A 54,305-nucleotide genomic window follows, 5' to 3' on the forward strand; every position below is an offset into this window, starting at 1 on the left:
CATTCATGCCGCCGTGCATGAACTGGCCGGCAAGGGAGACGCCTGATGAACGTGCGTATCGATCCGTCCCAGGAAGCATCAGCACTGGCTCTGCACGAACCGATCAACGTGTCGCGCAGACGTTTCCTGGCCGGCACCGCTGTCGGCGCACTGGTGCTCGGTTTCGGCCTGCCGCTGGGCACGACGCGCGTGCAAGCGGCAGTGGCGGCCGCGACTGCCGAGCGTGGCACGCAGGTGCCGGCGTTTCTGGAAATTCGCCCGGACAACCGCGTGCGCCTGCTGTGCCCGTTCATGGAAGGCGGACAAGGTACGTTCACCGCGATGGCGCAGATCGTCGGTGAAGAACTGGATGCCGACCCGGCGACGTTCCTGGTCGAAGCCGCGCCGCCCGGCGAAGCCTATGTAGTGATGGAAAACGGCATGCGCATCACCGGCGGCAGCATGTCGGTGCGCATGAGTTACCCGGTGATGCGCCGCCTCGGCGCCCTCGCCCGCGCCATGCTGCTGCAGGCCGGTGCGCAGAAACTTGGGGTGCCGGTGGGTGAACTGAGCACCGAACCCGGCAAAGTCGTGCACGCCAAGTCCGGGCGTTCGGTGGCCTACGGCGAACTGGCCGAGCACGCCATGGATCTGCCGGTTCCCGATCCGGCCTCGGTGCAACTGCGTGATCCGAGCCAGTTCCGCTGGATCGGCAAACCGGTGAAGCGCGTCGATGCCTACGACAAGTCCACGGGCAAAGCGCTGTACAGCATCGACCTGAAGGTCGACGACATGCTGCATGCTGCCGTTCAACATGCCCCGCGTTTGGGGATGACCGTGGGTAACCTGCGCAACGAAGAGCAGGTCAAGGCAATGAAAGGCGTGCATTCCGTGCATCGCCTGCCGGGGGCCGTGGCGGTGGTCGCCGAGCGCTGGTGGCACGCCAAACGTGCAGTGGAAGCAATACAGGTCGACTGGCAGGAACCCGCAGCCGACAGCCAAGTACGCTCGATGCCTGCGGACTTTTCCAGTGATGCCTGGCTCAAGCGCCTGGCTGAAGACAAAGGCCCGGCCAGGGATGATGAAAATGAGGGCGACGTGGCTGCAGTTCTGGCCAGCGCCAAGACGCGGATTGACGCCACTTACCACAACCAGTACCTGAACCACGGCCAGTTGGAGCCGCCGTCGGCGCTGGCCCGATTCAATCCCGACGGTTCGCTGGAAGTCTGGCTGCCGAATCAGGCGCCGGACATGTTCCGAGCGGACATCGCCAAACGCACCGGGCTGGATCCGTCGCGCATCACCTTGCATTCGCCATTGCTGGGGGGCTTCTTCGGTCGGCATTTCCTCTACGACGCCGCCAGTCCCTACCCGCAGGCGATCGAGTTATCGAAAGCGGTTGGCCGCCCGGTCAAACTGATCTGGAGCCGCGAGGAAGAGTTTCTGCGCGACGTGCTGCGTCCCGTAGCCGCCGTGAATTTCCGCGCCGCGCTGGACAACGACGGCTGGCCGCTGGCGATCGAAGCAATCAGCGCCACCGAAGGCCCGACCGAGGCGCTGGCCGGCAAACAGGGTGAAAAACTCGACCCGACGGCGCTTGAAGGCTTGTCGGGCAAGTCCTATGCAATCCCCAACAAGCGCATCGCGCAGATCTACGCCAAAGGCCCGGCGATGCTGGGTTACTGGCGTTCGGTGGGCAATTCGCTCAACGACTTCTTCTACGAATCGTTCCTTGACGAACTGGCTGACAAGGGCGGCAAGGACCCGTTCGAATTGCGCCTGCATCTGCTGCGCGACAACCAACGACTGACCACGCTGCTGCAAGCGGTGGGCGAGCTGTCGGGTGGCTGGAAGCGTGGGCCGTTCATCGCGACGGACGGCAGCAAACGTGCGCGAGGCGTGGCGATGGCGTCGCCGTTCGGTACCCAGACGGCGGTGATCGCCGAGGTCTCCATCGAGAACGGTCAGGTCAAGGTGCACGACATCTGGCAGGCGATCGACCCCGGCAGCATCGTCAATCCGGCGATTGTCGAAGCGCAGGTCAATGGCGCGGTGGCGCTGGGCCTGTCGCAGACCCTGGTAGAGGAAGCCGTGTGGATTGATGGCAAACCGCGCGCGCGCAACTACGACCTGTATCCGATCCTGCCGCCTGCGCGGATGGCCCGGGTCCACGTGCGTGTTGTCGAGAGCGGGGAAAAAATGGGCGGCATCGGCGAACCACCGTTGCCCGCTGTCGCGCCCGCCGTCGCCAATGCGGTGGCAACGCTGACCGGCCAGCGGGTGCGCAGCCTGCCCATGAGCCGCCACACCTTCAGTTGATCAGCGCCGGAGCGTCCATGAATAACAGCCGATTCGCAAGAACCGCTGGCTGGCTGGCAGTGCCGTGCCTGGTCGCGGCAGGCCTGCTGGCCTGGTATGTCACCCGCGAGCCTGTCTCGCGCCTTGAAAACAACCACACCGCCGTGGCCGATATCGACCCGGCGCTGGTCGCTCGTGGCGAATACGTCGCCCGACTCAGCGATTGCGTGGCATGCCACAGCGTGCCGGGCGGTGCGCCGTTCGCTGGCGGCCTGGAAATGGCCACACCACTGGGCGCGATCCACGCGACCAACATCACCCCGGAGCCGGAAACCGGCATCGGTCGCTACAGCCTGGCGGACTTTGACCGTGCGGTGCGCCACGGCGTGGCACCTGAAAGCCGTCGTCTGTACCCGGCGATGCCCTACCCGTCCTACGCCAAGCTCAGTGACGACGATGTGCGAGCGCTGTACGCGTTTTTCATGAAAGGCGTGGCACCGGTCAAGCAGGCGAATATCCCGAGTGCGATTCCTTTTCCGTTGAACCTGCGCTGGCCGATTGCGTTGTGGAACGGTGTGTTTGCCGATACCGAACCTTACGTGGCCAAACCGTCGCAGGATGCCGTGTGGAATCGCGGCGCTTATCTCGTGCAAGGCGCCGGACACTGCGGCAGTTGCCATACGCCGCGCGGTCTGGCGTTCAACGAGAAGGCTCTGGATGAATCCGCCACGCCGTACCTCGCCGGCGCCTTGCTCGATGGCTGGTACGCGCCAAGTCTGCGTGACGACCACAACACCGGTCTGGGCCGCTGGAGCGAACCGGAGATCGTGCAGTTCCTCAAGACCGGGCGTAACAAACATGCAGTGGTTTATGGCTCAATGACCGAGGCGTTCAACAACTCCACGCAGTTCATGAGCGATGACGATCTGACTGCGATCGCCCGCTATCTCAAGTCATTGCCGGGGGATCCTCAGCGCGACGGCCAGCCATGGCAGTACCAAACGGTTTCGGCGACGGAACGTCTGGATGCGCCCGGTGCTCATACCTACGTCACGCGCTGCGCCTCGTGCCACGGCCTCGACGGCAAGGGCCAGTCAGAATGGATGCCGCCGCTGGCCGGCGCCACCTCGGCACTGGCCAAGGAAAGCGCCTCGGCGATCAACATCACCCTCAACGGTTCGCAGCGGGTGGTGGCAGCCGGAGTGCCGGACGCCTATCGCATGCCGGCATTCCGTGAGCAGTTGTCGGATCAGCAGATCGCCGAAGTGCTGACCTTCATGCGCAGCACCTGGGGCAATCAGGGCGGTGCCATTGAACCGCAGGCCGTCAACAAGCTGCGTGAACGTACGGATCCGGCCAGCAGCAGCCCGATCATCCTGCAAATGCGTTAGAGGAACGTTTGATGGAAAGCATCGACTTGCTGGTCCTGCGCACCGCGCGGGACTGGCTCGCCGCCGGCGAGCGAGTGTTGCTCGCCACGGTGGCGCGCACATGGGGCTCTTCGCCGCGCCCGACAGGGTCGATGATGGCCTTGCGTAACGACGGGCGCGTGGTCGGCAGCGTGTCCGGCGGCTGCATCGAGGACGACCTGATCCAGCGCTACACCACCGCGCATGGCGGCAGCGGCCTCAAGGACAGTGCGCCCGAGGTGGTGCGCTACGGCGTCAGTGCCGACGAAGCGCATCGTTTCGGTTTGCCCTGTGGCGGCACGCTTGAGCTGATTCTTGAGTTCAATCCCTCATGGCAGATGCTCGACGAACTGCTGGTGCAACTGGATGCCGGGCAACTGGTGCGCCGCTGCCTGGCACTGGACAGCGGTCGCGTCACGCTGGAAACCACGGCCACCCCGGAGCAATTCAGTTTCGACGGCCACCGGATGCTCAATACCCTCGGGCCGGGGTATCGGCTGCTGATGATCGGCGCCGGCGCGCTGGCCGAGTATCTAGCGACCATGGCGCTGTTCAACGGCTTCAAGGTCGCGGTGTGCGACCCGCGTGCGGAATACATCGAAACCTGGGCGGTGAACGGTGTGGAGCGGATCATTGGCATGCCGGATGACGTGGTGCGCGACTTCGCGGTCGATCTGCGCACCTGCATCGTCGCCTTGAGCCATGATCCGCGACTCGACGATCTGGCACTGCTCGAGGCCCTCCACAGCCCGGCGTTTTACATCGGCGCCATTGGTTCGCGGCGCAACAGCCAACTGCGCCGCGAACGTCTGATCGAGCATTTTGGTGAGACCCAGGCATCACTCGAACGGCTGCACGGGCCAATCGGCATCTACATTGGCAGCAAGACACCGGCGGAGATCGCGGTCAGCGTGATGGCCGAGATCCTGGCCGCGAAGAATGGCGCCAGCCTGCCGAAGGCGTTTTCGATTGCCAGAGCCAAGGCGCAACAGGGTCTGGCGCAATCGCATTGAGCCCCGTTGCCTGGCCCTGTGCCTATATCAGGCGACTTTGATCACCACTTTGCCAAACGCGCCCTTCGCCAGATGCTCGTACGCCTCGCGCGCGTTCTCGAACGGATACACCTGATCGATCACCGGGCGAATCTTGTGCTGGTTGAGGAAGACGTTCATTCGGTCGAAGGATGAGCGCGGTGCCACGGCGATACCGCGAATGGTGGTCTGGCGGAAAATCAGCGGCATCAGATTGAGTGCAACGGTCTGCCCGGTCAAAAAGCCGATTTGTGCAATGCGCCCGGAAGCCTTGGTCGCTGCAACCGACTGATTGATGCCGTTGCCACCGGCCACGTCGAGCAGCAGATCCACGCCTTTGCCGTCAGTCAGCCGCAACACTTCATCGGCCCAGTTCGGTGTCGTTCTGTAGTTCACGCCCGCGACCGCTCCCAGTTCCTTCACGGCTTGCAGATTGTGCTCGCTACTCGATGTGGCGATCACTTTGGCGCCCAGCGCCGTGGCGATCTGCACGGCAAAAATCGACACCCCGCCCGTGCCTTGTACCAGCACGGTCTGACCGGGCTGGATCTGTCCAAAGTCGACCAGTGAGTACCACGCCGTGAGCGCAGCAATCGGCAGCGTCGCCGCCTCTTCGTCGCTCATGTTGTCCGGCGCGGCAACGGCGCTGTCTTCGTGGATGATCATGTATTCGGCCAATCCGCCGGGCAACGGCGAACCAAAGCAGTAGTCCGGTTCATTCGGCCCCGGCTCGCCATCCAGCCAGCGGGAATACAGATGCGAGTTGACCCGATCGCCGACCTTGAAGCGGCTGACGCCGTCACCCACCGCGACCACGGTGCCCGCTGCGTCGCTCACCGGAATCAACGGTTTGGGCACCATGTGCGGCTCGTAGATGCCGTCAACAATCGCCTTGTCGCGAAAATTGAGGGACACGGCGCCGACCTTTACCAGCAATTCGCCGGACTGTGGCTGCGGGGTCGCTGTCTCTTCCAGGTGCAGATTGTCGAGGCCGAAATCTTTCAGTAACCAGGCTTTCATTGCGAATCTCCAAAAACGGATCAATGGCTGCAAACCACCAAGGGTTTGCCTGGGCACATCTTTCGCTGTTGGGCTCGCGCAATAAATACGCAAAAAGGCACATGATTATTCTATCCTCAAGCAACAATTGAATTCCCTCAGGTCCCGATCATGGAATTGCTGCAATCGATGCGACTGTTCGCTCGGCTTGCCGAGCTCGGCAGCTTCACCAAAGCCGCCGAATCGCTGGACATCGGGCGCCCCCAGGTCACCCGTTACATCCAGGAGCTGGAAACATCCCTGGGTGTGCGTCTGTTTCAGCGCACCACCAGAAAAGTCGCGCTCACCACCGAAGGCCAACTGTTCTATGAGCGAGTGCAGGAAATTCTCGCGGATATCTCGGCCGCCACTTCGATGTTCGACCGCAGCGGAGCAACGCTCGAAGGCCGGCTTCGGGTCGATATCCCGACCGCGTTCGCGCAACTGGACTTCATCAAAAACCTGAAAACCTTCACCAGCGCCTTCCCCGGGATCGACATGGTGCTGGGCGTGACTGATCGGGCGGTCGACCTGATCGGTGAAGGCATCGACTGCGCGTTACGAATTGGCGAGTTACCGGACTCGACCTTGATCGCTCGCCCGATCGCCATGGCAACCATGGTCACGTGCGCAGCCCCCGAGTATCTGCAGGAACACGGCGAACCGCGGACACTCGACGATCTGAATGCCCATCGCGGGGTGAATTTTCTTTCCGGCCAAAACAACAGGACATTGCCCTGGCACTTCTCGGTCAAAGGCAAAGACCGCGCGTTCATCAGCAACGCCGGCATCACCGTCACCGAGTCGAATGCTTACGTGCAGTGCGGCGTAGCGGGCTTTGGAATCATTCAGGCGCCAGGCATCACCGTGGCCGAATATCTGGCCAGCGGCACCCTGGTGGAAATCCTCAGCGCCTATCGGCCCACCCCGCGCCCGGTATCACTGCTGTACCCCAGCCGCACGCACCTGGCTGCGCAAGTTCAGGTATTTGTCGAATGGCTGCAGCAGCACTTTGTGCAAATCTATCCTGATTGGCTGGAACAGTAGCGATCACGTCCGGTGGCGGGTGAATTGCTGTTCCGTCACCACGCTGCCCCACTGACTGCCCTGCTCTTCCATGGTCAATTCAAACCCGGCCGCTTCGTACAGTCGGCGCGCGGCGTCTAGGCCCTTGAAGGTCCAGAGCTGGATCGCATCAAAACCCTGCTGATCGCAAAACTCCACTGCCGCGCTCAGCAGTTGCCGGCCCACGCCACTGCCGCGGCAGCCGTCGTCGAGGATGAACCAGCGCAAATGCGCCTGATTGTTGCCCAGATCCTGGCCGTCGATTGCGATCGAGCCGACGATGCGCTCATCAAGCGTGGCTACCCAGATCTGGTTGCAGGGCTGATCGAGGCGCCCGACAAACTCCGCCGTTTCACGGGCGACGCGGCTTTCAAAGATCGCGCCGAAACCGGAATGCCGCGAATAATAATCCGCATGCATTTGCGCCACGCGGCCGATCAGCCCGGGGCGATAGCCGGCGCTGATGTGCAGGTTCGGCGTAAGTGGCCGGTCGGCGCCCAGACGGATGGTCTTGAGCGCATGCGCGTAGGTTGACAGGCCCTGCGCCACGCTCTGTTGTTGCGACGGATTGAGCGTGTCCAATGCTTTGCTGACCTGGGCCTGGCCATAGGCATGAATGTCGGCGACGGTCTGCCGGCCCTGCGCCGTCAGGTGCAGATGCTTGACCCGGGCGTCCTCGGCAGCACGCTCCTCGATCTCCCCGGCCTTGATCAGTTTGCCGACCATGCGGCTGACACTGGATTTTTCCAGACCAAGGCTTTGCGCCAGTTGTGCAGCGCTGACGCCGTCCCCGGCCTCGATTTCCAGCAATGCGTGCACGCCGGAGGCGGAATAGTCGGTCGCCGCCAGGGTGGCGCGCAGGAAACCGAATTCACGCACCATCGTGCGCGACGCTGTACGGATTTCTTCGATCAAGGCTGTAGGGATACTCATGACACACCACCGCTGAAATTTAGTTGTACTATACAACCATATTTCAATATGACGGTGCAAGAAGCCGACGACGCCGGGCGAGCGGTCGATTGTCGGCGTCGCCACAGCAGCAAACGTCAGACAAAAAAAGCCCCGCAACCGAATGAGGTGCGGGGCAAAGTATTGGTTGGTTGCGGCCAACCAAAGGAGCTCGGTTAAAACGGTTTGTGCAGCCGGATCAGATGCAGTCCTGGGCGGCGCGTTCAAAACTGGAAGGCAGGAAGTTCGAAGCCAGCAAGTGGCGCTCGTAGATGAACACCTTGCCGCCGTTGCCGGCCTTGTAGGCTTCCAGCACGTTGTCTGCCGACACCTTGCTTGGCACCACGATCCGGTAGCTGCGCTGGGTCTGCGAGACGGTCGGGTTCAGCGCACTGCCCTGCAGCTTCGGCACCACGCAATCGGCGTATTGCGCCGGAGTCTTGTTGGTCTGCAAGGTCAGCGTCGGGTCGTTCGGTGCGGAGGCGCAACCGGCGAGCAGCAAGGAGGCAACAGCCAGGGTCGGGGCAAAAAAAGTACGCATCGGTGTAATCCTGAAAATAGAAGTCCGGTTCATCCGGCAGCGGTTCAGCGTCACGGCGCCGCCGCTGCCCTTTTGGTTTTGAGTGTTCAGCTGGAAGCCACCAGCGCCTTGAGCGAGGCATCGAACTGCTTCAAGGCATTGAGTTGCAGGTCACGTTGCTGCTCGATCTGCGCGGCAATCTCGTGCGCCGCTTTGTCGTGTACCCAGACCGACGAAATCTGTTTCTCCACCGAGCCCTCGGCTTTGCCGATGTACTGCAGGTCGGCATCGTAGAAACGCGCGATGAAATGCGCCTCGTACAGGCTGTTCTGCTGAGTCAGCAAGCGGTTGAAGGTGTCGAGTTTCACCACGATGTCCGGATGCGCCAGAATCAGTGCATCGAGGTTGTCGTAAACGGTCACCGACAGAAACTGGCGTTGCAACGAGCTGAGCAACCAGTCGATCGCCAGTTCCGGGTCGGAGCTGCTGACAAAGGCTGCGCGAATTCGCGGATCCAGTGCATCCTTGGCCCCGTGCAGCGCCATATCGTGGTAGCGCGTCAGGTATTGCAGGTTTTCCCGGGTGTTTTCGCTGTACAACACACCCACGGTCTGTGAATGCTGCAAAGTCGCGCTGCTGCCGGCGATTGGCTGAAGATGACACGCACAGGCGTCGTCGGCGTAAGACGGTGCCGTGGCTACCATGCCGCTCATCAGCAGAGCGGTCAGCGCCAGTCGGGTCAGTGTCTTCATCGCGCAATTTCCTTGAGCTGCATTTTCAATGAGGGCAATTTTCCGCCTGTTGCCTGCAAAGCTGAACTTGCGTTTCGTGATGGTCACTATTACTTCTAGCGATAGTTGCGCACGATAAAGACGGGTACACACTCATCCACAATGAATAAAACAACAGTGAGGAAGCCGATTTGAGAACCTTTGACCTGATCCGCGACGCGGTTTTGCCCGACTTTCGCGAGCGGGTGGCGGAATACCTGGTGCAGTACGAAAACGTGTTGCTGCACAAGGACATCACCGATGCGCAGCTCAAGCGCGATACCGCCAATCAGTTGCGTGGCTATTTGCGCGGGTTGAACACCACCCGGGTGCTGGGCATGGCGTACTGGGAAGAACTGGATCGGCGGGTCGTCGACACTTGGCTCACGCCTCACGAATGAGCGTGGACGCCGGTTGGTGATGATCGTATGCGGCGCCTGCCAAAACGGCCCCGAACGCTTACAATCGGCGGCCTTACCGACCTTCTGACAGGCTCCCCCGGAAATGCCGCTCGACCCACCAACGATGCTGACCATCTCGATCGCTCTCGCAGCCGCCGCCGCGCTGTATCTGGCGGTCGAGTGGCGCAGCATTCGTGAGCCTTCGCTGCTGTTCTGGAGCGCCGGTTTCGCCACCATCACCATCGGTTCCACCCTGGCCCTGCTGCGCAGCAACGGCTTTTTGCTGATCGGCATCTGGTTCGCCAACGGCTTGCTGGTGACCGCGCACTTCCTGTTTCTGCTGGGGGTGGCGCGCTTTACGCAGATCCGCCTGTCACCGGCCTGGTACCTGATCTTCGTCTGCTGGCTGGTGATGCTGTTGCTGCCGGACGGGCCGCTATGGTCGAAAGTCATGCTCGCCGCCAACTCGCTGCTGGTCGCTGCCTCGACGCTCAAGGCCAGCCTGCTGCTGCGCCCGCATGGCAAATCGCTGAGCGTCGGTGCGGTGCAATTGCGCTACGTGCTGCTCGGGCATGGGATTTTCTATGTGGCCAAGGCCCTGACCGTAGTGATCCCCGGCACGCTGATCGACCTGGCTGCGTTCCGTGGCGTCATCATCCAGATCTCGCTGGTCGAGGGCGCGATGGCGATCATGCTGATCGCACTGTCGATGACCGGCACCGAACGCTACCGGCGCGAGGAGCAGATCGCCCGACTGGCCGCCCGCGATCCACTGACCGCGCTCTACAACCGCCGCGCCCTCGACATGCGCGCGCCGGGCCTGCTGCGGGGCGTGTCTGCGGCGCATCCCGGCGCCCTGCTATTGATCGATATCGACAACTTCAAATCGGTCAACGATCAGTACGGCCACAGCGCCGGCGACCGTTTGCTGGTCGCGTTGAGCGAAATGATCCGCGCCGAGACCACCGATGAGGCGCTGGCCGCCCGTTTGGGCGGCGACGAGTTCGTGATTTTGCTGAGCAACGCGCCGAGTGATCACATCGTCAGACTGGGCGACGCCCTGCGCGATCAATTTCAGCGCAGCGCCGCGCAAGCCTTCCCGACACCAGAGCCGGTGACACTGAGCATCGGTGCCACCCTGTTCAACCAGCCACCGGCCAGCCTCGCGGCATTGATCGAACAAGGCGACGCCGCGCTGTATGAATCCAAGCGCGGTGGGCGCAACCGCCTGCGCCTGACCGGGCTCACCACTTCAGGATGATCAGACCCATGACCCGTTCCGAAACGCCTCTGCAAGACCTCGCCGCCCCCGAAGGCGTCTGCTACGGCTGCGGCAGCCGCAACCCCCATGGCCTGCACGTCAAAAGCTACTGGCACGAGGACGGCGTGCACGTCATGGCCGAACACCTGCCGGAAGACAAATACTGCGGCTGGCCGGACCTGGTGTACGGCGGCTTGCTGGCAATGTTGGTCGACTGCCACTCCAACTGGACCGCGATGGCTTACCACTACCGCGCCGAACAGCGTGCACCGGGCAGCCTGCCGCGCATCGACTGCGTCACTGGCAACCTCGGCCTCAAGTTCATCAAACCCACACCGATGGGCGTCACCCTGACCTTGCGCGCCAGGGTCGAAGGCGACGTCGGGCGCAAAACTCGGGTGATCTGCGAGGTGTACGCCGGAGAAGTGCTGACGGCGGTGGGCGATTCGGTGTTCGTGCGGGTCGATACCGGGCAACTGGCGGACGCGGCGCACGGGCGCTGACTCCACACGCGCCCCTGTAGGAGCTGCCGCAGGCTGCGATCTTTTGACTTTAAAGATCAACATCAAAAGATCGCAGCCTGCGGCAGCTCCTACAGGGCATGGTGCTCGAATTAACCCGGGCGCTGGCCCGAAAGACTGCATGACCGATTTGCGGCCCACAGCAGCGATGGCAGACAGACGTCTAAACGCCTCGGCAATCGTAAGATTCACTTACATGTTTTTCCGCTTGTGGTGCACATTGCCAACCCCTTATAAGAGCGGCTCTCACTCGCGAATTGAAGGATGCACCCATGAGCAATGCCTGGAACGAAGGGTATTTCACCGACGAGGGTTACACCTATTCGTACAGCCGGGAAATCAACCCGGTGTTCCAGCGTTTTTGCCTGTTGCTGCGTGGCTTTGCCACGCTGGAGAACGCCGGTGGCTACCACTGCGAGCTGGGCTTTGGTCAGGGTGTCTCGATCAACATCCACGCCGCCGCCAACCCGGGCAACTACGTCGGCACCGACTTCACGCCATCTCAGGCCGCCCATGCCATCGCGTTGGCGAACGACTGGAACAGCCAGGCCCGTCTGTATGACGACAGCTTCGAGCAACTGCTGGCCCGCGATGATCTGCCGGCGTTCGACAGCATCAGCCTGCATGGCATCTGGTCCTGGGTCAGCCGCGACAATCAGCAACTAATCGTCGAGTTCGCCCGTCGCCACCTCAAGCCCGGCGGCATGTTATACGTCAGCTACAACTGCTTCCCGGGCTGGTCGCCTTCAGCGCCCCTGCGCAATCTGTTCAGCCTGCACAATCGCTTTGCCAGCCAGGCCTCGACCAGCCCGGCCAAACGCATCGATGCCGCGATGGAGTTTTCCGAAACGCTGCTGGCGGCCAATCCGAAGTACGCCAGAGCGGCGCCGGCCCTCGGTGCCCAGTTGCAGAGCATCAAGGGCCAGAACCGTCAGTACGTGGCCCATGAGTATTTCAATCGCAACTGGGACTGCATGTATTTCATCGATGTGGTCGATGCCATGACCGCAGCCAAACTCGACTACGCCACCACGGCCGTACCGCTGGACACCGTGGCTGCGCTGAACCTGAGTGCAGAGGGCATGGACTTTCTGGAAGGTATCGAGCACCCGATCATGCGCGAACAGGCGCGCGACTACTTTATCAATCAGAACTTCCGCCGGGATCTGTACGTACGCGGCGCCAATCGGCTGTCTGCCGCCGAGCAACGCGATGGCCTGCTGAGAAGCCGTTTTGTCCTGCTGCAAGCCATCGAAAGCATTCCCGGCACGGTCACAGGCCCTGCGGGCGAGGCGTCTTTACAGGCGGACATTTACCGCCCGGTGCTCGCAGCGCTCGCCGCCAACGCCTACGAAGCGAAAACCTTGCAGCAGTTGTCGATAGCCGTCGGCGCCGTGTCTTATGACGACCTGGTGCAGGCTGTCACCGTGCTGATCGGCATGGGCGTCGCCGCGCCGTGCCAGAGCGAAGCCGCCGAAAGGCAGGTGCAGGAACATTGCGACACTCTCAACCTGCAACTGTGCAAACGCGCGCTGTTCAACAACAACATTCAGGTGCTGGCCAGTCCGGTCACCGGCGGTGGCGTACCGATCAGCCGCGTGCAGCAGTTGTTCCTGATTTCGATCAAGCAAGGCATGACCGACCCGCAAGACTGGGCGCAGTTGGCGTGGGCCGTCATCGGTGATCAGGGCGAAGTGCTGCACAAGGGTGACCAGCCGCTGCTCACGGCCGAAGAAAACCTTGCCGAGATGACCGAACAGGCCCGGGCATTTGCCCAGACACCGCTGGACATTCTCATGGCGCTGAAGATTGCTTGATCCAGATATACGCCGGACGACTGGCCGCGATAGAGCCCGGCCAGTCGTCTGCGTGTATGGCCCTGACTGCCGCCTCCTGAGCAATCCTGCCCCCGCCTGCCACGCAGCACCCCGTTAAAAAAGCAAAATTGCCATGTGTTTCCGTCGTTCCTTCTTGCGTCGCACTGTTCATTGCCCGTTCCTGTCTGCCTGGAGTTTCTTCGATGCCGTCACCCAAATCCCTGCCCTCTGCCCTGCTGGGCCTGGCCCTCGCCTGCCCGGTCATGGCCGAGGAACCCAAGAGCATGGAGTTGGGACAGGTGCTGATTTCGGCTGAAGAACAAAGCGGCGCCGATTCCTCCGTCGCCGAGGCCCAATCGCGTCTGGCGCAGGTGCCAGGCGGCAGCAACGTGGTTGACCTGCGCCAGCCGTTGCAGGGCCGTGTGGCGAGCAATCAGGATGTGCTGGCGTATCAGCCGGGGGTCTACGCGCAATCGGCGGGTAATGAAGGGGTGAAAATCTCGATCCGTGGTTCGGGGATCAACCGCGCACCGGGCGCGCACGCTTCGGGGTTGTACACAATGCTCGACGGCCTGCCGCTGACCGGCCCCGGCGGTACGCCCTACGAATTGCTCGAACCGCTGTGGCTCGACCATGTGGAGGTGCTGCGCGGCGCCAACGGCTTTGATCGCGGTGCACTGGCGCTGGGTGGCGCCATCGATTACGTCAGCCACACCGGCTACGACGCGCCGAAATTGCAGGTGCGCTATGCCACCGGCAGCCACGGTTATCAGCAGCGTCAGGTGAGTTCCGGGCAGGTGCTGGGCGACTTCGACTACTACGTGTCGCTGACCGATGCGAACGCCGACGGCTATCAGGATCACACCGCCAGCGAGAGCAAAGGCGTGATCGCCAACTTCGGTTATCGCTTCAATCCGAACCTGGAAACCCGCTTCTACTTCCGCTATCGCGAAACCGACAACGACCTCGCCGGCCGCGTGACCAAGCACTCGATCGAGCACACTCCACGGGCGGCCAACCCTGCCTACGTGGCGCGCGATGACAGCCGCAAACAACCGGGCAGCGCCTTCATCGGCAACAAGACCACCTACTACATCGACGACGATTCGAGCATCCAGACCGGGCTGGTCTATCACGACTACCCGATGGACCTGCGCGAAGGCCCGAACCGTCTGAAAGTGGCCTACACCGATGTCAGCGGCACGTTCGATTACAAGCGCCGCGACACCCTGTTCGGCATGGAAAGCCGCAGCACTGTCGGCCTGCGCACCACCAAACACCTGCCCAACGACGGCGCCAGTGAGTTCGTGCGCATCCCGTCCGGCAACACCGCCGCGTATGCCCCGGGCACCCGCATGCGCAACTTCACCTATCAGGGTTCGGACACCGTTCTGCACGTGGGCAACGACCTGGAAATCGCCGACGACCTGTGGCTGACCACCGGTCTCACCGCCATCTACACCCGCCGCGAAAGCGCCGTCACCTACCCGCAAAGCGGTGGCAAGACCAGCCTGAACGACTGGGATTACGCGCCGCGTCTGGGCCTGCGCTATCAGGTCACGCCGGATCTGCAACTGTTCGGCAACCTCAGCCGTTCGGTCGAAGCACCGCACCCGTGGTCGCTGATCTACAGCTCGAACATCCGCTTCCCGGCCGGCAACGGTGCGGCGACCGGCACCCAGAGCGACCCGATCAAACTGCAGAACCAGACCGCGACCACCCTCGAACTCGGCGGTCGCGGCGACAGCGCGCTCGGCCAGTGGAGCCTGGCGTGGTACTACGCCCAAGTGCGCCACGAATTGCTGTCGGTACTGCCGGACGCCAACGCCGTCACCCCGTACGAACTCAACGCCAGCCCCACCGTGCACCAGGGCGTGGAAGCCAGTCTGCAAAGCACACTGTGGTCGGCCCCCGACGGACGTAAGTTGAGCCTGCGCCAGGCCTACACCTTCAGCGATTTCCACTACCGCGACGACCAGCGTTTCGGCGACAACCGCCTGCCCGGCCTGCCGATGCACTACTACCAGGGCGAACTGCGCCACGACTGGCCACAAGGCTTCTTCGCGGCAGTCAATACGCAACTGGTGTCCAAAGTCGCGGTGGATTACGCCAACAGCTACTACGCCGATCCCTACGCATTGTTCGGCGCCACCGTCGGCTACAACGCGCCGAAAAACGACTGGCAAACCTGGCTCGACCTGCGCAACCTGACCAATAAGCACTACGCCGCGACGGTCACACCGGGGTATGACGACAAGGGCCTGGATGCGGCGCGGTCTACGCCGGGTGAAGGGTTGGGGGTCTATGTCGGGGTGTCGTGGAGTTTGCTTTGACGGCATGACCTGACCAGCAGCAGAAAAACGCAGCGGGTCAAAACGGCCCCTGCGTCATCACTCGCGTCTCGATGATGTTGCGCAACGCAACGACGCGCTTCTGATACAGCTCAGTCAAACAATCGACCTTCGCACCACAGGCCTTGCGGCTTTTGAGGAAGGCCTGCTGCTCACCGATCAGAGCATCGCGCCCGCCCATCGGCAGCAGGCGTTTATCGAGGCTGAACAGCTCGCCCATGGTCACGTCCAGATCGTTCAGCGTGCGGTTGGCGCAGACGGCTTTTTCGTCCGCCGCCCGGGCCTTGGCGCAGTCGAAACTGGCCGCCTGAACCGTCTGTGTAGCAATCAATAGTGCGCAGCCGAGGGCGGCAGCGGTTACCCGTGAAATTTCTCGAACTCGCGTCATGTCGTCGTATCCAACGTTGTAAGCCAATGGAGGTATGAAAAATGAAAAACACCGATGACCGCAAGCCTGCAACCCCTCATAACGCACCACCGCTCGATGCGGCGGGTAAACCGGTGGATGTGGTTCGCCGCGATCTGCAGGACAGTGACGACGACACCAAAGCAGTAGACGAGGTGCTGACGCCAACCTCGATCCGCACCAAGGAACAGGAGGCCGAGGAACTCAAGCGCAAGACCGATGCGATCGAACGCAAGGTTGCCGACGGCAACTGACGCGACACTCCCCCCTCCTTGAAGGAGAAATTCTCCTTGTCTGTCCCGGGTTTTCCCGCCCGGGACAACCCGCCCCTGCCCTGCAAGCCGCATTTTTACTGGCTTCCCCCACTCTGCTTCAGCAATTTGTATTCACATCCCAGCTTAATAATATTTTACCGATACCCCCCTCCTGCCTAGTCTGACCGCAAGCAAAACGGACAAGCCTGAAGCGATCCGAATCCACTTGCCTTGCCAGGAAGGATGTAAAAATGACCACTGAAATAATAAAAACAGACACGCTTGTCGTGGGGGCCGGACAGGCCGGTGTGGCGATGAGCGAGCACCTGAGCAAACTCGGCGTGCCGCACCTGGTGCTGGAGCGCAGCCGCATCGCCGAACGCTGGCGCACCGGGCGCTGGGACTCGTTGGTAGCCAACGGTCCGGCGTGGCACGACCGCTTCCCGGGGCTGGAATTCGATGATGTCGATCCCGACGGTTTCGCCCATAAGGAGCGCGTGGCGGACTACTTCGAAGCCTACGCGAAGAAATTCAACGCGCCGATCCGCACCGGGGTCGAGGTCAAAAGCGTGGTGCGCAATGTCGGGCGTCCGGGCTTCACCGTCGAGACCTCCGCAGGCGTGATCGAGGCCAGCCGCGTGGTCGCGGCAACCGGCCCGTTCCAGCGTCCGGTGATCCCGCCGATTGCGCCGCAAGACCCGCGTCTGTTGCAGATCCACTCCGCCGACTATCGCAATCCGCAACAACTGCCCGCAGGCGCAGTGCTGGTGGTTGGCGCTGGTTCGTCAGGCGTGCAGATCGCTGATGAACTGCAGCGCTCCGGCAAGCAGGTGTACCTGTCGGTAGGTGCGCATGACCGTCCGCCGCGGGCCTATCGCAACCGCGATTTCTGCTGGTGGCTGGGGGTGCTCGGCGAGTGGGATCAGGCGGCGATGAAACCCGGCCGTGAGCACGTGACCATCGCGGTCAGCGGCGCCCATGGCGGGCGCACCATCGATTTTCGTGGTCTGGCCCATCGCGGCATGACCTTGGTCGGCGTCACCGAGTCGTTCAGCAACGGCGTGGTGACCTTCAAGCAGGACCTGCGCGACAACCTCAAGCGTGGCGACGAGAACTATCTGGCGCTGCTGGATGCCGCAGACGCTTACGTCGAGCGCAATGGGCTCGACTTGCCGCAAGAACCTGAAGCACGCGAGACCTATCCGGATCCCGAGTGCGTGAAAAATCCGCTGCTCGATCTGGATCTGGCCAAGGCCGGGATCACTTCGATCATCTGGGCCACCGGGTTCGCCGTGGACTATTCCTGGCTGCAGGTCGCAGCGTTTGACGACAAGGGCAAACCGCAGCACCAGCGCGGCGTGTCCAGTGAGCCGGGGGTGTATTTCCTCGGGCTGCCATGGCAGTCGCGCCGTGGTTCGTCGTTCATCTGGGGCGTGTGGCATGACGCCAAACACGTGGCCGACCACATCGCCACCCAGCGTAAATACCTCGATTACAAGGATGCCGAGCAGCGTGAAGCCGCCCTGCATTCGACCACCCACAGCAAAGCCGCCGATACCGTCGACGCTTGATTGCCCTCTTCCGCGGCGGTGCCCGGTGCGCCGCTGAACACTCAGTCTGGAGCTGTACATGAGCAAGCCAACCCACACCCGCATCCGTATGTTCAACACCAAGGACACCTACCCGAATCAGACGCTGGACAACGACCTGTGCCAGGCCGTGCGCGCCGGCAACACGGTGTACGTCCGAGGTCAGGTCGGCACTGATTTCGACGGCAATCTGGTGGGCCTCGGTGATCCGCGCGCACAGGCCGAACAGGCGATGCGCAACGTCAAACAGTTGCTGGAAGAAGCCGGCAGCGACATGAGCCACATCGTCAAGACCACCACCTACCTGATCGACCCGCGCTACCGAGAACCGGTGTATCAGGAAGTCGGCAAGTGGCTCAAAGGCGTATTCCCGATTTCCACCGGGCTGGTGGTGTCGGCACTGGGGCAGCCGCAGTGGCTGATGGAGATTGATGTGGTGGCGGTGATTCCCGAGTAAGTCGGAAGACCGAGTCGCGGCTATCGCGAGCAGGCTCACTCCTACAAGGGAAGGCATTTCAAGGTAGGAGTGAGCCTGCTCGCGATGAGGCCAGTCAAGACACACAAGGAGTAAACAGATGACCTTTTCAATCGCAGCCCGTTGCCCCGAAACCGGCCAGTTCGGTGTCGCCATCAGTTCCTCCAGCATCGCCGTCGGCGCACGCTGCCCGTGGCTGCTGCCGGGGGTTGGCGCGGTGTCGAGCCAGAACATCACCCTGCCGTCCCTCGGCCCGGAAGTCCTCGCGCTGATGGAACAGGGCCACGCGCCAGACGCTGCGCTGGACCAGGTGCTGACTCGCAACGGCTACAGCCAATACCGGCAGATCACCGCGATCAACCACCTCGGCCAGACCGCGCATTTCAGCGGCGCGCAAACCCTCGGCGTGCACAACGCGGTCTCCGGCGAACAATGCGTGGCCGCCGGCAACATGCTCGCCGGGCGCTCGGTAATCGAAGCGATGGTCAGTGCCTTTGAGGACGGCGAAGGCCAGTTGGCCGACCGCTTGCTCAAGGCCTTGCACGCCGCACAAGCCCTCGGTGGCGAAGCCGGGCCGGTGCATTCGGCGGCCGTGGTGGTGGTCGGCGAACAGACCTGGCCGATCGTCAATTTGCGCGTTGATTGGGCCGACGAAGACCCGATCAGCCAGTTGCAAAAACTCTGGGACGCCTATCAGCCGCAGTTGCAGGACTACATCGACCGCGCACTCGACCCGGCCAAGGCGCCGGGTTATGGCGTTGCCGGTGATGATCGATGAACAGCGTCGCGTTGCTCAGGACGTTGGTGGGGTTCGACACCACCAGCCGCGAATCCAACCTGCAGCTGATCGAGTTCGTGCGTGATTACCTCGCAGGCTTCGATGTGCCGTGCGAGCTGATCTACAACGCCGAGCGCAGCAAGGCCAATCTGTTCGCGACCATTGGCCCGGCCGAGCAACCGGGCATCGTGCTCTCGGGGCACTCCGATGTGGTGCCGGTCGATGGTCAACCATGGACAGTAGCGCCGTTCGAACTCAGCGAACACGACGGCAAGCTGTTCGGGCGAGGCACTGCCGACATGAAGGGCTACATCGCCTGCGTGTTGGGGTTGGTGCCGGCGCTGGTCGCTGCAGAGCTGCGCATGCCCGTGCACATCGCCCTGTCCTATGACGAAGAAGTCGGCTGCCTCGGCGTGCGCTCGTTGCTCGCCGAGCTGGAACAACGTCCAGTCAAACCTTTGCTGTGCATCATTGGTGAACCGACCGAGTTGAAACCGGTGCTCGGCCATAAAGGCAAACTGGCGATGCGCTGCGACGTGCACGGCCATCCATGCCACTCGGCCTACGCGCCGCTGGGGGTCAACGCCATCGAGTACGCCGCCGAGCTGATCGGTGAGCTGGGGCGCATCGGCCAGCAACTGAAGGCGCCCGAGCATCACGACGCACGTTTCGATCCGCCCTACAGCACAGTACAGACTGGGGTGATCAGCGGCGGCAAAGCGCTGAACATCGTCCCCGCCGATTGCCGCTTCGACTTCGAAATCCGCGCCCTGCCCTCGCAGGATCCGGACTTGGTCGCGCAGCAGTTGCAGGCCTACGCCGAGCAGCAAGTGCTGCCGCGCATGCTGGCAGTGAGTGAGCACAGTGCGATTCGTTTCAGTGAGCTGTCGGCTTATCCCGGCCTGGCTACCGAGGCGCAGAGTCAGGCGGCGGAGCTGATTGCGGCGTTTTGCGGTTCAGGGGAATACGGCACCGTGGCGTTCGGCACCGAGGGCGGGCTGTTCGATGCGGCGGGTATTCCCACCGTGGTCTGTGGCCCCGGCAGCATGGATCAGGGGCACAAACCTGACGAGTTTGTCAGTCGTGCGCAACTCGATGCCTGCGATGCGATGCTGCAACGGATGCTGGCCTCGATTCGCGCCTGATCCTTTCGGCCTGACTGCCTGCCTTCAAGCGTGCAGTCGGGCCAATTCCTCACGGCAATGATCAACGAACAACTGCACCGGTTTGGTCAGTTGCACCCGACGCAGCCAGGCTGCCGACAAGCCCGAGCCGGTCACGGTTTCCGCCAGCGGCACGCACACCACTTTCTGCCCGTCGTAGGTGTACTCGCCGAACGGTCGGGTCACCAGAATCGAAAAGCCGAACCCACGCCCGACCATGCCGCGCACCATCTCGATCGACGGCGAGCTGAAGACGATGTGCGGGGTCAGTCCGCGCTCTTCGAAGATGCTCACGAAGTAGGTGCGGCTGGGCACCACGTCGAGCAGGATCATCGGTTCCAGCACCAGATCGTGCAGCGAGACTTTAGCCTGTTGCGCAAAGCGATGGTCGGCCGGCAGCAACGCATAGGGCTGCTGCGGCGGCATCAGCGGCGTGGTGTCGATGGTGGTGTCGAGGTCATGTTCAAACAGCATCGCCATATCGATACTGCCGGCGGTCAACGCCTGTACCAGCTCCTGCTGCTCGCCATCGCGAATACGGATTTCCACCCCCGGCCAGCGCTGCTTGAACCCGGCGATCAGGCGCGGCAGGTACAGCGGCGCCACCGTTTCGAAACAGCCGATATCGATCTGCCCCGAGACCACGTCGTTGTCCGCCAGCGCGTTCTGCTCGAACTCATGCGCCACCCGCAGCAACTCCAGGGCCTTGCGATAGAACCGCGAGCCGCTGGGCGTCAGCGAAACGCCCTGGGCGTGATGGCGGATGAACAGCTGCACGCCGAAGCTTTCTTCCAGATGCTTGATCGCGGTGGAGACCGACGGTTGCGCGATATAGAGCTTGCGCGAGGCTTCGGCGACGCTGCCGCAGTCGGCGGTGGTGACGAAGTATTTGAGCTGGCGCAGGTTGTAGGCGGCCATATGAACCTCTGCAAGTGAGACAACGCTTTTGTGGTGAGGAGATTTATCTGTTGTCAGGACATTTATCTGTAGTCAGGAGGCTCTGTGGTGAGGGGATTTATCCCCGATGGGGCGCGAAGCGGCCCCTGTTTCTAAAGTCAAAAGAGGGGCCGCTTCGCAGCCCATCGGGGATAAATCCCCTCACCACAAAACTGTGTAAATCCAGGACAGAGTGAAGCCTGAACATACCGGAGCTACGCATTACACGCGGCATATATTTTTTAAGGTCTGAAGCAACAAACTTACTAATTTATCTATCCCGGGCCTTTGCACATGATCGCTTCAACAAGAAATGCGCCGTCCGTGTCGGCGCTTACCGAAGTACGTCCACGTACTCATCCTTGCCTTGGAGTTCGTCATGTCCACCTCTGCAACAACATCCGCGCCGCTCATTGAAAAACACACGATAGGATACGTGCCCCCCGAAGATCGCCACGGAAAGGTCAGGGATCTGTTCACGCTGTGGTTCGGCGGCAACATCGCGCCGTTGCCGATCGTCACCGGCGCGCTGGGCGTGCAGTTGTTCCACTTGAATCTGGTCTGGGGCATCGTCGCGATTCTGGTCGGTCATCTGGTCGGCGGCGTGCTGATGGCGCTGCACTCGGCGCAAGGCCCGCAGATGGGCATTCCGCAGATGATCCAGAGCCGCGCACAGTTCGGCTCGCTCGGCGCGCTGCTGGTGGTGCTGATTGCCGGGGTCATGTACATCGGCTTCTTCGCCTCCAACATCGTGCTGGCCGGCAAGTCGCTGCACGGCGTGGTCGACAGCGTGCCGGTGCCGGTCGGCATCGTCATCGGCGCCCTCGGCTCGGGGATCATCGGCATCATCGGCTACCGCTTCATCCACGTGCTCAACCGCATCGGCACCTGGGTGCTGGGGATCGGCATCGTCGTCGGTTTCGGCTACATCTTCACCCACATTCAAACCGATGACTTCCTCACTCGCGGCAGCTTCAACCTCTCCGGCTGGCTCGCCACCGTGTCGCTCGCCGCGCTGTGGCAGATCGCGTTTGCGCCTTACGTGTCCGACTATTCGCGTTATTTGCCGGCCGACGTCAAAGTCTCGTCGACGTTCTGGACCACGTATTTGGGTTCGGCGCTGGGTTCGAGTCTGGCGTTCATCTTCGGTGCCGTCGCCGTGCTCGCGACCCCGGTGGGCATGGACACCATGGATGCGGTCAAACTCGCCACCGGCTCGATCGGCCCGCTGATGCTGGTGCTGTTCCTGCTCAGCGTGATCAGCCACAACGCCCTCAACCTGTACGGCGCGGTGCTGTCGCTGATCACCCTGGTGCAGACCTTTGCCTACCGCTGGATCCCGACCGCGAAAAGCCGTGCGGTGATCTCGATCATCGTGCTTCTGGCCTGCTGCTTCGCCGCCGTCGGCGCGTCGAAGGACTTCATCGGCCACTTCGTCGACATGGTGCTGGTGCTGCTGGTGGTGCTGGTGCCGTGGACGGCGATCAACCTGATCGACTTCTACGCCATTCACAAGGGCCAGTACGACATCCAGTCGATCTTCCAGGTCGATGGCGGCATCTATGGACGCTACAACCCGCAGGCGCTGCTGGCCTACGCGATCGGCATTGCGGTGCAGATCCCGTTCATGAACACCCCGCTGTACGTCGGCCCGGTGTCGGCGCACATCAACGGCGCCGACCTGTCGTGGCTGGTGGGGCTGCTGGTGACCTCGCCGCTGTACTTCTGGCTGGCCAGTCGTGACAGCGCCTATCGGCGGCGGATGATGGGCGGGAAACTGGTAGGCAGTCACTGAGATTGATTCGATGTAAAAAGAAGGCCCGCCATGCGCGGGCCTTCTGCGTTGTGGTGTGGTATTTCTTGATGCCCCGACAGGCACCCACGAGACAGGGAAAACTCATGCTGCGAATTCTGGGCAAGGCGTCATCGATCAACGTGCGCAAAGTGCTGTGGACCTGCGCTGAACTGCAGATCCCGTTCGAGCGTGAGGATTGGGGCTCGGGCTTCAAACCCACCGACACCCCGGAGTTTCTCGCCCTCAACCCCTGCGCCATGGTGCCGGTGATTCAGGACGGCGATTTCACCCTGTGGGAATCGAACACAATCATTCGTTATCTGGCGGGCAACTATGGCGGCGCAGACCTCTACCCCGCCGAGCCGCGAGTTCGTGCGCGGGTCGATCAGTGGATCGACTGGCAGGCCTCGGAGTTGAACCGGTCGTGGTCGTATGCGTTCATGTCGCTGGTGCGCCAGTCAGCGAATTATCAGGACAGCGCCGCTCTGGCCAAGGGCATCGAGCAGTGGTCGCAGACCATGGGCATCCTCGATCAACAGTTGCAGAAGACTGGCGCGTACGTCAGTGGCGAGCAGTTTTCCCTCGCCGATATCCCCATCGGGCTGTCAGTCAACCGCTGGTTCGAAACGCCGCTCGCGCATCCGGACTATCCCGCCGTTAGCGCGTATTACCAGCGTCTGAGCCAACGCGAAGGCTTTCGCCTGTACGGCAGAAACGGTACGCCGTGACAATCAGATCAACAGATCTTCATAAAACGCGCCGAACGGTCGCTGCGGGTGGGCGATCTGGATTTCCAGAATCCACACCCCGGCATTTGGCGTCTGGTCGAAATCGCCGAGATTGCCGCCGCGATGGATCGCGTGAGGGAAATCGCTGACGCGGTGGCCCTTGATATCGAGATTGAGTTTCCAGCCCATGGCTTCAGCCTGATCGCTGGCATAGCGATAAAGTTCGACACCGCTCACGCCTTGGCGCCACAGTGCCTCGACACGCTTGAACAGCTCCTTGGACGCCGCCGCGCAGGCGATCATTTCCGGATCGGAGCCGGTGGTGAAGGTTGCGCCGGCATCGCCTTCGTGCCCCTGCCAGACCACGCCCATGTCAATGAAGAAAATATCGTTGTTACCGAGCACCGGATCGCCTTCGGAACGCTCCTTAAACGCCTTCAGCGTATTGGCGCCAAAGCGGATCAGCAGCGGATGCCAGATGCGGTCCATGCCCAGTTCGGCGAGGATCTGCTTGCCCCGCTCCTGGGCTTCGGACTCACGCATGCCGGGCTTGATCACCCTGGCGATGGCATCAACGGCGTTCCAGGTCAGGCCCTGCGCATGACGCATCGTTTCCAGCACAAACCGCTCACCGACTGCTTCTTTTCCGCTCAGGGCTGCACTCATTTGATTGTTCCTCATGGCTACGCTGTATAGTTTTTTTATATTGCGAAACGCCGATCAAGATACAGCCATGACACAACGTGTCAATTACTCTTCCGCACGCACCACACCGCGCTCCTCCAGCAAACGCACGAACATGCTCAAGCTGCGCGACACCGTGCCCCGGCGCCACACCAGCCAGGTGGTCAGATAGCGAAAATCCGCCGCCAGCGGCCACACGCTCACGGTTGCGCTGCCAGGCATGCTCTGCAGCATTTTGCGCGGCATCAGCGCCAGCCCGGCGCCGGCACTGACGCAGGCGAGCATGCCGTGGTAGGACTCCATTTCGAAAATCTTGCCCGGCACGGCGGCGTCGATGCTGAACCATTTTTCGAAGTGATGACGATAGGAGCAGTTGGAGCGGAACGCGTAGATGTTCTCGCCGTTCACATCCGCCGCGCGCTGCACCGGGGGGTGATTGAGTGGCGCGATGATGACCATCTCTTCCTCGAACGCCGGAACACCTTCCAGCGCCGGGTGCAGCACCGGGCCATCGACGAAGGCCGCCGCCAATCGTCCGGAGAGTACGCCGTCGATCATTGTCCCGGACGGGCCGGTCGACAGATCCAGATCGACCTTGGGATGCAACTGGTTGTACGCCGCGAGCAGTTCGGGGATGCGCACGGCGGCGGTACTTTCCAGCGAACCGAGGGGAAATGCGCCCTGCGGTTCTTCACCGGCGACCGTGGCCCGCGCTTCCTGTACCAGATCGAGAATGCGCCGCGCGTATTCGAGAAAACTCCAGCCAGCAGGTGACAGACGCAGACGACTTTTCTCGCGAATGAACAGGTCGACGCCCAAGTCCTGCTCCAACTGCTTGATCCGCGTGGTCAGGTTCGATGGCACGCGATGAATCTGCGCCGCGGCGGCGCTGATGCTGCCGTGCTCGGCAACGGCCTTGAAGATTTCCAGCTGCACCAGATCCACAGTCATTCTCCAATCGTGAAAGAAACGATCTTTATTATTCAGTTTCCAGAAAACAAACGCCACCCTACTCTAGGCCCATCCACTGAACTCGCAGGAGCCAGCCATGAGCCAGATTTCCAGCCAGACCCACGCCATCTCGATCAACCCCGCCAACGGCGAGCAGATCGCTCACTACGCCTTTGAATCCGCCGAAGCCCTCGACGCCGCGTTGACCCGCGCCGCGTTCGGTTTCTCGAAATGGAAACGCAAGCCGCTGCAGGATCGCTCCCGCGCCCTCACCGCCCTCGCTGGCGCCCTACGCGAAACCGCCGAAGCCATGGCGACCATGATCACCCTGGAAATGGGCAAGCCGATCGCCCAGGCCCGTGGCGAAATCGAGAAATGCGCCAAGCTTTGTGAGTGGTACGCGGAAAACGGTCCGGCCATGCTCGACGCCGAACCGACTCAGGTTGAAGGCGGCAAGGCGCGTATCGAGTACCGACCACTCGGCCCGATCCTCGCGGTGATGCCGTGGAACTTCCCGATCTGGCAAGTGCTGCGCGGTGCCGTTCCGGCGCTTATCGCCGGCAACACCTACGTGCTCAAGCATGCGCCGAACGTGATGGGCAGCGCCTACCTGCTGCGCGACGCGTTCAAGCGCGCCGGTTTCGCCGATGGCGTATTTGAAGTGATCAACGTCACCCCGGAAGGCGTTTCCACCGCCATCGCCGACCCGCGCATCGCCGCTGTCACCCTGACCGGCAGCGTCCGTGCCGGCATGGCCATCGGTGCTCAGGCCGGTGCCGCGCTGAAGAAGTGCGTGCTGGAACTGGGTGGTTCCGACCCGTTCATCGTGCTCAATGATGCGGATCTTGATGAGGCCGTGCAGGCTGCCGTCATCGGTCGCTACCAGAACTCCGGCCAAGTCTGCGCCGCGGCCAAGCGTCTGATCATTGAAGAAGGTGTGGTCGAGGAATTCACCCGCAAATTCGTTGAGGCCACGCGTCAATTGAAAGTCGGCGATCCGCTGTCCGCCGACACCTACATCGGGCCGATGGCGCGTTTCGATCTGCGTGATGAACTCGACCAGCAAGTGCGCGACACCCTCGAAGAAGGCGCCACCCTGCTGCTCGGCGGCGGTAAGGCGCAAGGCCCGGGCAACTACTACGAGCCGACCGTGCTGGCCGATGTCACGGACCGCATGACCTCGTTCAAACAGGAACTGTTCGGCCCGGTGGCGTCGATCATCACTGCCCGCGATTGCGCCCACGCCATCGCCCTGGCCAACGACAGCGACTTCGGCCTGACCGCGACGATCTACACCGCCAACGTCGCGCTGGCCCAGCAACTGAGCAGCGAACTGGACACCGGCGGCGTGTTCATCAACGGCTACTCCGCCAGCGACCCGCGCGTGACTTTCGGTGGCGTGAAGAAAAGCGGTTTCGGTCGCGAGCTCTCGCACTTCGGCGTGCGCGAGTTCTGCAACGCGCAGACGGTGTGGCTGGATCGCAAATAATCAGGACTCCAACACGCACTGGTGGGAGTGGGCTTGCTCACGAAGGGGCCGGCATGTTCAGCATTGATAGTGACTGACCTGACGCCTTCGCGAGCAAGCCCGCTCCCACACTCGAAAATTCCGCACACACCGCTATAGCAAGTCGGGCGCTGTTTTTTGCGGCTGCGTAACCGCCCGATCCTTGCTCAACAGCCCGAGCACCACCGCCGCCGAGGCCAGGGTAATCAGCGTAAGGATGTGCAACAGGTACTGAAACGCCGTGGCATAACCCTGCACCAGACGCTCTTTGGCCAGCCCCGGAACGGTGTTGAGCGCATGCGCCATGTCCCCCGTGGTGACCCGGTGCGCGGTCTCGGCAATCAACGCCGCATCGACACTGCCTGCCACTGCCCCCGTCAGATCGGTATGCAGCAGCGAAGTCAGCACGGCGCCCACCACCGCCAGCGCAATACCCTCACCCGCCACGCGCACGGTATTGAAGATCCCCGCCGCCATCCCCGCGCGCTCTTTCGGTACGACGCTGACCGACAGACCATCCATCAAGCCCCACGGCAAACCGGTGCCAATCCCGATCAACAGCATCGCAATGACCAAGGCGGATTTTGGCTCGCCGACGTTGTACAGGCTCAACCCGTGCAAGCCCACCGCAGCGATCAGAAAACCGATCCCCGAGAGAATCCCCGCCGAGACAAACCGGGTCAGCGACGCCGCCAGCATCGGTACCACCAGCATGGGCGCCGACAGCGCCAGCAACAGCAGGCCGGCGTCGATTTCGCTCAAGCCTTCCACGCCGATAAAGCGCAATGGCAACATCACCACCAGCACGATGTAGCAAAAACAGGTGCCGATCGGCAGCATCTGCACGCCGATGAAGCGCGGAAAACGCAACAGGGTCAGATCAAGCATCGGATGTTTGACGCGCCTTTCGATCATCACGAACAACACCAGCAACAATGCCGAAGCGCCCAGCAGACCGCCCACCAGCGGGCTGCCCCAACCGCTTTCCGGGGCCTGAATCACGCCGAAGGTGAACAGCGCCAGCATCGCACTGAAGGTGATCGTGCCCGGCCAATCCAGTCCCGTGGCATCCGGGTTGCGGCTTTCGCGCATGCGCGGCAGGCCGAAGACCATGGCGATCACGCCGATCAGCGCGGTGAAAACAAAAATCGCCCGCCAGTTGAACGCCTCGATCAACGCGCCGGCCAGCAGCGGTCCGAAAGCCAGACCGATGCCGAATGTGGTGCCGAGTACGCTGTACGCGCGGGTCCGCGCATGGCCTTCGAATTCTTGCGCCAGCGACGCTGAGCCGCTGGCCAACGCCGCAGCACCGGCCACGCCCTGCACTGCACGCAGCCCATCCAGCCAGTACACCGACGGTGCCATGCTCTGCGCAATCGATGCTGCGGTGAACAGCAACATGCCGAAGCTGAACAGGCGTTTACGCCCATAGACGTCGGCCAACGCTCCCGCCGCCATCAGCAAACTGCCGAATGACAACATGAACGCATTGGTGATCCAGGTCAGGGCCACGGGGCTGCCGCCCAGATCACGGCCAATGGCGGGCGTCGCCACCGCGCCACCGGTAAAACTCAAGGGCAGTACCAATGCCGACAGGCACACGGCCGCGAGGATCAGCAGCTTGCTACGCGCGCCTGGTTGATGAGCGACCGTTGTCATGCATTCATCCTTTAAAGAAATTGCCAGGCTGCGACTTTAAGGCCGTTAGATTGATGCGATAATCCCACCAATTTTGCATGACTTTGTGAAAGGCATTCACAGATGAAATCACCCTCAGCGGCAGACCTTTGCGTATTTCTCTGTACGGCGCAGCACTTGAATTTCAGCAAGGCCGCCGTCGAACTCGGGCTCACCCCGTCAGCCCTGAGCCATTCGGTAAAGGCTTTGGAGAATCGCCTCGGTGTGCGTCTGTTCAATCGCACCACCCGCAGCGTGGCGTTGACCGAGGCCGGTGAGCGCTTTTACGCGCGCCTGAAACCGGCGTTCCGCGACATTGACGATGCACTGGAAGACCTCAACCATTTTCGCGACAAACCCACCGGCAACCTGCGCATCACTTGCGGACGCCAGGCGTGCGAGCTGGTATTGCTGCCGATTGCCAGCGAGTTTCTGCAGACCTATCCGGACATTCGCATGGAGGTGGTCGAAAGCGAAGCGTTGCTGGATATCGTCGCTGGCGGATTTGATGCGGGCGTGCGCTTTGGCGATCGACTGGAGGCCGACATGGTCTCGCTGCCGATTGGCCCGGCGATGCGTTCGGTGGTGGTGGCTTCGCCGGCATTCCTTGAACGCTATCCTGCGCCGCAAAAACCCGAAGATCTGCGCGATTTGCCCTGCCTGCGCCACCGCTACCCCAGTGGCGCCCTGTATCGCTGGGAATTCGAACGCGATGGCATTGCCCAGGAAATCGAGGTCAACGGCCCGCTGACCCTGGGCGACGTCAGCTTGATGGTCGGCCCTGCACTGCAAGGCCTGGGATTGGCGTATGTGTTCGATGACATGGTCAGCGAACACTTGGCATCGGGGCGTCTGATTCAGCTGTTGGCGGACTGGTGCCCCTACTATCCGGGCCTGCATCTGTACTACCCGAGCAGGCGCCACGTACCGGCGCCGCTCAAGGCTTTTATCGACTTCGCGCGCGAGCGCAGTGGTCACTAGGGCTTACAGATATTTCAGCCAGGCAATATCGCGGCGCCGCGATTTCAGCGCGGAAAACCAGCGTACCGCCGGGTACAGTGCCAGCGCCAACAGCAGTGACACCAGCCAGATCGCCGCGACTGAATCGAAGCCGAAATAGCTACCGTGGTTAAGGCCGAACAACGCCACGGCAATCAGATACAGCACCTTCAGCACGTACAGATGCAGCAGATAAAAGAACATCGGCGCCGAACCGAAGACCGTCAGCCAGCGAATCCAGCGGCGCGTCTGCAGCCGTTCGAACAGCAGCAACAACAGCAATCCGACGCTCACCGTCAGGGTGATGAACAGCAGCGATGGCGGGTACTTGGTGATGTTGAAAAACGCCATCAGCGTTTGCACGGTCGTGTCTTCAACCGCCCAAGGCTTTTCGCCGTATCCGTTGAGCAACCGCAGCCCCACGAAGCCCAGCAGTCCGGCGATACCAGCCAGCAACAGGCACTGCTGACGAACTCCGGCGTCGGCCGCACGGGCGAACCACGAGCCCAGCGCATAACCCAGACCGATCACGCCGATCCACGGCAACAGCGGATACGAAGTGCGCAAGCGCAGACTGTCACCGGCGTCGATCCAGCCGCGGTCATGCAGAATCGCCCATGGCACATGCAGTGCCGACTCCGGCGCGAAATGCAGCCCGTCCAGCAGGTTATGCCCGGCAATGATCGCCAGACTCAGCGTCAGCAGCAGCCAGCGCGGCAGCCAGACCAGCAGCGACAACGCGATCATACTCAAGCCAATCGCCCAGATCACCTGCAGATAGATCACGCTCGGCGGCAACTGAAACGTCCATGCAAAATTCACCAAGGTGAATTCCAGCACCACCAGAAACAGCCCACGCTTGAACAGGAAGGCACTGACATCGGCCTTGCCCGCGTACTTCTCGCCGAACAGCCACGCAGACAATCCGGTCAGCAACACGAACACCGGTGCGCACAGATGCGCCAACGTGCGACTGAAAAACAACGCCGGCTCGGTGTTGGCGATGTCCATCGGGTCGGACACCTGACGATGCAACAGGAACGTCTCGCGTACGTGATCCAGCAGCATGAACAGGATCACCAGACCTCGTAACGCATCAATGGACAGCAAGCGGCCGGTCGGCAGCGGGTTGGAACGGGTACACACAATCGTCATGGAGATTTCGCCAACGAGCAAATGAATCAGGGGATCGCAACCGCACGCCCCGCCAAAAATTCGCGTTACTCTATAACATTAAAATGTCGATTCCCAACCCAAACGACATTTGCCCAATCACGTCAGGCTTCTATAGTGATCAGGCGCCCCCTGCCCTTTGCGCCTGCTGTCGAGCGTTGGCCATGACCTCAACCGAACACCTGATCATCTGCGAGCATTGCGACTGCGTGTACGAAAAGGTCGTGCTCGGCAAACACCAGAAAACCCTCTGCGTGCGGTGCGGCGGCGTGCTGCAGCGCTACAACGGCTTGACCGTCGAGCAGCGGCTGGCCCTGAGTTTCACTGCGGCGATGCTGTGGCTGTTCGCCAATTTCTATCCGGTGATGAGCATCAGCATGAAGGGCCTGAAGAACAGCGCGACGCTGTGGGATTCGGTACTGGCGCTGAGTCAGGGGCCGATCACCTTCATGGCGATGGTCGCGGCGATTTCGATCATCATCGCCCCGGCGTTTCAACTGGTGCTGTTGATCTGGGTGCTGAGTTTCGCCTTGTCATCGCGCCGGGCACCGGGCTTCAAGCTGTGCATGCGCTGGCTGGAAACCCTGCGTCCGTGGAGCATGCTCGAAGTGTGTCTGCTGGGGGCGATGGTCGCGGTATTCAAACTGGCCGGGCTGCTCGATGTGCTGCCGGGTATCGGCCTGTTCGCTTTGGCGGTGCTGAGCCTGATGATGATCCGCATTGCCGGCCGCGACATTCGTGATCTGTGGGACATTCTATGAAGCGACCCGCGACCGCCAGCGAACTGAATCTGTGCCTGTGCCACAGCTGTGGGCTGGCCTGTGACATGACCGACGAGCCGCACGAGTGCCCGCGCTGCGATGCGCCGCTGCATCGGCGCAAGACCAACTCCCTGACGCGCACCTGGGCCTATCTGTTCGCCGCGTTGGCGTTTTACGTGCCGGCCAATCTACTGCCGGTGATGAACACGGTGATGCTCGGCAACGGCGCCGACAGCACGATCATGAGCGGCGTGCTGGAGTTCTGGGAGGGCGGCGCATGGGACATCGCGCTGATCATTTTCATCGCCAGCATCGCGGTGCCGGGGATCAAATTCGTCGCCCTGTCGCTGCTGCTGATCACCGTGCAGCGGGGCAGCGACTGGGCGCGCCGTGAGCGTTCGAAGCTGTACCGTTTCGTCGAACTGATCGGCTACTGGTCGATGCTCGACGTGCTGGTGGTCGCCCTGGTCGCGGCGCTGGTGAAGTTCCAGGCGCTGGGCGATATCGAACCACGCCCGGGCATCCTGTTTTTCGGCATGGTGGTGGTGTTCACCATGCTCTCGGCGATGAGTTTCGACCCACGGCTGATCTGGGACAATGCCCCGGACGACGAACCGCTCAGCGACGCACCACCTCAAGCAGCACCTGCAATGGATGGCGCAGCGCCCGATCCGACTGGCGCTTGACCTGACTACGGCACGAATACCCGGTGGCCAGTGCTTCGCCCTGCTCCGCCGCTGCCTCGACCTGCCGCGCCCACGATTGCTCGTAGATCACCGCCGAGGTTTCGCGGTTGCGCGCTTCATGGCCGTAGGTGCCGGACATGCCGCAGCAACCGGTGGCCTGCGTCGCCAGTTTCAACCCGACTCGCTCGAACACTTGCTCCCACTGGCGGGTGGCGGCCGGCGCGTTGGTTTTCTCGGTGCAGTGCGCCAGCAGACGGAATGACCGGGCCGCATCGGCAGCGGCCTGCTCCGGCATCACCTCGAGCAGCCATTCCTGTACCAGCGCGACTTCCGGGCATTGGTTCATGCCTGGCACTTTCAGGTATTCCTGGCGATAGACCAGCGTCATCGCCGGATCCAGTCCCAGCAGCGGTACGCCAACGTCCGCCAGCTCACGAAGTTGCCGGGCATTGCGCAACGCCGCGCGGTTGAACGCTGACAGGAAACCCTGCACATGCAGCGGCTTGCCATTGGCACTGAAGGGTGCCAGATACACCTGATAGCCAAGTCGTGAAATCAACTCCAGCAGATCCGCCAGCAGCGGCGCCTCGAAGTAACGAGTGAAGGCGTCCTGCACCAACACCACACTGCGCTCGCGCTGGGCCGGGGTCAGCGCCGACAGCGTTGAAACCGTCGCCGGCTGCACCTTCCACCGGCGCAGCGCAGCGTGGAAATCAAAGCGACTGAGCAACGGCACATCGACCATGCCGCCAAGACGCTCCAACTGTTTGCGCACAAAGGTTGCGCCCATCAAACCGTTGTACAGCGCCGGAATCCGCGCCATGTACGGAATGCTGTACTCCAGCGAGGCAATCAGATAATCCCGCGCCGGGCGCAGATAACGGCTGTGATACAGCTCAAGGAAACGCGAACGGAATTCCGGCACGTTGACCTTGACCGGGCACTGTCCCGCGCAGGATTTGCACGCCAGGCAACCGGCCATGGCGTCATACACCTCATGGGAAAAGTCTGCATCCTGCGCGCGGCTGTTGCGCCAGCGTGTCCACAGGTTGCGGAAAAATGCCGGACGACGGATCGCCTCCGACAGCACATCCACCCCTGCCTCGCCCTGCAAACGCAGCCATTCGCGGATCAGCGATGCGCGACCCTTGGGCGATTGCGCACGCTCGCGGGTGGCTTTCCACGATGGGCACATGGCGTCGTCGGGATCGAAGTTGTAGCAGGCGCCGTTGCCGTTGCAGTGCATGGCCGCGCCGTAGCTTTGCCAGACCTTTTCGTCGATCTGCCGATCGAGTTCGCCGCGCAGGGTCACTTCGTCGATTTTCAGCAACGCCGCACCGGTATTGGCCGGGGTGGCGATCTTGCCCGGGTTGAACTGATTGAACGGGTCGAACGCGGCTTTCAACGCTTGCAACGCCGGGTACAGCTCACCGAAAAACGCCGGCGCGTATTCCGAGCGCAGGCCTTTGCCGTGCTCGCCCCACAACAGGCCGCCGTAACGCTGGGTCAGCGCCGCGACGCCGTCGGACACCGGGCGCACCAGCGCCGCTTGCTGCGGATCCTTCATGTCGAGAATCGGCCGTACGTGCAACACGCCGGCATCGACGTGGCCGAACATGCCGTACTGCAAACCGTGGCTGTCGAGCAGATCGCGCAGTTCAGCGATGTACTCGGCCAGATGCTGCGGCGGCACGGCGGTGTCTTCAACGAACGGCTGCGGCCGCGCTTCACCGGCAACGTTGCCCAGCAAGCCCACCGCACGCTTGCGCATGCCATAGACCTTGTTCACCGCCGCTTGGCCGACGGCCAGCGTATGCCCCAAGCGTTCAACTGTTGCGTCGCTGCTCAGATGTTCGAGGAAGGCTTCGACCCGGCGTTGCAGATCCTCTGGATCGTCGCCGCAGAATTCCACCAGGTTGATCCCCAGCGTCGGCCGCTCGGCACTTTCCGGGAAGTACTCGGCGACGCCGTGCCAGACGATGTCCTGCATCGCCAGCAGCAACACCTTGGAATCCACGGTTTCAATCGACAGCGGCTTGAGCGCCATCAGCGCCCGGGCATCGCGCAACGCATCCATGAACCCGGCGTAGCGAATGTTCACCAGCATCGTGTGTTTGGGGATCGGCAGTACGTTGAGCTTCGCCTCAACCACAAACCCCAGCGAGCCTTCGGCGCCGCACAGCACGCTGTTGAGGTTGAAGCGGTTGTCGGCCTCGCGCAGGTGCGCCAGGTCGTAGCCGGTCAGGCAGCGGTTGAGATCCGGGAAGCGCTGTTTGATCAGCTCGCCCTGCTCATCAATGATCTGCCGCGCACAGCGATAAACTTCACCCACCCGATCTTCACGGGCGCACAGCGCTGTCAGGTCGTCTTCCGCCAGCGCTGCGCCGTGCAGACGCTCGCCACCGCGCAGGACCATGTCGAGTTCCAGCACATGGTCGCGGGTCTTACCGTAGGTGCAACTGCCCTGGCCGCTGGCGTCGGTGTTGATCATGCCGCCGACGGTGGCGCGGTTGGAGGTCGACAGCTCCGGGGCGAAAAACAGCCCGGCTGATTTCAGCGCGGCGTTGAGCTGATCCTTGACCACCCCGGCCTGCACCCGCACCCAGCGCTCTTCGACGTTGATTTCCAGAATGCGGTTCATGTGCCGCGACAGGTCGACGACGATGCCATCGGTCAACGACTGGCCGTTGGTGCCGGTGCCGCCGCCACGTGGAGTGATCACCACTTGCTGATAGGCCGGTTCGGCAATCAGCCGCGCGACCCGCGCCACGTCCTCGGCATCCTTCGGAAACACTGCCGCTTGCGGCAGGCGCTGGTAGATCGAGTTGTCGGTGGCGAGCACCACGCGACTGGCGTAATCGGCGCTGATCTCGCCACGAAAACCACTGGCTTTCAGGGCTTTGAGGAACTTCTGGTAATCGGCGGTCAATGCAGTGGCGGGCGACAGCTGGGCAATCATCGGTCGGGAAATCTCGGTCAAAATCGGGCCGTGTGGCGGTGAACAGTTGTGCGCAATGAATGATTGCGTCACGCTCCCGCCATCTCATGGTGCTTATGTTCATTGCTTGGCGCCGTCGGGACAAACGTAAAATCGACCCGCAATCCATGACTAAAACGAATGAATCCGCGAACCCTCACCCCTTCAATGTCGTTATTGCTGGCCTTCGAGGCCGCCGCACGCCATGAAAGTTACACCCGCGCCGCCCATGAACTGTCGCTGACGCAAAGCGCGGTCAGCCGTCAGGTGCAGATTCTGGAAAAGATGCTCGGCATGCGCCTGTTCAGCCGCGAAGGCCGGCAAGTGGTGCTCACCGATGTCGGGCGCATGTATCAGCGCGAACTGGCCGAAGCCCTCGGACAGATTCGCAGCGCGACGTTGCAGGCCATGGCGTTCGGTTCCGGCATTCACAGTTTGCGTCTGGCGACGCTGCCGACCTTCGGCTCGAAATGGCTGCTGCCGCGACTCAAGGACTTCTACACCGCACACCCCGGCATGACCGTGCACTTGCATTCGCGCATCGAAGCGATCGACTTCGACACCAGCGAAATCGATGCGGCGATCTGTGTCGGGGCGGGGGATTGGCCGGGGCTGAGCGCCCTGCCCCTGCACACTGAAGAGCTGGTGGTGATTGCCAGTGCGCAGTTGTCATTGGCCGAACGCGACGAAGCCGAACAGCACATCGCCGGGCAGTTACTGCTCAATGTCAGCAGCAATGCCCAGGCCTGGGCGGAATGGTTCACGCATCATGGTTTGCCCCACCGCAGCATGCGCATCGGGCCGAGCTTTGAAATGACCTCGCACCTGATTCAGGCGGTGCGGACGAATATTGGCGTGGGGCTGGTGCCACGGATTCTGGTGGAGGATGAATTGCTTAACGGCGAGCTGCTGCAACTGGGGAAGCCGATCACCAGCCGCCGCAGCTATTACCTGGTGTATCCGCCGCGCAATGAGGCGTTACCGTCACTGAAAGCGTTCAGGGACTGGTTGGTGGATACGCTCTGACCGGTGACCCCACAAATGCCAGACATAACGAAACGCCGCTTGATGAGCGGCGTTCAGTCAATCCCGGTACTGGCGCTTTAGCGGTGGCGGCGCACTTGGCCCTTTGACAAGGGGCTTGGCCAGCAGCTTGCCATCCGGGCCATAAAAGAGGCGCCTGACGCCAGGCGGCATGGGAGTAGGCTCTTTTGCGCTCATGATAAAACCTCTTCGACAGAACTGAATTCGACCCACTGAACTTTCGAGGAATCTATCACCAATAGTTCGGCGCCAAAAGGCAACGCCACGCCATCCTCCCCCAACCAGCCTGGATTCAGCATGATGAACTGCCCCTCCAGCGGGCCGGAAGGCCACTCGACGGGCCAGCCGAACAATCGCCTTTCATCCGTCAAATGCAGCGTTACCAAGCGATTGTGGCGGGCAAAGGTGCTGTACCACTCGCTGGGGTATGAGTTTTTATTCGTTACATTTTTACTTCGTAACCATTTGTGCAATTTGTCATTCGACGCCAGAGCACACGACAACAAGCCGAGCGCCATTGAGACCATGAACGCCCACACGGCCTGGGATTTGCCATCCCACTTTCCTACAGAAAAGCCTTTCGAGCCTACCCATAGACCAATAGCGCCGATCCCCAACACCACCCCATGAATCACAAACGTAAAGATCAACGCCTGCACAATCTGCCCAAACGTATCAGGCCGTTTGAATGAAGTGAGCGTGTAGAAAATCCAGGTAGAAACAAATCCGGGAATCAGATACTGCAACAACGGAATAACTTCTTTGACCAGATCATCCATGATCCGTGGCTCCTTGAAAGGCATGCCCCTCCGGTTACCGGGTGGCACTCAGAAGCCTAGCGCACACTGGAACACGCCTCGTGCCGATCTGTCACAGCGCATTTCGCAAAGCAAAAAAAAGCAGAAACCATTGATCCGGTTTCTGCTTTTTGTGGGGCTGGCTTTTGCAGCGGAGGCTGGGCTTTACAGGCAGTCACGCACCGATTTGCGCAACGACCCGGACTTGGCCCATGGCGGTCCCTGATACAGGGAAACGCGGCTGCCGTCCTTGTATTTGATGATGTCGAGAATCTCGTCGGCGGTGACGAGGCTCGGCGCCTTGATCCGGTAGCCGTTGGAAATGGACGTCTGCGTGGTCTTAGGAATGTCCTGCTGCCACAACGGCAACAAGCACGCGGCATAGTCTTTAGGCGCTTTGGTGGTGGTTTTGCTGAGATTTGGCTCGCCCGGAACCAGCGATGCTGGCAATGAGCAACCCGCCAGCAATGCCAACGCCAAACTCCCGATCCATATCCGCATGGTGTTTCCCTGATCTGAAAAAAAGCGAATGTAACGTGTAACCGGTTGTACATCCATCCCGACGCCCCGCTACAAGGGCATTTGGACAAATATTTACATGCATGCAGCCCGGTGGCAGACGAGCTGCGCATCATCGAAGAAAAATGCGACTACTCTGTTCTACCGAGAATGTTCCGGAGGTGATCATGCGGCTCAATGAATACGAACACGAACTTCAGCGCGACCTGCAAGCCGTTGCATCGGATCTGAGATGGTCGGCGGTCGACCTCAAACGCATCGCCGAACAGCTGCGCAAGAGCGGCAATGAAGCGGATGCCCAGGCGGTACTCAGGTCCTGCGAGGTGCTGCAAAGTGATGAAGAACGCTTGCAGCTGTATGCCAGGGAAGTGAAAACGCGCTCCATCAGCCGGACCAAAGTCCACTGATCCCACCCCTTTACCTCAACAAAAGCCCCGGCAATCACCGGGGCTCTTTCGTTACATTTGCTTCAACTTGCAGTGTGACTTCGCGCTCGCACCGAGCGTTTTCTGTAACCCGGCAACGCAGCGGCATAGGCCAGCGCCTCCTCTCTGCTACCGAACGACGCAAGCCGATCGCCTTGAGTACAAACCCGCCACGGGCCGTTGTTCACGCTGAGTACGTCGTAGCCGTTCATGTGCATTTTGTTCAAGACCGGAATGCTCATGGGTACCTCCTTTTTGCCGACGGTGGAGTCAGCTCTGCCTTTTTAACTTACACCCGGATGCCGCAGTTGTGCCGACCGGATGTCGCCATCGCGAGGCGCCAAGGCTCTGGCACTTTCCGCCAGGCCAAACACTCAAAACCCCAAGGGAACCTTTGAATCCGGGCCCGGCTCGAATATTGCAGTTTTATTTCATTTATGTGACACGCAGTAAACAGGTAACAGATGAAAGTACGCGCCACCGTTATTTGCGAGCAGGATCGACACGTTCTCCTGGTGCGCAAACCCCGCTGCCGCTGGACATTGCCCGGCGGCAAGGTCGAGCCTGGGGAAACCAAAGCCGGGGCGGCGACGCGCGAGCTGCAGGAAGAAACAGCACTGGATGCCGAGCAGATGTTGTATCTGATGGAACTGCACAGCGGCAGCACCCAGCATCATGTCTACGAGGCGTCGGTGCTCGATCTTGAGCAGTTGCGCCCGCAAAACGAGATCACCGAATGCATCTGGCATCCGCTGGACGCGGTGCAGAATCTACCCACCAGCGAGGCGACGTTACGCATCGTGCAGGCGTTTCAGCGGCGCTTGTAAGGTATCAGCCGGCGAATGCCCGGCGCCCGGCGCTCATTTCCGTACGCAATTCGCCAATGAAGTTGGAAATGTCGCGGATCGTCACCAGATGTTCCGGTGAGACACCATTGAGCAACAACTCGACTCGCCCGGAGTCAGGCTCATAAACCTTGATCCGCAACAGTCCCTGCTCCACTTGTGTGCATTCGCATTCAAGCGACGGAAAGCCGGATTCGACAATCCGGCAGATGTCGGCAATGGCTAACATGGGCGCACGCCTCGCAGGCGATGAGTCGGTCGACCGATTCAGCATAGATGAGCGATCAATAATCTGCCGCCCAAGCAAGTGCCAACCCGATCACATTTTTCGCCCAGCCTCAGTGCGCGTCATGATCCCAGATCCAGTTCCACATCCCCGGCAACTGCACCGGCTGCGAACTCTGCTGAACCGTGCGCGCCAGCGCCGCTTTCTGCAGCGCCGCGTGATCATCGTAGAACGGTTTGTCCGCCAGTTTCACGCCAGTGGCGGCGGCGCTGTCGAGCAGGATTTGCAGGTATTCGCGGGTATGCCGCGCGGTGTAGCGGTTGAGGTCATGAAAGGTCACCACTACCGGAATCACCCCGTCTACGGTCGGAAATTCGCCGAGGGCAATGCGCTCGCGGACTTCCGATAGCTGGCGCAGCATATTCGCCCGACGTCGGGGACTGGCGTTGAAGCCCCAGATCTTGCCGTCATTGGCGCTCAAATCGGTCAACAACACGTGCAAGCCATGCTGCTGATACGCGGCGAAGGTGCGCTTGTCGTAATTCCAGAATGGCGGGCGCAGCAGGATCGGTGCTGCTCCGGTGATCGCGGCGATATCCGCCGTGCCGTTGCGCAACGACTGCTCCAGTTCTTGCGGATCGAGCGAGCGATGATTGGTGTGCCAATGGGTGGCGGTGTGGAATCCGAGGATGTGCCCTTCGGCGTGCTCGCGCCGCATGATGCCGCGACCAATGTCACTGTTACCGGCGCGAGGCGCGCGGGTCTGGACGAAGAACACCGCTTTGATGTCCGGTTGCACCGGGTTGACCTTGAGGCTATCGAGCACGGTCGCCGAAGGGTTCCAGAAACTCGAGGCGCTGGGGCCATCATCGAAGGTCAGCAGAAAACGCACCGGGGCCTGGGCCTTGAGCCGGGTTTCGGTTTGCGCGGTCATCTCGATCGGCGCGGCAATGCAGCCGGCCAGCCCAAGCGCGATGGCCGCTGCACAGAGAAGATTGAACGCGTATTTCATGTTTTGCCTTGCGCCTGGCCGTTGCGGCCCTGTTGTCGACTGGCAAAACTCCCTCGCCCTGATCCATCCCTGCGCCCGGCTTCGCGAGCCAGATTTGGATAGGGTACACAGGCTTTGGTTCCGGCGCTCGCTCAGTCAGCCAGAGCCTGTTGAAACGAGGTATCGATGACCCCGGCGGTGGCCAGCGGCGCCGGCAGTGCCTTGACCTTGAACAGGAAGTCCGCGGTGCCTTGCAGGTCGACCGCCGCCTGCTGATCCACCGGCCCGACAGTCATGTGCGCCTGACGCAACCAGTGCCGTGAAACCTGCTGATCGAGATTGGCTTTCTTCGCCCACAGGTCCGCGTATTCGTCAGTGTGGCTGTCGACCCAGGCCCGCGCCTGTTTCAAACGCCCGAGAAAATCGGCGATCGCTGCGCGTTTGCTGTCGATCGACGGCGCCGACGCGGCAATCGCGCTGAGGCCCGGCATCAGGTTTTTCGCGGTGAGAATCGGCCGCGCACCGGAGAACACGATTTGCTGGGAGATGTACGGTTCCCACACCGGGAAAGCGTCGATGCTGCCCTGTGGCAATGCCGCTGCCGCATCAATCGGCATCAATTTGACGAAGTCGACGTAGTTTTCCGGCAGACCGCCCTGCTCTAGGGCGCGCAAGGTCAGCTGCTGGCTCCAGGCGCCGGGCCAGTAGGCGACTTTCTTGCCCTTCAGATCAGCGATGGTTTTCACCGGCGAATCTTTCGGCACCAGCAAGGCGATAGTGTCCGGGTTCTGCCGCGACACACCGATCAGTTTCACCGGCGCCTGTTTGGCGGCGAGAAACAGAAAACCCGAATCGCCAAGAAAGCCCAGATCCAGCGAGCCGGTCTGCAACGCCTCGGCCAGTGGCGCGGCGGCCTGGAAGTGCTTCCAGTCGACGCTGTAAGGCGCGTCTTTCAACACGCCGGAGGCTTCGACCGAAGCGCGGATGTTGTAGTAGTTCTGGTCACCAACATGCAGGACCAACGGCTCGGCGGCGTGGGCAAGCGGTGCGGTGAATAACGCGGTCATCAGTGTGCTGCGGAGCAAACGAGAGAGCTTCATGGGAGGTCCTGCGACGGGATTTTGCATAGACCATAACGCTGTTGATAAACCGATTTTAAATTCGATTAAGGCATAAGCTCAGCGCCCGGAATGCTCACTGTCCGCTGCGCAACAGTGCCTTGCCACAATGTTTCCCAAGCAACAGTTGAAAGGCGCTAAAACCGGCGAAAACCCCGTAAACACGGGTCGAAACACACATGGCACAGAGCCTGCAATATTCCATTCATGCAGGACGCAGCCGATAAAAATATATTTTTGGACATAACAACCAGTGCCTTTGCCGGAGCGCCCCATGACATCGTTCTTACCGTTTACCCGCCTCAAAACGCTGCTGGTCGCCAGCGCCATGGCATTGAGCCTGCAACCGCTGGCCGAAGCCGCCGAAGCGCCGCCTGCGGAAGTCCATCTGGATTACGCCTACTACTCACCCGTGAGTCTGGTGCTCAAACATTTCGGTTTTCTCGAAAAGGCCCTGCCACAGACCAAAGTCAGCTGGGTGCTGAGCCAGGGCAGTAACCGTTCGCTGGAATACCTGAACAGCGGTGGCGTCGATTTCGCCTCCAGCGCCAGCCTTGCCGCTGTGCTGAGCCGGGCCAACGGTAGCCCGATCAAGTCGGTCTACGTCTACAGCCGCGCCGAATGGACCGCATTGGTGGTGCGCAAGGATTCGCCGTACCAGAGCCTCGCCGACCTCAAGGGCAAGAAAATCGCCGCCACCAAAGGCACCGACCCGTACCTGTTCACCCTGCGCAGCCTGCAACAGGCCGGGCTGAAGAAAGACGACGTGGAACTGGTGCACCTGCAACATCCGGACGGGCGCACCGCGCTGGAAAAAGGCGATGTCGACGCCTGGGCCGGACTCGATCCGCACATGGCCGCCAATCAGGTACAGGCCGGTTCGCGTCTGCTGTATCGCAATCCGGCATTCAACAGCTACGGCGTAGTCAGCGTCACCGAGCAGTACGCCAAGGAGCATCCGCAAACCATCGACACCGTGATCAAAGCCTACGAGCAGGCGCGCGAATGGGCGCTGAAAAATCCCGACGAGTTCGCTGCCCTGCTTGCCAAGGAATCCGGTCTGCCGCTGGACGTGGCCAAACTGCAGTTGTCGCGCACCGACCTGAGCAGTCCACAACTGACCGCCAACGATGTGCAAGCGTCGAAAGCCGCAGCACCGATTCTGGTCTCCGAGGAACTGGTGCGGCGTGGAGTGAATGTCGATCAAGTCATCGATCAGTTGCTCGACAATGGTGTGCAGCAAGCCGTCGCCCGCCAGTAATCGACCAGACTCACAGCCCATCCGCGCCCGACGCGGATTCGCTGTGAGCGGAGCCCACGTATGAGCACTCGCAGTAACGAACTGCCCGCGCCGCCTCGCAGCTTGTCGAAGCCGCGTCCTTCATCTCTCAACCCGACATGGCGCCGGCGCCTGAAAGGTCTGGCCCTGCCGCTGCTGATCGTGGTCGCCCTGGAGTTCATCGTGCGTCTCGGCTGGCTTCCGTCCTATCAAATGCCGGCGCCCAGCGAGATCGCCCTGACCCTCACCGATCTCGCCGAAGGCGCACTGTGGAAACACATCGGCGCCAGCCTGCTGCGGGTGTTGCTCGGCTTTGCAATTGGCGCCAGCCTGGCGCTGGCGTTCGCCGCCTGGGTCGGTCTGAGCCGTGAGGCCGAGGCGTATCTGGAACCGACATTCGCCGCGCTGCGTTCGATTCCGAGTCTGGCCTGGGTGCCGCTGTTGATGCTGTGGCTGGGCATCGATGAAACCTCGAAGATCGTGCTGATCGCTATCGGCGCGTTTTTTCCGGTGTACGTCAACGTGGTCGCGGCGATTCGCAACATCGATCGCAAACTGGTCGAGGTCGGACGTATCTATGGCTTCAGCCGCTGGCAACTGGTGCGGCGGATTCTGCTGCCCGCCGCTCTGCCCGGCCTGTTCACCGGACTGCGCAGCGGCATGAGTCTGGCGTGGATGTTTCTGGTGGCCGCCGAGCTGATCGCCGCGACCAAGGGCCTCGGTTATCTGCTCAGCGACGGCCGCGAAACCTCGCGCCCGGACATCGTGCTGGCGGCGATTATCGTGCTCGCCTTGCTCGGCAAACTCAGCGACGGTTTGCTCGCAGTGCTGGAACGCCGCTGGCTGATCTGGCGCGACACGTTCACCGGTCAGGAGGCGCAGGATTGATTGGCCAGAGCCAACTATGCTGAAAGCGTCCACCCAGAGATTCGGCGCATGTGCGGAAGACTCTCGCAATACCGCGGCATTCACGACTTCGTCGCGGTGCTGAGCATTCCCGATGCGCTGATCAATCACGTCGGCGACGCTGCGCTGGAGCGCTACAACGCGGCGCCGACCACTTCACTCGCGGTGCTCCATCAACATGATCAACGCCTGTATGCCGACAACCTGCGCTGGGGCTGGCGCCCGCACTGGGCCAAAGACCGCGCGGCGCCAATCAACGCGCGCGTGGAGAAAGTCGCCCACGGGCCGTTCTTCCGGGCGATCTGGCGTCATCGGCTGATCGTGCCCATCGACAACTGGTTCGAATGGGTCGACGGCCCGGATAAAACCCGACAACCGTGGCTGATCCGTCGTGCCGATCACGGGCCGGTTTTCTGTGCCGCCATCGGACAGTTTCCAACACTCGGCAGCGATGGTCGGGACGACGACGGTTTTGTGATCATCACCGCCGACAGCGTCGGCGGCCTGCTCGATATCCATGATCGAAGACCGGTGGTTTTTCACGCGGAGCTGGCTGCCGAGTGGCTTGATCCGGCAACACCTGCGGAGCGCGCCGAACAGATGCTGCTGTTTGAAGGTGAAACCAGTGAGGCATTTGCCTGGCACAAGGTTGGCAAAGCCGTCGGCAATTCACGCAATCAGGGTGCCGGACTGATTGACGAAGTGGCTTAAAGATCCGTGATCTCACGCGTTTACCCTGTAGGAGCTGCCGCAGGCTGCGATCTTTTGATTTTTAATTTTTTAAAAGCAAGATCAAAAGATCGCAGCCTTCGGCAGCTCCTACAGGTGATTACAGGTGACACTCGATCTTTACAGGTGGTGTTTCATCGTTGAAACACACGGAAAAAAACAGTCGTTTGAGCGAACCAACCGCCTGTCTGACATTTCAACCGTCATACATACATTTACATGCACTACGGATAGCATGCGCGCCGCATTTCCATTTGGCATACCAGTTGACCAAAGAGTCAGCAAAACCAGGAATCCCCTACAACTTTAACAAGCCTTGCAGAGAACTAAGTTGCGCGACGATTTTGCAATCAAACAGGCCAACGGCCTGGAGTGTATCTATCTGTCCATGACAGAACGCTTTCAACTCGACTGTTTTATCGGCCACTACATCAAGACCCGAAACCTGCGTTCAGTGCCGGACATCGAACGCATCCTGCGCACCACCCTCGAAGGCTATCCCGGGCACCCACCGGTGATGGTCAACGAGCTCAATGCATGGATCGACAGGACCCTGGGCTATCGGGCGTCACATCCGGACTTCCCGCACCTGGAAGACCTCTGAAAAAAAGAAGCCCCGCTGCTGCGGGGCTTCTTGCATGTTGTCAGAGTTTCACGTCAGGCCCGGTGAGTTCCTTGCCATCGTCGTGCTTCCACGTCTGTTCCTTGCGTTTCTCACGCTCGATTTCTTCTTCGCTGGGCTCGTCTACTTCTTCGTCTTCATCAGGACGCTTTTGCTCGGTCGTCATGTGCACCTCGCCTTGTCAAAAATAGTCATCCAATAAGCGTAGAACAGTTTTTTCCCGGCAACTTACAACCACCAGCGCAGCAAAAAGAAAAACGCCATGCTCAAGAGCATGCTGAGCAAGGTATTGCGGGTGTACAGCACCAGCCCGATCGCTACGAGCGAACTCAGTAAATAAGGATTATCCCACTGCAGATTCAACTGTTTGTCCGGCATGAACACGATCGGCCCGCAGATCGCCGTGAGCATTCCCGGTACGGCAAACCCGAGAAACTGCCGTGCGTTGCTGCTCAAACGCAGCGGCAGGCGCGGTTCGAGAAACACGTAACGGTTGAGGAACACCAGAATCCCCATGCCGAAAATCACTGCCCAGACCATCATGCGCGCCCCCGATACAACTTGTTGCAGATAAATCCTGCGGTCATCCCGGCCAGGCCCGACAACACCAGTGCCGAGCCCCACTGCCAATAGCTGAACAACACCGAGCAGAACAAAGACACCGCCACACACACCACGGTCGGCACGTTACGCACCACCGGGGTGATCAATGCGATGAAAGTGGCGGCAATCGAGAAATCCAGCCCCAAGTGCTCAAGCCCCGGAATGCTGCTGCCCAAGACGATGCCGGCCAGGGTGAACAGGTTCCAGGCGATATAGAACGTCAGGCCGACGCCCAAGGCGTACCAGCGGTTGAACTGCTGACGGTCATGCTGACTGGTCAGGGCGAACAGTTCATCGGTGAGCAAAAAGCCCAGGCCGATGCGCCAGCGTCCGGGCAGCGGCGAAATCACCGAGCGCATGCTCATCCCGTACAACAAATGCTGCGAGGTCAGCAGCAGCGTGGTCAACAGAATCGAGAAAATCCCGGCACCGCCCTTGAGCATGCCGATCGCCACCAGTTGCGCGGCCCCTGCGAACACGATGCTCGACAGGCCCTGCCCCTGTAACGGCGTGAGATTGGCTTCGATCGCCATTGAGCCGGCCAGCAGCCCCCACGGCGCCGTCGCCAGTGATAACGGCATGATCGCCGCAGCGCCGCGAAGAAACGCACGGCGCGGCATAAGTGAGTCAGACATAACGCTCTTCAACCGAGGAAACGGTCGCAGACTCTGCCAGCAAGTGCCCCTTCGTGGCTTGAACAATCTTGCGCACTTGCGCTAAATCGCAGCGCCCCAGCGTCGCTGTCGGCGTACCATGGAGGCCTTCACAACCACGTCAGGGAGACGACATGCTGTACCGAATCGCAGCCGACGGGCTGGTGCTATTCCATCTGTCATTCATTCTGTTCGTACTGTTCGGCGGGCTGCTGGTGCTCAAGTGGCCACGCCTGATGTGGCTGCATCTGCCGGCGGCTGCATGGGGCGTGGCGGTCGAGGTGTTGCACCTGACTTGTCCGCTGACCTACTGGGAAAACCTGATGCGCCACGCCGCCGGGCAGACCGAATACGCCGGCGGCTTCATCGAGCACTACATCTGGCCGATCATCTACCCCGCAGGTCTGACGCCGCAGATCCAGTTGGCGCTGGGCAGCGTGGTGCTGGTGATCAACCTGCTGGTCTACGGGCGTCTGGCCCGTGCGTGGAAACTGCGCCGCGCCAGCCGTATTCCGTTTTAACGCGCGGCGGGTTTCAAGGTTTGCAGCCAGGCCGGATCCAGGCGCTTCTGGTCGATCTCTAGGCCCAACGCCTGCATCCGCTCTTTGTGCGCTTCGACTTCCCGGTGCAACTGCGCATGATCGCTGGAGTTACCGTCCAGTTCGTGCATCTGGGTCAGCCCCAGATGATAGAAGCGCAGCACCTTCATCGCGGTCGGATCGTTCTGTTCCACCGCAGCGGTCACCTGATGCATCACGTTGGTCACGCTCATCAGGCTGCGCTTGAGCCGCCAGCTATAAACCGCCGGGGCCATCCACGCCTGCTGCCAGAACTGCCCGCGCATCAGCGCCGCTGTCAGCAGGAAAGCCACGAACACCCCGCCGACATTGAACCGCAGGTTATCGCCGCCGGGCTCGCCGAACAGCGCCACTGCCGCCGTCGAAAGCACCATCGCCAGCACCAGGAACAGCACGGCAATGATCAACGTGCTGCGGCGGGTCTGCTGGCGAAACGTTGCTGGGTCCATCGGCTGGATCTCGAACATCAGGCATGACTTCCTTGAGCGATAAAAAGGGCAACGGAAAAAACTCGCTGCGCATTATCGCCTCTCTCGGGGATTTAGCTATGCTGGGGGCCCTTTTCATCTTTTCAGCGTCCAACGGGGACATGGCGGTACAGCGCAGATCGTGCCATCTTCATTCATGGATACACACTATTCGGATGCCATTTGCCTGCCATTGGAATGACATCGTTTTAAGGATCATTGCATGACCCAACGACACGTAATCAACGCCTCGGTCAGCCCGAAAGGCAGCCTGGAAACCCTTTCTCAACGTGAAGTTCAGCAACTGAGCGAAGCCGGCTCCGGCAGCACCTACACCCTCTTCCGCCAGTGCGCCCTGGCCATCCTCAATACCGGCGCGCATGTCGACAACGCCAAGACCATCCTCGAAGCCTACAAGGACTTCGAAATCCGCATTCACCAGCAGGATCGCGGCGTGCGCCTCGAACTGCTGAACGCCCCGGCCGACGCGTTCGTCGACGGCGAAATGATCGCCAGCACCCGGGAAATGCTGTTCAGCGCCCTGCGTGACATCGTCTACACCGAAAACGAACTCGACAGCCAACGCATCGACCTCAGCACCTCGCAAGGTATCAGCGACTACGTGTTCCACCTGCTGCGCAACGCGCGCACCCTGCGTCCGGGTGTGGAGCCGAAAATCGTCGTGTGCTGGGGCGGTCACTCGATCAACACTGAAGAATACAAATACACCAAGAAAGTCGGCCACGAACTGGGTCTGCGCAGCCTCGACATCTGCACCGGTTGCGGCCCCGGCGTGATGAAAGGCCCGATGAAGGGCGCGACCATCGCCCACGCCAAGCAGCGCATCCACGGTGGGCGCTACCTCGGCCTGACCGAGCCGGGGATCATCGCCGCCGAAGCGCCGAACCCGATCGTCAATGAGCTGGTGATCTTGCCGGACATCGAAAAACGTCTGGAAGCGTTCGTGCGTGTTGGCCACGGCATCATCATCTTCCCGGGCGGCGCAGGCACCGCCGAAGAGTTCCTGTACCTGCTGGGTATCCTGATGCACCCGGACAACGCCGGCCTGCCGTTCCCGGTGATCCTGACCGGGCCGAAACATGCCGCGCCGTATCTGGAACAGCTTGATGCCTTCGTCACCGCCACCCTCGGCGATGCGGCGAAGCAGCACTACGAGATCATCATCGACGACCCGGCCGAAGTCGCGCGGCAGATGACCGCCGGCCTCAAAGCGGTGAAGCAGTTCCGCCGCGAGCGCAACGACGCGTTCCACTTCAACTGGCTGCTGAAGATCGACGAAAGCTTCCAGCGTCCGTTCGATCCGACCCACGAAAACATGGCCAACCTCAAGCTGCACCGCGACCAGCCGCCCCACGAACTGGCGGCCAACCTGCGCCGCGCGTTCTCCGGGATCGTCGCCGGCAACGTCAAGGACAAGGGTATTCGCCTGATTGAAGAGCACGGGCCGTACCAGATCCGTGGTGACGCGGCGATCATGCAACCGCTCGATTCGCTGCTCAAAGCCTTCGTCGCCCAGCACCGGATGAAACTGCCGGGCGGCGCGGCGTATGTGCCGTGCTATAGGGTGGTGGCGTAACACACGTTCAGGCACACCCAAAACCTTGGGAGCTGTCTTGCCAGCGATCAAAGCAAGACTTCCATTGACATGCGGCGCCCTAAACGCCGGATGCCAATGGATTTTCCCGACAGACCTCTAACCTAATGAATAATTTTGTACTCCGTAAAAGGTGCGTCCACTTCATTTCCGCCCAAATTCACCACATAGGCAAACTTAGCGCCCTGCGGGCCTGCATGTTCTAGCAAGTCTTCGCGAGGTACTTTTATCTCGATAGTCTCCGAATAAGGAGTGGTACCGGAAAATCTTTCACCGGTCCACGTGCCATCTAAACTAACCTGAACGAAAAATGGAATGTGATCACTCTCCGCCAAAAAACCCGGCGGGATCTGTGCAGTAGCACCCTCAGGGACATCGGTCATTTTTACGATGCCGCCTACAGCTTCTTTGATTACAAGTTGTTCAAGATTCTTAGCCATTTCTTTATTCCTCTAAAAACAGGTTGAGCACGCGAAGGTATCGCTGCGTAGCCATTAGGACCCTGCCGCCGGAGGTCCACAACTGTCAGAAATTACAGGCGGGGCCTTTATTCCGACCAACGGCAACCTCGACTTCACCGCACCAGCCTCAGAGCCAACGCCTTCGCCTGTGACGCCACATCCGTCACCGCCGTACTCTCCCACCACATCCCTCGCAACGGAGGGCCCATGGCGAACAGCCGGTTCGCTACCTGCCCGTGTTCGTTCAGCACCGCACCATCAATCGCAGCCGCGATCCCCAACGCCAACGGCCCCGACCGCACCAGTCCGCGCGCCAACAACTGCTGCGGCAATGGCCGCGCGACCCGACGCCAGTCATATTCAATGCCGCTGGAATTAATCAGCGCTGCGCCATGAATTAAGCAGGTTTCAGCATCACCACGGCGACGAATGCGAATGCTCACGCCGCCCTCCGCGCAAGGCTCTAACCCTTTGAACGACGCTGCCTGAATCCTCAACCGCCCTTCGCCCTGCAACCGCTCGACCAATTGGGCACTCAGCGGCGGCGACCGGTGATGATGACTCTCCCACCACGGCCGCACATGGCGTACGAATTGTCGACGTTGCACGTCAGTCGCCTGACTCCACAACCGTCCGATATGGGCCCGCACCGTGTCCAGCGGCGCCTGCCAATCGATGCCCTGAGCGATCGCCTCGCGACAATGCCTGCGCAGCTCGCGCAACAACTGTCGAGGTGTACGAATGCTCTGATCTTCGGCAAGAAAATCCACCCACGCCGGCGGTTGGCGCCGCACATGGGGTAACAGTCCGTGACGGGAAAACACTTCGATCGGCCCGCGATGTCCGGCCTTATCCAGCGACACAACGGCATCCACCATGGTCAGGCCGGAGCCGATGATCAGCACGGTCGATTGCGGATCGAGTTGGCGCATGGCTGTGACATCCCAAGGGTCAAGCGCGGCGGCGTTGAGCCCACTGGACTGCTTTTGCGGGGTGCGCGCGGCGGGGAACATGCCGGTAGCGAGCACCGCGTATGCACCCCTCAAGTGCTGGCCATCGCTAAGGGTGAGCTGCACTGAATCGGCATCGGTTTGCAGGTCGACGGCTTCTGCGCGGATATGCTCGATGGTCGAGCCACGTTGAGCACCGACACGGCGGGCTTCGGCTAACCGTTGTTGCACATAAACGCCGAACAACCCACGCGGCGGGAACAACTCACTGACAGGCACATCTTGCTCAGCCGACTCCGGCCAGCCACCGGCAGCGATGTGCGCGGTCAGCCATTGAGTCAGGTCATCGGGGTTATCGGGGTCGACACTCATGCGCGCTGCATTGCCGTTGAGCGTGTGGCCCAGTTCGACGGCGCTGTAGGCTTCGCCACGGCCAAGTTCGGCGCGTGGCTCAATGACCAGAATCTTGCGTTGGCCGGGCAGTCGCAATAACTGCACGGCCAACATCGTGCCGCTAAGGCCACCGCCGATGATCAGGATGTCTGCGTTCTGACTCATTCAAATCACCACATTGCGCACAAAGCGCACCGCCACCGGCCCGTCATTGCGATAGCCATGGGGCTGGTTGCTGGCAAACATGAAAAACTCGCCGCTCGCAATGGTATTGGTCACATCACCCACCGTTAGCGTCAGGCAACCTTCGAACACATAAATCTGCTCGCTCCAGCCATCGGCGTCGGGTTGCGACGGATAGACCTCCCCCGGTTGCAGACACCATTCCCACTGTTCGACTTCACGGGTGGCGGTGGCCTTGGATAGCAGTACCGCTTTGCTCCCGGGAATCACCCCGGCCCACGCCACCTCGTTGATGCGGCTGGTATCGCGTGCGTCGGGGGCCTGGATCAGGTCGCTGAAGGCCACGTCGAGCGCTTCGGCAACGCGATCAAGGGTGGTCAGGCTGACATTCTTTTCCCCGGCCTCGATCGCCACCAGCATGCGCCGACTGACGCCGGACTTTTCCGCCAGCGCGGTCTGGCTCATGTCGGCAGCGTGGCGCAGGCGCCGGACGTTGTGACTGACGTGTTGCAGGACGGACGCCCGTTGGCTGGAATCTTTGTGCACTATATTGCTCACTCGGTGGGGTTGGGCAGTATACTGCGCAACGTTGGGCGCATTGTGCGTCCTGCCTTTTATAGTGCGCAAGGACATGACGTCAGTGAACAGCTCCCCCACGCCTCTTCGCTTCTCCCGTTTCAGCAAGGCCGAGTGCGTGCTGGTGCTGATCACCATGGTCTGGGGCGGTACGTTTCTGCTGGTGCAACACGCCATGACCGTCAGTGGGCCGATGTTCTTTGTCGGCCTGCGCTTTGCCGCTGCGGCCGCCATTGTTGCGCTGTTCTCCTGGCGCCAGTTGCGTGAACTGACCCTGTTCGAGCTCAAGGCCGGATCGTTCATCGGCGTGGCGATCATGCTCGGTTACGGCTTGCAGACGGTTGGTCTGCAAACGATCCCGAGCAGTCAGTCGGCATTCATCACCGCGCTGTACGTGCCCTTCGTGCCGTTGCTGCAATGGCTGGTGCTGGGCCGTCGTCCGGGGTTGATGCCAAGCATCGGCATCATGCTGGCGTTTACCGGTTTGATGTTGTTGTCCGGGCCGTCCGGGGCTGCGCTGAACTTCAGCCCCGGCGAAATCGCCACCCTGATCAGCGCCATCGCGATCGCCGCCGAGATCATTTTGATCAGCACCTATGCCGGTCAAGTCGATGTACGCCGGGTGACCGTGGTGCAACTGGCGGCGACCTCGGTGCTGTCGTTTCTGCTGGTGGTGCCGACCGGTGAAACACTTCCGGATTTTTCCTGGACCTTGCTGGTGACCGCACTGGGTCTCGGCGCGGCGAGTGCGGCGATTCAGGTGGCGATGAACTGGGCGCAGAAAAGCGTTTCGCCGACCCGGGCGACGTTGATCTATGCCGGTGAGCCGGTGTGGGCCGGGATCGTCGGGCGAATCGCCGGGGAGCGCTTGCCGGCGATTGCGCTGGTGGGTGCGGGGTTGATTGTGGCGGCGGTGATTGTCAGCGAGCTGAAGACCAAGGGTAAGGTTGTCGAAGAAGACGCTGAGCTGGAGCGGGAGCCCCAAGGTTAATCCGCAATATCTTTAGTGCCTGAACCGTAGCTATCGCGAGCAGGCTCACTCCTACAATTGAAATGCGTTTCCCCTGTAGGAGTGAGCCTGCTCGCGATGAGGCCATTCCAAGCAATATCCATCTACCTGAAACAATGCCAAACAGAAAATTCCAGACTACTTTGTAGGATTCTGAGACATCCTCGGGTTTGGTAATCAGGGAGCTGGCACGTATGATGCTTCACAAACTTCCGCAGATTAGAAGCCTATGTCCCTGATAGTTCTACTGCTTCTGCCATTCATTGGCAGCTGTCTGGCAGCGGTGCTGCCACACAACGCGCGTAATACCGAATCCCTGTTGGCAGGTCTGGTCGCTTTGATCGGCACCGTGCAGGTCGCGCTGTTGTACCCGCAAATCGCCCACGGCGGGGTGATCCGCGAAGAATTCATGTGGCTGCCCAGCCTCGGTTTGAATTTCGTCCTGCGCATGGACGGCTTCGCCTGGTTGTTCTCGTTGCTGGTGCTGGGCATCGGCGCTCTGGTCTCTTTATATGCGCGTTATTACATGTCGCCGGACGACCCGGTGCCGCGCTTCTTCGCCTTTTTCCTGGCGTTCATGGGCGCCATGCTCGGGCTGGTGATCTCCGGCAACCTGATCCAGATCGTGTTCTTCTGGGAGCTGACCAGCCTCTTCTCGTTCCTGTTGATCGGCTACTGGCACCACCGCTCGGATGCCCGGCGTGGCGCTTATATGGCGCTGATGGTCACCGGTGCCGGGGGACTATGCCTGCTGGCGGGGGTCATGATCCTCGGCCATGTCGTCGGCAGCTATGACCTGGACAAGGTCCTGGCCGCCGGCGATCAGATTCGCGCACATGCTCTCTACCCTGTTCTGCTTCCTCTCATCCTCATTGGCGCGCTCAGTAAAAGCGCCCAGTTCCCCTTCCATTTCTGGCTACCGCACGCGATGGCGGCGCCCACTCCGGTTTCGGCCTATCTGCACTCGGCGACCATGGTCAAGGCCGGGGTGTTCCTGCTTGCGCGCCTGTGGCCGTCGCTGTCCGGCAGTGAAGAATGGTTCTACATCGTCAGCGGCGCCGGTGCGTGTACGTTGTTGCTCGGCGCCTACTGCGCGATGTTCCAGAACGATCTCAAGGGCCTGCTGGCCTACTCGACCATCAGCCATCTGGGCCTGATCACCCTGCTGCTGGGCCTGAACAGTCCGCTGGCAGCTGTTGCCGCGGTGTTCCACATTCTCAACCACGCGACCTTCAAGGCCTCGCTGTTCATGGCCGCGGGCATCATCGACCACGAAAGCGGTACCCGTGACATCCGCAAACTCAGCGGCCTGATCAAACTGATTCCGTTCACCGCGACATTGGCCATGGTTGCCAGCGCGTCGATGGCCGGCGTGCCGCTGCTCAACGGCTTCCTGTCGAAGGAAATGTTCTTCGCCGAAACCGTGTTCATTAACGCCACTGCGTGGGTCGAAGCAGCGTTGCCGATTGTCGCGACCATCGCCGGTACCTTCAGCGTCGCGTACTCGCTGCGCTTTACCGTCGACGTGTTTTTCGGCCCTACCGCCACCGACCTGCCGCACACCCCGCACGAACCGCCGCGCTGGATGCGTGCGCCAGTCGAGCTGCTGGTGTTCACCTGTCTGGTCGTCGGGATCTTCCCGGCGCAAGTGGTCGGCCCGCTGCTCGCGGCTGCCGCGCTGCCGGTGGTGGGCGGGACGCTGCCGGAATACAGCCTGGCGATCTGGCACGGTCTGAACGCGCCGATGATCATGAGCCTGATCGCCATGTCCGGCGGCATCGTGGTCTATCTGCTGCTGCGCAACCAGCTCAAGCGGGGCCGCTTCAAATACCCGCCGCTGGTGGGTCGCTTCAACGGCAAGCGCCTGTTCGAGCGCAGTCTGGTGCTGATGATGCGCATGGCCCGTCGGGTCGAACGCCGACTCGGCACCCGCCGCCTGCAAATGCAACTGTTCCTGATGGTCCTGGCGGCAGTGCTCGCCGGCCTGATCCCGATGTTGCACAGCAGCCTGAGCTGGGGCGACCGGCCGAAGATTCCGGGTTCGATCGTGTTCGTCACCCTGTGGCTGCTGGCGATTGCCTGCGCCCTCGGCGCCGCGTGGCAGGCCAAGTATCACCGTCTCGCCGCCCTGACCATGGTCAGCGTCTGCGGGTTGATGACCTGCGTGACCTTCGTCTGGTTCTCGGCGCCGGATCTGGCCCTGACGCAACTGGCGGTGGAAGTGGTGACCACGGTGTTAATCCTGCTCGGCCTGCGCTGGCTGCCGCGACGCATCGAAGAAGTCTCGCCACTGCCGTCGAGCCTGCGCAAGGCCCGCGTGCGCCGCTTGCGCGACTTGCTGCTGTCGATTGCCGTCGGCGCCGGC

General features: G+C 61.3%; 56 protein-coding genes (2 of these 56 cut by a window edge). 32 read left to right on the forward strand and 24 right to left on the reverse strand.

Annotated elements, in window-relative coordinates:
- The 4 genes in view from ACM6I7_RS08455 to ACM6I7_RS08470 are tightly spaced (at most 17 nt apart) and all read left to right on the forward strand, a layout consistent with a single transcriptional unit that may run on beyond the window.
- Positions 1–46, forward strand: the end of a protein-coding gene (locus ACM6I7_RS08455; RefSeq protein ID WP_011333895.1) for a (2Fe-2S)-binding protein. It extends 410 nt beyond the left edge of the window; the window shows 46 of its 456 coding nt (coding positions 411–456); its start codon lies beyond the left edge, outside the window; the stop codon is at positions 44–46.
- Complete coding sequence (locus ACM6I7_RS08460; protein WP_414888345.1) at positions 46–2,298, forward strand: molybdopterin cofactor-binding domain-containing protein; 2,253 nt, start codon at positions 46–48, stop codon at positions 2,296–2,298. The genes ACM6I7_RS08455 and ACM6I7_RS08460 overlap by 1 nt, the downstream gene beginning before the upstream one ends.
- A 17-nt stretch (positions 2,299–2,315) precedes the next feature.
- Positions 2,316–3,668: a c-type cytochrome gene (locus tag ACM6I7_RS08465; RefSeq protein ID WP_414888346.1), complete on the forward strand. Its 1,353-nt coding sequence runs from the start codon at positions 2,316–2,318 to the stop codon at positions 3,666–3,668.
- 11 nt (positions 3,669–3,679) lie between these two features.
- Positions 3,680–4,699 carry an XdhC family protein gene (locus tag ACM6I7_RS08470; protein WP_414888347.1) on the forward strand — a complete coding sequence of 340 codons (1,020 nt, stop codon included), beginning with the start codon at positions 3,680–3,682 and terminating at the stop codon, positions 4,697–4,699.
- A gap of 27 nt (positions 4,700–4,726) precedes the next feature.
- On the opposite strand, the gene ACM6I7_RS08475 is transcribed toward ACM6I7_RS08470, so the two are convergent.
- Complete coding sequence (locus ACM6I7_RS08475) at positions 4,727–5,737, reverse strand: zinc-dependent alcohol dehydrogenase family protein (RefSeq protein ID WP_414888348.1); 1,011 nt, start codon at positions 5,735–5,737, stop codon at positions 4,727–4,729.
- Between the two features lie 168 nt (positions 5,738–5,905).
- Between ACM6I7_RS08475 and ACM6I7_RS08480 the strand changes: the two genes are divergently transcribed.
- Positions 5,906–6,802, forward strand: a complete 897-nt coding sequence (locus ACM6I7_RS08480; RefSeq protein WP_177408971.1) for a LysR family transcriptional regulator — start codon at positions 5,906–5,908, stop codon at positions 6,800–6,802.
- A 3-nt stretch (positions 6,803–6,805) separates the two neighbouring features.
- On the opposite strand, the gene ACM6I7_RS08485 is transcribed toward ACM6I7_RS08480, so the two are convergent.
- From ACM6I7_RS08485 to ACM6I7_RS08495, 3 genes are all read right to left on the reverse strand, one after another.
- Entirely contained in the window at positions 6,806–7,753 is a 948-nt protein-coding gene (locus ACM6I7_RS08485; RefSeq protein WP_150368843.1) for a helix-turn-helix domain-containing GNAT family N-acetyltransferase, read from the reverse strand.
- 217 nt (positions 7,754–7,970) lie between these two features.
- Complete coding sequence (locus ACM6I7_RS08490) at positions 7,971–8,312, reverse strand: hypothetical protein (protein WP_285373812.1); 342 nt, start codon at positions 8,310–8,312, stop codon at positions 7,971–7,973.
- An 86-nt stretch (positions 8,313–8,398) separates the two neighbouring features.
- Complete coding sequence (locus ACM6I7_RS08495; protein ID WP_097090339.1) at positions 8,399–9,043, reverse strand: ATPase; 645 nt, start codon at positions 9,041–9,043, stop codon at positions 8,399–8,401.
- Between the two features lie 170 nt (positions 9,044–9,213).
- Between ACM6I7_RS08495 and ACM6I7_RS08500 the strand changes: the two genes are divergently transcribed.
- The 5 genes from ACM6I7_RS08500 to ACM6I7_RS08520 all read left to right on the forward strand — a co-directional run bounded on the left by ACM6I7_RS08500 (position 9,214) and on the right by ACM6I7_RS08520 (position 15,394).
- Positions 9,214–9,462, forward strand: coding sequence for a hypothetical protein (locus ACM6I7_RS08500; RefSeq protein ID WP_414888349.1), 249 nt, complete (start codon positions 9,214–9,216; stop codon positions 9,460–9,462).
- A gap of 103 nt (positions 9,463–9,565) precedes the next feature.
- Positions 9,566–10,723 carry a GGDEF domain-containing protein gene (locus tag ACM6I7_RS08505; protein ID WP_414888350.1) on the forward strand — a complete coding sequence of 386 codons (1,158 nt, stop codon included), beginning with the start codon at positions 9,566–9,568 and terminating at the stop codon, positions 10,721–10,723.
- 8 nt (positions 10,724–10,731) lie between these two features.
- Complete coding sequence (locus tag ACM6I7_RS08510; protein ID WP_115989543.1) at positions 10,732–11,226, forward strand: PaaI family thioesterase; 495 nt, start codon at positions 10,732–10,734, stop codon at positions 11,224–11,226.
- Positions 11,227–11,516: 290 nt separating this feature from the next.
- Positions 11,517–13,061, forward strand: a complete 1,545-nt coding sequence (locus tag ACM6I7_RS08515) for a class I SAM-dependent methyltransferase (RefSeq protein WP_414888351.1) — start codon at positions 11,517–11,519, stop codon at positions 13,059–13,061.
- Between the two features lie 203 nt (positions 13,062–13,264).
- Positions 13,265–15,394: a TonB-dependent receptor family protein gene (locus tag ACM6I7_RS08520; protein WP_414888352.1), complete on the forward strand. Its 2,130-nt coding sequence runs from the start codon at positions 13,265–13,267 to the stop codon at positions 15,392–15,394.
- A 37-nt stretch (positions 15,395–15,431) separates the two neighbouring features.
- Here the strand turns inward: ACM6I7_RS08520 and ACM6I7_RS08525 are convergent, their stop codons facing one another.
- Entirely contained in the window at positions 15,432–15,800 is a 369-nt protein-coding gene (locus ACM6I7_RS08525; protein WP_258679482.1) for a lysozyme inhibitor LprI family protein, read from the reverse strand.
- Between the two features lie 41 nt (positions 15,801–15,841).
- On the opposite strand from ACM6I7_RS08525, the gene ACM6I7_RS08530 reads away from it, so the two are divergent.
- The 5 genes from ACM6I7_RS08530 to argE all read left to right on the forward strand — a co-directional run bounded on the left by ACM6I7_RS08530 (position 15,842) and on the right by argE (position 20,059).
- Positions 15,842–16,072 carry a hypothetical protein gene (locus ACM6I7_RS08530; protein ID WP_027613005.1) on the forward strand — a complete coding sequence of 77 codons (231 nt, stop codon included), beginning with the start codon at positions 15,842–15,844 and terminating at the stop codon, positions 16,070–16,072.
- Positions 16,073–16,323: 251 nt separating this feature from the next.
- Positions 16,324–17,643, forward strand: coding sequence for a flavin-containing monooxygenase (locus tag ACM6I7_RS08535; RefSeq protein WP_414888353.1), 1,320 nt, complete (start codon positions 16,324–16,326; stop codon positions 17,641–17,643).
- Positions 17,644–17,701: 58 nt separating this feature from the next.
- Positions 17,702–18,118, forward strand: coding sequence for a RidA family protein (locus ACM6I7_RS08540; protein WP_003225869.1), 417 nt, complete (start codon positions 17,702–17,704; stop codon positions 18,116–18,118).
- 118 nt (positions 18,119–18,236) lie between these two features.
- Entirely contained in the window at positions 18,237–18,914 is a 678-nt protein-coding gene (locus tag ACM6I7_RS08545; protein WP_414888354.1) for a DUF1028 domain-containing protein, read from the forward strand.
- A complete protein-coding gene (gene argE, locus ACM6I7_RS08550; protein WP_414888355.1) occupies positions 18,911–20,059 on the forward strand; it encodes an acetylornithine deacetylase in 1,149 nt (382 codons plus the stop codon). The genes ACM6I7_RS08545 and argE overlap by 4 nt, the downstream gene beginning before the upstream one ends.
- Positions 20,060–20,083: 24 nt before the next feature.
- On the opposite strand, the gene ACM6I7_RS08555 is transcribed toward argE, so the two are convergent.
- Positions 20,084–20,995 carry a LysR family transcriptional regulator gene (locus ACM6I7_RS08555; protein WP_096796405.1) on the reverse strand — a complete coding sequence of 304 codons (912 nt, stop codon included), beginning with the start codon at positions 20,993–20,995 and terminating at the stop codon, positions 20,084–20,086.
- A gap of 397 nt (positions 20,996–21,392) precedes the next feature.
- Here ACM6I7_RS08555 and ACM6I7_RS08560 point away from each other — a divergent pair, with 397 nt between their 5' ends.
- Both ACM6I7_RS08560 and ACM6I7_RS08565 read left to right on the forward strand, forming a co-directional pair.
- Positions 21,393–22,808: a purine-cytosine permease family protein gene (locus ACM6I7_RS08560; RefSeq protein ID WP_096796404.1), complete on the forward strand. Its 1,416-nt coding sequence runs from the start codon at positions 21,393–21,395 to the stop codon at positions 22,806–22,808.
- Between the two features lie 104 nt (positions 22,809–22,912).
- On the forward strand, positions 22,913–23,536 hold the full coding sequence (locus tag ACM6I7_RS08565; protein ID WP_097090328.1) for a glutathione S-transferase family protein: 624 nt from the start codon (positions 22,913–22,915) through the stop codon (positions 23,534–23,536).
- A 3-nt stretch (positions 23,537–23,539) separates the two neighbouring features.
- Here the strand turns inward: ACM6I7_RS08565 and ACM6I7_RS08570 are convergent, their stop codons facing one another.
- Both ACM6I7_RS08570 and ptrR read right to left on the reverse strand, forming a co-directional pair.
- Positions 23,540–24,202, reverse strand: a complete 663-nt coding sequence (locus ACM6I7_RS08570; protein ID WP_414888356.1) for a M24 family metallopeptidase — start codon at positions 24,200–24,202, stop codon at positions 23,540–23,542.
- Between the two features lie 84 nt (positions 24,203–24,286).
- A complete protein-coding gene (gene ptrR / locus ACM6I7_RS08575) occupies positions 24,287–25,165 on the reverse strand; it encodes a putrescine utilization regulator PtrR (protein ID WP_027612997.1) in 879 nt (292 codons plus the stop codon).
- Positions 25,166–25,268: 103 nt separating this feature from the next.
- Between ptrR and ACM6I7_RS08580 the strand changes: the two genes are divergently transcribed.
- On the forward strand, positions 25,269–26,660 hold the full coding sequence (locus ACM6I7_RS08580) for an aldehyde dehydrogenase family protein (RefSeq protein WP_027612996.1): 1,392 nt from the start codon (positions 25,269–25,271) through the stop codon (positions 26,658–26,660).
- 132 nt (positions 26,661–26,792) lie between these two features.
- Here the strand turns inward: ACM6I7_RS08580 and ACM6I7_RS08585 are convergent, their stop codons facing one another.
- Positions 26,793–28,337, reverse strand: a complete 1,545-nt coding sequence (locus ACM6I7_RS08585) for an MFS transporter (protein ID WP_414888357.1) — start codon at positions 28,335–28,337, stop codon at positions 26,793–26,795.
- 102 nt (positions 28,338–28,439) lie between these two features.
- On the opposite strand from ACM6I7_RS08585, the gene ACM6I7_RS08590 reads away from it, so the two are divergent.
- On the forward strand, positions 28,440–29,336 hold the full coding sequence (locus tag ACM6I7_RS08590; protein ID WP_336836960.1) for a LysR family transcriptional regulator: 897 nt from the start codon (positions 28,440–28,442) through the stop codon (positions 29,334–29,336).
- Positions 29,337–29,339: 3 nt separating this feature from the next.
- Here the strand turns inward: ACM6I7_RS08590 and ACM6I7_RS08595 are convergent, their stop codons facing one another.
- A complete protein-coding gene (locus ACM6I7_RS08595) occupies positions 29,340–30,509 on the reverse strand; it encodes a DUF1624 domain-containing protein (protein ID WP_414888358.1) in 1,170 nt (389 codons plus the stop codon).
- A gap of 182 nt (positions 30,510–30,691) precedes the next feature.
- On the opposite strand from ACM6I7_RS08595, the gene ACM6I7_RS08600 reads away from it, so the two are divergent.
- Both ACM6I7_RS08600 and ACM6I7_RS08605 read left to right on the forward strand, forming a co-directional pair.
- On the forward strand, positions 30,692–31,288 hold the full coding sequence (locus ACM6I7_RS08600; RefSeq protein WP_003225887.1) for a paraquat-inducible protein A: 597 nt from the start codon (positions 30,692–30,694) through the stop codon (positions 31,286–31,288).
- Positions 31,285–31,974 carry a paraquat-inducible protein A gene (locus ACM6I7_RS08605; protein ID WP_414888359.1) on the forward strand — a complete coding sequence of 230 codons (690 nt, stop codon included), beginning with the start codon at positions 31,285–31,287 and terminating at the stop codon, positions 31,972–31,974. The genes ACM6I7_RS08600 and ACM6I7_RS08605 overlap by 4 nt, the downstream gene beginning before the upstream one ends.
- Here ACM6I7_RS08605 and ACM6I7_RS08610 read toward each other — a convergent pair.
- Positions 31,907–34,933, reverse strand: a complete 3,027-nt coding sequence (locus ACM6I7_RS08610; protein WP_414888537.1) for an FAD-binding and (Fe-S)-binding domain-containing protein — start codon at positions 34,931–34,933, stop codon at positions 31,907–31,909. The two genes, ACM6I7_RS08605 and ACM6I7_RS08610, sit on opposite strands and share 68 nt — an antisense overlap.
- 159 nt (positions 34,934–35,092) lie before the next feature.
- On the opposite strand from ACM6I7_RS08610, the gene ACM6I7_RS08615 reads away from it, so the two are divergent.
- Positions 35,093–35,977 (forward strand): LysR substrate-binding domain-containing protein, encoded by an 885-nt coding sequence (locus tag ACM6I7_RS08615; RefSeq protein ID WP_027612989.1) that lies wholly within the window; start codon positions 35,093–35,095, stop codon positions 35,975–35,977.
- 191 nt (positions 35,978–36,168) lie between these two features.
- Here ACM6I7_RS08615 and ACM6I7_RS08620 read toward each other — a convergent pair whose 3' ends face one another.
- Together ACM6I7_RS08620 and ACM6I7_RS08625 are read right to left on the reverse strand one after the other, a co-directional pair.
- The gene (locus tag ACM6I7_RS08620; protein WP_115989526.1) at positions 36,169–36,774 is read right to left on the reverse strand and encodes a DUF6338 family protein; all 606 of its coding nucleotides are present in this window, start codon (positions 36,772–36,774) and stop codon (positions 36,169–36,171) included.
- 183 nt (positions 36,775–36,957) lie between these two features.
- A complete protein-coding gene (locus ACM6I7_RS08625) occupies positions 36,958–37,293 on the reverse strand; it encodes a hypothetical protein (protein ID WP_003225912.1) in 336 nt (111 codons plus the stop codon).
- A 185-nt stretch (positions 37,294–37,478) separates the two neighbouring features.
- On the opposite strand from ACM6I7_RS08625, the gene ACM6I7_RS08630 reads away from it, so the two are divergent.
- Positions 37,479–37,718, forward strand: a complete 240-nt coding sequence (locus ACM6I7_RS08630) for a hypothetical protein (protein WP_027612987.1) — start codon at positions 37,479–37,481, stop codon at positions 37,716–37,718.
- 62 nt (positions 37,719–37,780) lie between these two features.
- Here ACM6I7_RS08630 and ACM6I7_RS08635 read toward each other — a convergent pair whose 3' ends face one another.
- The gene (locus ACM6I7_RS08635) at positions 37,781–37,978 is read right to left on the reverse strand and encodes a DUF2188 domain-containing protein (protein ID WP_096796397.1); all 198 of its coding nucleotides are present in this window, start codon (positions 37,976–37,978) and stop codon (positions 37,781–37,783) included.
- A gap of 222 nt (positions 37,979–38,200) precedes the next feature.
- Here ACM6I7_RS08635 and ACM6I7_RS08640 point away from each other — a divergent pair, with 222 nt between their 5' ends.
- Positions 38,201–38,563: an NUDIX hydrolase gene (locus tag ACM6I7_RS08640; protein WP_096796396.1), complete on the forward strand. Its 363-nt coding sequence runs from the start codon at positions 38,201–38,203 to the stop codon at positions 38,561–38,563.
- 4 nt (positions 38,564–38,567) lie between these two features.
- Here the strand turns inward: ACM6I7_RS08640 and ACM6I7_RS08645 are convergent, their stop codons facing one another.
- The 3 genes from ACM6I7_RS08645 to ACM6I7_RS08655 form a co-directional block, all read right to left on the reverse strand.
- The gene (locus ACM6I7_RS08645) at positions 38,568–38,810 is read right to left on the reverse strand and encodes a DUF1652 domain-containing protein (protein WP_003225919.1); all 243 of its coding nucleotides are present in this window, start codon (positions 38,808–38,810) and stop codon (positions 38,568–38,570) included.
- 109 nt (positions 38,811–38,919) lie between these two features.
- Complete coding sequence (locus ACM6I7_RS08650) at positions 38,920–39,819, reverse strand: polysaccharide deacetylase family protein (protein WP_247268947.1); 900 nt, start codon at positions 39,817–39,819, stop codon at positions 38,920–38,922.
- A gap of 131 nt (positions 39,820–39,950) precedes the next feature.
- Positions 39,951–40,898 carry an ABC transporter substrate-binding protein gene (locus ACM6I7_RS08655; RefSeq protein ID WP_027612983.1) on the reverse strand — a complete coding sequence of 316 codons (948 nt, stop codon included), beginning with the start codon at positions 40,896–40,898 and terminating at the stop codon, positions 39,951–39,953.
- A 292-nt stretch (positions 40,899–41,190) separates the two neighbouring features.
- On the opposite strand from ACM6I7_RS08655, the gene ACM6I7_RS08660 reads away from it, so the two are divergent.
- The 4 genes from ACM6I7_RS08660 to ACM6I7_RS08675 all read left to right on the forward strand — a co-directional run bounded on the left by ACM6I7_RS08660 (position 41,191) and on the right by ACM6I7_RS08675 (position 44,434).
- A complete protein-coding gene (locus ACM6I7_RS08660; RefSeq protein WP_414888360.1) occupies positions 41,191–42,177 on the forward strand; it encodes an aliphatic sulfonate ABC transporter substrate-binding protein in 987 nt (328 codons plus the stop codon).
- A gap of 60 nt (positions 42,178–42,237) precedes the next feature.
- The gene (locus ACM6I7_RS08665) at positions 42,238–43,083 is read left to right on the forward strand and encodes an ABC transporter permease (protein WP_414888361.1); all 846 of its coding nucleotides are present in this window, start codon (positions 42,238–42,240) and stop codon (positions 43,081–43,083) included.
- A 48-nt stretch (positions 43,084–43,131) separates the two neighbouring features.
- Positions 43,132–43,812 (forward strand): SOS response-associated peptidase, encoded by a 681-nt coding sequence (locus tag ACM6I7_RS08670; protein ID WP_414888362.1) that lies wholly within the window; start codon positions 43,132–43,134, stop codon positions 43,810–43,812.
- Between the two features lie 349 nt (positions 43,813–44,161).
- On the forward strand, positions 44,162–44,434 hold the full coding sequence (locus ACM6I7_RS08675) for a hypothetical protein (RefSeq protein WP_123586723.1): 273 nt from the start codon (positions 44,162–44,164) through the stop codon (positions 44,432–44,434).
- Positions 44,435–44,474: 40 nt separating this feature from the next.
- Here the strand turns inward: ACM6I7_RS08675 and ACM6I7_RS08680 are convergent, their stop codons facing one another.
- The 3 genes from ACM6I7_RS08680 to ACM6I7_RS08690 all read right to left on the reverse strand — a co-directional run bounded on the left by ACM6I7_RS08680 (position 44,475) and on the right by ACM6I7_RS08690 (position 45,690).
- Positions 44,475–44,618 carry a hypothetical protein gene (locus ACM6I7_RS08680; protein WP_178085259.1) on the reverse strand — a complete coding sequence of 48 codons (144 nt, stop codon included), beginning with the start codon at positions 44,616–44,618 and terminating at the stop codon, positions 44,475–44,477.
- Between the two features lie 62 nt (positions 44,619–44,680).
- Positions 44,681–44,992 (reverse strand): AzlD domain-containing protein, encoded by a 312-nt coding sequence (locus ACM6I7_RS08685; protein ID WP_166497451.1) that lies wholly within the window; start codon positions 44,990–44,992, stop codon positions 44,681–44,683.
- Positions 44,992–45,690 (reverse strand): AzlC family ABC transporter permease, encoded by a 699-nt coding sequence (locus ACM6I7_RS08690; RefSeq protein WP_414888363.1) that lies wholly within the window; start codon positions 45,688–45,690, stop codon positions 44,992–44,994. The genes ACM6I7_RS08685 and ACM6I7_RS08690 overlap by 1 nt, the downstream gene beginning before the upstream one ends.
- Before the next feature lie 152 nt (positions 45,691–45,842).
- Between ACM6I7_RS08690 and ACM6I7_RS08695 the strand changes: the two genes are divergently transcribed.
- Positions 45,843–46,229, forward strand: coding sequence for a DUF2784 domain-containing protein (locus ACM6I7_RS08695; protein ID WP_027612976.1), 387 nt, complete (start codon positions 45,843–45,845; stop codon positions 46,227–46,229).
- On the opposite strand, the gene ACM6I7_RS08700 is transcribed toward ACM6I7_RS08695, so the two are convergent.
- The gene (locus tag ACM6I7_RS08700; protein ID WP_414888364.1) at positions 46,226–46,753 is read right to left on the reverse strand and encodes a DUF3087 domain-containing protein; all 528 of its coding nucleotides are present in this window, start codon (positions 46,751–46,753) and stop codon (positions 46,226–46,228) included. The genes ACM6I7_RS08695 and ACM6I7_RS08700 overlap by 4 nt on opposite strands.
- A 223-nt stretch (positions 46,754–46,976) precedes the next feature.
- Between ACM6I7_RS08700 and ppnN the strand changes: the two genes are divergently transcribed.
- The gene (gene ppnN / locus ACM6I7_RS08705) at positions 46,977–48,350 is read left to right on the forward strand and encodes a nucleotide 5'-monophosphate nucleosidase PpnN (protein ID WP_096796387.1); all 1,374 of its coding nucleotides are present in this window, start codon (positions 46,977–46,979) and stop codon (positions 48,348–48,350) included.
- A gap of 122 nt (positions 48,351–48,472) precedes the next feature.
- Here the strand turns inward: ppnN and ACM6I7_RS08710 are convergent, their stop codons facing one another.
- The 3 genes from ACM6I7_RS08710 to ACM6I7_RS08720 form a co-directional block, all read right to left on the reverse strand.
- Positions 48,473–48,808, reverse strand: a complete 336-nt coding sequence (locus ACM6I7_RS08710; protein WP_150368872.1) for a hypothetical protein — start codon at positions 48,806–48,808, stop codon at positions 48,473–48,475.
- Between the two features lie 134 nt (positions 48,809–48,942).
- The gene (locus ACM6I7_RS08715; protein WP_414888365.1) at positions 48,943–50,337 is read right to left on the reverse strand and encodes an FAD/NAD(P)-binding protein; all 1,395 of its coding nucleotides are present in this window, start codon (positions 50,335–50,337) and stop codon (positions 48,943–48,945) included.
- Complete coding sequence (locus ACM6I7_RS08720) at positions 50,338–50,901, reverse strand: helix-turn-helix domain-containing protein (protein ID WP_103368869.1); 564 nt, start codon at positions 50,899–50,901, stop codon at positions 50,338–50,340.
- Positions 50,902–50,986: 85 nt separating this feature from the next.
- On the opposite strand from ACM6I7_RS08720, the gene ACM6I7_RS08725 reads away from it, so the two are divergent.
- Both ACM6I7_RS08725 and ACM6I7_RS08730 read left to right on the forward strand, forming a co-directional pair.
- Positions 50,987–51,922, forward strand: a complete 936-nt coding sequence (locus ACM6I7_RS08725) for a DMT family transporter (protein ID WP_414888366.1) — start codon at positions 50,987–50,989, stop codon at positions 51,920–51,922.
- Positions 51,923–52,169: 247 nt separating this feature from the next.
- Positions 52,170–54,305: the 5' portion of a monovalent cation/H+ antiporter subunit A gene (locus ACM6I7_RS08730; protein ID WP_414888367.1), read on the forward strand. Its footprint extends 783 nt past the window's final position; the window shows 2,136 of its 2,919 coding nt (coding positions 1–2,136); it begins with the start codon at positions 52,170–52,172; its stop codon lies off the right edge, out of view.

Origin of the sequence: Pseudomonas sp. IT-93MI4 (assembly GCF_949767635.1) — a bacterium.
GTDB classification, from domain to species: Bacteria; Pseudomonadota; Gammaproteobacteria; order Pseudomonadales; family Pseudomonadaceae; genus Aquipseudomonas; species Aquipseudomonas putida_A.

What these genes read in the sequence shown, in the direction of transcription:
- ACM6I7_RS08460 (WP_414888345.1), top strand. Translation starts at nt 46, where the DNA reads ATGAACGTGCGTATCGATCCGTCCCAGGAAGCATCAGCACTGGCTCTG.
- ACM6I7_RS08465 (WP_414888346.1), top strand. Translation starts at nt 2,316, where the DNA reads ATGAATAACAGCCGATTCGCAAGAACCGCTGGCTGGCTGGCAGTGCCG.
- ACM6I7_RS08470 (WP_414888347.1), top strand. Translation starts at nt 3,680, where the DNA reads ATGGAAAGCATCGACTTGCTGGTCCTGCGCACCGCGCGGGACTGGCTC.
- ACM6I7_RS08475 (WP_414888348.1), bottom strand. Translation starts at nt 5,737, where the DNA reads ATGAAAGCCTGGTTACTGAAAGATTTCGGCCTCGACAATCTGCACCTG.
- ACM6I7_RS08480 (WP_177408971.1), top strand. Translation starts at nt 5,906, where the DNA reads ATGCGACTGTTCGCTCGGCTTGCCGAGCTCGGCAGCTTCACCAAAGCC.
- ACM6I7_RS08485 (WP_150368843.1), bottom strand. Translation starts at nt 7,753, where the DNA reads ATGAGTATCCCTACAGCCTTGATCGAAGAAATCCGTACAGCGTCGCGC.
- ACM6I7_RS08490 (WP_285373812.1), bottom strand. Translation starts at nt 8,312, where the DNA reads ATGCGTACTTTTTTTGCCCCGACCCTGGCTGTTGCCTCCTTGCTGCTC.
- ACM6I7_RS08495 (WP_097090339.1), bottom strand. Translation starts at nt 9,043, where the DNA reads ATGAAGACACTGACCCGACTGGCGCTGACCGCTCTGCTGATGAGCGGC.
- ACM6I7_RS08505 (WP_414888350.1), top strand. Translation starts at nt 9,566, where the DNA reads ATGCCGCTCGACCCACCAACGATGCTGACCATCTCGATCGCTCTCGCA.
- ACM6I7_RS08510 (WP_115989543.1), top strand. Translation starts at nt 10,732, where the DNA reads ATGACCCGTTCCGAAACGCCTCTGCAAGACCTCGCCGCCCCCGAAGGC.
- ACM6I7_RS08515 (WP_414888351.1), top strand. Translation starts at nt 11,517, where the DNA reads ATGAGCAATGCCTGGAACGAAGGGTATTTCACCGACGAGGGTTACACC.
- ACM6I7_RS08520 (WP_414888352.1), top strand. Translation starts at nt 13,265, where the DNA reads ATGCCGTCACCCAAATCCCTGCCCTCTGCCCTGCTGGGCCTGGCCCTC.
- ACM6I7_RS08525 (WP_258679482.1), bottom strand. Translation starts at nt 15,800, where the DNA reads ATGACGCGAGTTCGAGAAATTTCACGGGTAACCGCTGCCGCCCTCGGC.
- ACM6I7_RS08530 (WP_027613005.1), top strand. Translation starts at nt 15,842, where the DNA reads ATGAAAAACACCGATGACCGCAAGCCTGCAACCCCTCATAACGCACCA.
- ACM6I7_RS08535 (WP_414888353.1), top strand. Translation starts at nt 16,324, where the DNA reads ATGACCACTGAAATAATAAAAACAGACACGCTTGTCGTGGGGGCCGGA.
- ACM6I7_RS08540 (WP_003225869.1), top strand. Translation starts at nt 17,702, where the DNA reads ATGAGCAAGCCAACCCACACCCGCATCCGTATGTTCAACACCAAGGAC.
- ACM6I7_RS08545 (WP_414888354.1), top strand. Translation starts at nt 18,237, where the DNA reads ATGACCTTTTCAATCGCAGCCCGTTGCCCCGAAACCGGCCAGTTCGGT.
- argE (WP_414888355.1), top strand. Translation starts at nt 18,911, where the DNA reads ATGAACAGCGTCGCGTTGCTCAGGACGTTGGTGGGGTTCGACACCACC.
- ACM6I7_RS08555 (WP_096796405.1), bottom strand. Translation starts at nt 20,995, where the DNA reads ATGGCCGCCTACAACCTGCGCCAGCTCAAATACTTCGTCACCACCGCC.
- ACM6I7_RS08560 (WP_096796404.1), top strand. Translation starts at nt 21,393, where the DNA reads ATGTCCACCTCTGCAACAACATCCGCGCCGCTCATTGAAAAACACACG.
- ACM6I7_RS08565 (WP_097090328.1), top strand. Translation starts at nt 22,913, where the DNA reads ATGCTGCGAATTCTGGGCAAGGCGTCATCGATCAACGTGCGCAAAGTG.
- ACM6I7_RS08570 (WP_414888356.1), bottom strand. Translation starts at nt 24,202, where the DNA reads ATGAGTGCAGCCCTGAGCGGAAAAGAAGCAGTCGGTGAGCGGTTTGTG.
- ACM6I7_RS08580 (WP_027612996.1), top strand. Translation starts at nt 25,269, where the DNA reads ATGAGCCAGATTTCCAGCCAGACCCACGCCATCTCGATCAACCCCGCC.
- ACM6I7_RS08585 (WP_414888357.1), bottom strand. Translation starts at nt 28,337, where the DNA reads ATGACAACGGTCGCTCATCAACCAGGCGCGCGTAGCAAGCTGCTGATC.
- ACM6I7_RS08590 (WP_336836960.1), top strand. Translation starts at nt 28,440, where the DNA reads ATGAAATCACCCTCAGCGGCAGACCTTTGCGTATTTCTCTGTACGGCG.
- ACM6I7_RS08595 (WP_414888358.1), bottom strand. Translation starts at nt 30,509, where the DNA reads ATGACGATTGTGTGTACCCGTTCCAACCCGCTGCCGACCGGCCGCTTG.
- ACM6I7_RS08600 (WP_003225887.1), top strand. Translation starts at nt 30,692, where the DNA reads ATGACCTCAACCGAACACCTGATCATCTGCGAGCATTGCGACTGCGTG.
- ACM6I7_RS08605 (WP_414888359.1), top strand. Translation starts at nt 31,285, where the DNA reads ATGAAGCGACCCGCGACCGCCAGCGAACTGAATCTGTGCCTGTGCCAC.
- ACM6I7_RS08610 (WP_414888537.1), bottom strand. Translation starts at nt 34,933, where the DNA reads ATGATTGCCCAGCTGTCGCCCGCCACTGCATTGACCGCCGATTACCAG.
- ACM6I7_RS08615 (WP_027612989.1), top strand. Translation starts at nt 35,093, where the DNA reads ATGAATCCGCGAACCCTCACCCCTTCAATGTCGTTATTGCTGGCCTTC.
- ACM6I7_RS08620 (WP_115989526.1), bottom strand. Translation starts at nt 36,774, where the DNA reads ATGGATGATCTGGTCAAAGAAGTTATTCCGTTGTTGCAGTATCTGATT.
- ACM6I7_RS08625 (WP_003225912.1), bottom strand. Translation starts at nt 37,293, where the DNA reads ATGCGGATATGGATCGGGAGTTTGGCGTTGGCATTGCTGGCGGGTTGC.
- ACM6I7_RS08630 (WP_027612987.1), top strand. Translation starts at nt 37,479, where the DNA reads ATGCGGCTCAATGAATACGAACACGAACTTCAGCGCGACCTGCAAGCC.
- ACM6I7_RS08635 (WP_096796397.1), bottom strand. Translation starts at nt 37,978, where the DNA reads ATGAGCATTCCGGTCTTGAACAAAATGCACATGAACGGCTACGACGTA.
- ACM6I7_RS08640 (WP_096796396.1), top strand. Translation starts at nt 38,201, where the DNA reads ATGAAAGTACGCGCCACCGTTATTTGCGAGCAGGATCGACACGTTCTC.
- ACM6I7_RS08645 (WP_003225919.1), bottom strand. Translation starts at nt 38,810, where the DNA reads ATGTTAGCCATTGCCGACATCTGCCGGATTGTCGAATCCGGCTTTCCG.
- ACM6I7_RS08650 (WP_247268947.1), bottom strand. Translation starts at nt 39,819, where the DNA reads ATGAAATACGCGTTCAATCTTCTCTGTGCAGCGGCCATCGCGCTTGGG.
- ACM6I7_RS08655 (WP_027612983.1), bottom strand. Translation starts at nt 40,898, where the DNA reads ATGAAGCTCTCTCGTTTGCTCCGCAGCACACTGATGACCGCGTTATTC.
- ACM6I7_RS08660 (WP_414888360.1), top strand. Translation starts at nt 41,191, where the DNA reads ATGACATCGTTCTTACCGTTTACCCGCCTCAAAACGCTGCTGGTCGCC.
- ACM6I7_RS08665 (WP_414888361.1), top strand. Translation starts at nt 42,238, where the DNA reads ATGAGCACTCGCAGTAACGAACTGCCCGCGCCGCCTCGCAGCTTGTCG.
- ACM6I7_RS08670 (WP_414888362.1), top strand. Translation starts at nt 43,132, where the DNA reads ATGTGCGGAAGACTCTCGCAATACCGCGGCATTCACGACTTCGTCGCG.
- ACM6I7_RS08680 (WP_178085259.1), bottom strand. Translation starts at nt 44,618, where the DNA reads ATGACGACCGAGCAAAAGCGTCCTGATGAAGACGAAGAAGTAGACGAG.
- ACM6I7_RS08685 (WP_166497451.1), bottom strand. Translation starts at nt 44,992, where the DNA reads ATGGTCTGGGCAGTGATTTTCGGCATGGGGATTCTGGTGTTCCTCAAC.
- ACM6I7_RS08690 (WP_414888363.1), bottom strand. Translation starts at nt 45,690, where the DNA reads ATGTCTGACTCACTTATGCCGCGCCGTGCGTTTCTTCGCGGCGCTGCG.
- ACM6I7_RS08695 (WP_027612976.1), top strand. Translation starts at nt 45,843, where the DNA reads ATGCTGTACCGAATCGCAGCCGACGGGCTGGTGCTATTCCATCTGTCA.
- ACM6I7_RS08700 (WP_414888364.1), bottom strand. Translation starts at nt 46,753, where the DNA reads ATGTTCGAGATCCAGCCGATGGACCCAGCAACGTTTCGCCAGCAGACC.
- ppnN (WP_096796387.1), top strand. Translation starts at nt 46,977, where the DNA reads ATGACCCAACGACACGTAATCAACGCCTCGGTCAGCCCGAAAGGCAGC.
- ACM6I7_RS08710 (WP_150368872.1), bottom strand. Translation starts at nt 48,808, where the DNA reads ATGGCTAAGAATCTTGAACAACTTGTAATCAAAGAAGCTGTAGGCGGC.
- ACM6I7_RS08715 (WP_414888365.1), bottom strand. Translation starts at nt 50,337, where the DNA reads ATGAGTCAGAACGCAGACATCCTGATCATCGGCGGTGGCCTTAGCGGC.
- ACM6I7_RS08725 (WP_414888366.1), top strand. Translation starts at nt 50,987, where the DNA reads ATGACGTCAGTGAACAGCTCCCCCACGCCTCTTCGCTTCTCCCGTTTC.